A 56,373-nucleotide genomic window follows, 5' to 3' on the forward strand; every position below is an offset into this window, starting at 1 on the left:
GAATGGGTCAAACGCGGGTATCAGAGTGGGTGGCAGGTGCTGTAAGTGGGCAGTCACAGGCTCCTCTGATCATGCAGAACCCAGGTTCTGTTGACGTAAGGTTTGCAGATCGCGTTTCGCCGGAAAACGGCTTGGCCCTGTGTTGCAGAGCGCTTGCATAGAGTGACTATGCGGCACGCTCTGCGCCTTGTTCCAAGCCGTTTTCAGGCAAAACCCTGCTGGCCGGGTCGATTTTTGGGGCAGAGCGTCGTTAGAGTTCGCTCATTTAGCTCGCTAAACCGCGCTTACCCTGCCTTGCCCCGCCCCAAAACTCGGCCCGGCGCGACGGTAAACCTTACGTCAACAGAATCTAAAGCTGCACCATATCCAGCTTGTTCAGGCTGCGCCCCAGAAAGCGCTCTCCGATCGTCTGGAAACGCAGAGGAATATCGGTGACGTAAAACTGGTAATCAGGGGCTTCGCGCTGCGGATTGGCTAGCCCCATTTCGTCCAGCAGCTGTGCGGTCTGCTCAGCCATGCTGACTGCAGAATCTACAAGCAGCATGCGATTACCGGTGATGTCGGCCAGCATTGGCTTGAGTAGCGGGTAATGGGTGCAACCTAGAACCAGCGTATCAATCTGCTCTACAAAGACGGGTTTCAGATATTCATGGGCAGTCAGCCGGGTGACGGGATGATCAAGCCAACCCTCTTCCACCAAGGGCACAAACAGCGGGCATGCCTGCGAATACACCCGTGCTTTCGGGTTCAGGGCATGAATGCTGCGGGCGTAGGCATTGCTGTTGACGGTGGTGGGCGTGCCGATCACGCCGATATTGCCGCTACGCGTTGTGGCCACAGCATTGCGAGCGCCTGCGTCAATGACATCCAGAACCGGCACTGGTGAGACTCGCCGCACCGTTTCGGCCGCGACGGCGGCCATGGTATTGCAGGCAATAATCAGCAGCTTTACCTGCTTCTCCAGCAGGAAGTGGGCAATCTGTTCGGTGAAATGCTGGATCGTGGCAACCGACTTTACGCCATATGGAACGCGGGCCGTGTCTCCAAAATACACAATATCTTCAAACGGCAGCCGTTCCATCAGTGCCCGCATGACGGTCATCCCGCCGACGCCGGAGTCGAATACCCCAATCGGATGGGAGGGGAGGGAATCTGTCTGCTGGTTTTTCATGATGTCTTGCTAAACGGCCAAAAGCCGCAATCATACCGATGCCGGGGATATGGTGTGCGCAGAACCTTGTTCAGATCGGCGAGGAGGGGGTGGGAGCCTGGTGCTGGCGCAAGGCCCATTGCACATGCTCTCGCACCAGGTCGGACGGATGGTCGAGCCTGGATTGAAGTGCCGCAATCACTTCGGGGCCGGTTGGTGCATTGCCCAGTCCAACGGCGATATTCCGTAGCCAGCGCTCATGCCCGATGCGGTAAATGGCGGTGCCGGCCAGTTTTTGTGAAAACTCTGCTTCAGTCCAGGCAAACAGCTCTACCAGACTGACGTCGTCCAGGCCGTTGCGTACTGCGAAATCCGGCTGGGTGCTATCAATAGCAAAGCGGTTCCAGGGGCATACCAGCTGGCAATCATCGCAGCCGTAGACACGGTTGCCGATTAGCGGCCGTAACGGCTCGGGAATGGCGCCATGTAGCTCGATGGTCAGGTATGAGATGCACCGGCGAGCATCCACCTTATACGGTGCGACAATGGCGCCCGTCGGGCAGGCCGTGATGCAGCGGCTACACCGGCCGCAATGCTCCTGTGCGAGCGGGGGATCAACCGGTAACGGCAGATCGGTAAACAATTCGCCCAGGAAGAAATACGAGCCGTGTTCGCGTGTCAGCAGCAGGCTGTGTTTGCCGCGCCAACCCAGGCCTGCCTGGGTGGCGAGTTCGACTTCCATAACCGGGGCAGAGTCAACAAAAGCGCGGTATCCAAACTCGCCGACCACTTGCTGAATTTGCTCGGCCAACTTTTGCAGGCGATTTCGCAACACTTTGTGGTAATCACGCCCCAGCGCGTAACGGGACACAAAAGCGCGATCCCCCTGGCTAATGACGGACAATCCATCAAGTGCTGCTGGAGGGCGATAATTCATCCGCACGCTGATGATGCGACGCGTGCCGGGTACTAGCTCAGCAGGGCGGGACCGCTTTGTACCGTGCTTTGCCATATAATCCATGTCGCCGTGATAACCCTCGGCCAGCCAGGCAGCCAGCCCCGCCTCGGCGGAAGCTGGCAAGGTTGCGTCACCAATGGCCACCGCATCGAAGCCAATGTCGGTTGCCCAGCGCCGGATATCGGTCGCCAGTTGATTCCAGTCGATAGCATGCCCTTCAGGGGCGGAGTTTTCCTTATGCATGTTGAACATGATACTGCCAGCGCTCTGGCGGTTCACCTTTCAGACGAAGCCGCCACGCTCGGTCTGGGCGAGCAGCTCGGGCTGGCTTTGACAGGTGGCATGACTTTGTACCTGCAGGGTGATCTGGGCGCTGGCAAAACCACGCTGACGCGCGGCATTTTGCGTGGACGAGGGTTTCTTGGACGTGTCAAAAGCCCGACCTATACTTTGGTTGAACCTTATGTAATTTCTAACATAAATTTCTATCACTTTGATTTATATAGGTTCAATGACCCATCTGAATGGGCTGATGCAGGCTTCCGAGATTACTTCAATAGCACGTCGGTTTGTCTGGTTGAGTGGCCGGAACAAGCCAGTGGCATGCTGCCTGCGGCAGACCTGACTTTGCAACTGTCGCCTGAGGGCCTGGGTCGAAACCTCGTCCTGACTGCTTTTTCTGAACCTGGACGCCAATGTATCGCCCATTTAAATACCTGTTTTCTGCATCCAGCCCGCTGAACGAAGTGGTGTCGCGGCGTCAGCTGCTGCGTGGCGCCGTCGCTACCTGGATGTTGAGTGTGTCGTCGGTGGCTCAGGCCGCTGCGACGGTGGTCGCCGTGCGGGTATGGCCGGCCAAAGCCTATACCCGCGTGACCCTCGAATCGAACGCCCCGCTGAGCTTCAATCAGTTTCTGGTGAAAGACCCGGAGCGTCTGGTGGTTGATCTGGATGGCATCGACTGGAACAACGAGCTGGCTAACCTTGCCACCAAGGTTGGCAATGACGATCCGTATATCCGCCAGCTGCGGGCGGGGCGCTACAAGCCCGGCACGGTCAGGCTGGTGCTTGACCTTAAGGCTGAAGTCAAGCCGCAGGTGTTTACGCTGGAGCCGTTTGCCGAATACAAACATCGCTTGGTGATTGATCTCTACCCCGTCAAGCAGGATGACCCGTTGCTGGCACTGCTGCAGGATGAGTCGAAGGAAGGGCCTGCACTCAAGCTGGATCGCAACGAGCCCAAGCCACGCAATGACAAGCCGGCAGACAAGGCTGATAAACCTGAACCTGCGGAAAAGGCCGAGAAAGCTGAGAAGCCGGAGAAACCCGAAAAGGGCGAGTCGGAAAAAAATCGTGGCAACAAACTGGAAGTCACTCGACTGGTGACGATCGTCATCGACCCAGGGCATGGTGGGGAAGATCCGGGGGCAGTGGGCAAGGGCGGCAGCTTTGAAAAGAACGTGACGTTGGCGATTGGCTCAAAACTGAAGAGCCTGATTGATGCCCAGCCGAATATGCGGGCAGTGCTGACACGGGATGACGACTATTTTGTGCCGCTTGGGCAGCGGGTCAGCAAGGCGCGCAAGGTGAATGCCGATCTGTTTGTGTCGATTCATGCCGATGCGTTCGTCAAGCCCGAGGCCCGAGGCTCGTCGGTGTTTGCACTGTCGGAGCGCGGTGCCACCAGTACGGCCGCAAAATGGCTGGCACAGAAAGAAAACGAGGCAGATTTGATTGGCGGTGTGAAGCTGGATGCCAAAGATCCTTATCTGGCCCACACCTTGTTTGACCTGACCCAGACTGCCACCATCAACGACAGCTTGAAGCTTGGTCGCGCCATGCTCTCCGAGCTGGCTGGCGTGAATACTTTGCACAAGCAGCACGTTGAGCAAGCAGGCTTTGCTGTATTGAAGGCACCGGATATTCCATCGGTACTGGTCGAAACCGCGTTCATCAGTAACCCGGAAGAGGAAAGGCGACTGGTTGACGAGAAATATCAGGAGAAAATGGCGAAAGCCCTGCTTGATGGACTCAAGCGCTATCTGGCCAAAAACCCGCCGCTGAGCCGTAATCGGCTGGCGTGATGCGACGCAGGTAAGGGTTTAAACGAAAAATGACGGCCTGTATCCAGGCCGTTACTTTTTCAGCGCTGCCTGCACGGCTGCCAGAAGCTTGGCAGCGTTGAAGGGCTTCACCACGAAGCCACGGGCGCCGCTGGTCAAGGCGGTGCGCACCCGGTCTGCGGTCGCTTCCCCACTGATCATGACAACCTTGGGTGGCTTGGGAAGCTTGAGCAGCTGGCCAAGGATCTCCAGACCACCTGCTCCAGGCAGGTTGATGTCGAGGAGTACCAGGTCAGGAAATTTCTCCTGGCACAGTTTGAGCCCGGCCTCGCCATTTGAGGCATCGGCAATCACATTGATGTCTGCGTCGCGCAGGATACTGGCGATCAGTGTGCGCAGAATGGTGTCATCATCGATGACGATCACAGTCGGTTTGGATTGATCGAACATGAAATCTGCCTTTGCCCGGTAAGCAACGACGGCACTGGTATAATCCAGCCACTACCCAGCGCTTTTGGTATATATCCACGCCCGCTGCACTGTTGCGGCAGCGCGTTCCTCTTCCCATCTAATTTTATCGCCCATGGCCCGGATCAAAGCCGGCCCGTGTCGCAATCCGAAGCTACCATGCCCATACGTTTGCTACCCGATCACCTGATTAACCAGATTGCTGCCGGCGAAGTGGTCGAGCGGCCTGCCTCTGCCTTGAAAGAGCTTCTGGAAAACAGTCTGGATGCGGGGGCGACGAGTATCAGCGTAGACCTGGCAGAAGGCGGGAGCAAGTTGATCCGCGTTGCGGATGATGGCTGTGGCATTGCCAAAGATGAGCTGGCGCTGGCCTTGGCGCGGCACGCCACCAGCAAAATCAGCAGTCTGGAAGATCTGCAGCGGGTACGTAGCCTGGGTTTTCGTGGCGAGGGGCTGGCGAGCCTGGCGTCGATCAGCGATCTGGTGCTGACCAGCCGCGCACACGATGCCAGCCACGCCTGGCGGGTCGAGGCGGATAACGGGCGGATCGGTGAGCCTGAGCCAGCATCATTGACAACCGGCACAGTCATTGAAGCGCGTGATCTGTACTTTAACGTGCCGGCGCGTCGTAAATTCCTGAAAACGCCTGCCACCGAGTTTGCGCATTGCGAGGAGGCCTTCAAGCGGATTGCTCTCTCCAATCCCGCCGTGCAATGGACGCTGAGCCACAATGGGCGGGCGCAATGGCGTCTGGCGCCCCAGTCAGCCCAAGCCCGAGCGGCGGCTTTGCTGGGGGATGCCTTCGGCGAGAATGCGTTGGCAATTGATGAAACGGCCGCTACCTTGCGACTGTCCGGCTTTGCAGGGTCTCCAACCGAATCCCGCGCCGGGCGGGATGCCCAATACTTCTTCGTCAACGGTCGATTTGTACGTGACAAGGTGGTCGCCCATGCCATTCGGGAAGCCTACCGCGATGTGTTGCACCTCGATCGTCAACCGGCGTATGCCCTATATCTTGAACTCGACCCGGAAGCGGTCGATGTCAATGTTCATCCAACCAAGACCGAGGTCCGCTTTCGCGATTCTCAGGCCATCTATCGCTTTGTATTTCATTGCTTGAGCAAGGCGCTGGCTTCCACCAGCGCGGGTCGTCCCGCCAATACCCCGGGCGAGCCGGTGCAGCCGGTGCTGGCAGAGGTGGCAACCGCAGCACGTCCTGCCGGGATGTCTTATGGCGCAGGTCCGGCAGGGGCAGGGGCAGGCGGAGGACAGTTCCGGCAGACCGCCATGCCACTGCCGGTCTCCAATGAACCTTCCACGTTCTATCGCACGTTGTTTGGTGAACGTGGTGCGATGGCAGATCCCATCGAGCCAATGCGCCAGGCGGCTGCCAATTCCCCCATGCCTGCGGCCGACGATACTGGCATCCCGCCGCTCGGTTTCGCGCTGGCCCAGCTGCACGGCATCTACATTTTGGCGCAGAACCAGGAGGGCCTGATTGTTGTGGATATGCACGCCGCGCATGAGCGAGTCGTATACGAGAGTCTGAAGAACGCGCTGGATGCCTCCGCCTTGCCAACGCAGCCCCTGCTGATACCCCTGACCTTTCCTGCCGACCGCTTGGACGTGGCGACGGTTGAGGAGCATGCCGATACTTTGATGCAGCTGGGTTTTGAACTGGCCGTCGTCGGGCCAACGCAGCTCGCGGTAAGGTCGGTACCGATTGCGCTGGCCTCTGCGGATGCGGTTGATTTGGCACGGGCCGTGCTGACCGATATCCGGACCGTTGGTGCTAGCAGGGTTCTTACGGAACGTCGCAATGAACTGCTGGCAACCATGGCCTGCCATGGTGCCGTTCGCGCCAATCGCCAGCTGACCCTGGCTGAGATGAATGCACTGTTGCGGCAGATGGAGGCAACCGAACGCTCCGGCCAATGCAACCACGGCCGGCCAACCTGGTTCCGCATGAGCCTGAATGAACTCGACAAGATGTTCATGCGGGGACAATGAGCATGAGCATGCTTCTGCTGGCCAAACTGCTTACTTCACCATTGCTCATCGGTGCCGCCAGCCTGGCTGGTAAACGCTGGGGACCAAATGTGGCGGGGGTGCTGGGCGGATTACCACTGGTCGCGGGCCCGATCGTACTGGTGCTCTGGCTGTCGCATGGGCCGGTTTACGTTACCCAGCTTGCCCTGGCGGCCCCGGTTGGTGTCTGGGCGAATGTCGCCTATATGCTGATCATGGCCTGGGCCAGTCAGCGCCTTGCCTGGTGGGGGGCTTTGCTGCTGGCCTGGACCAGCTATGTCATGGTGGCGCTGCTACTCCATGCGGTGGGCGTTGCCGATAACATCTGGCTGGGTTTGGCGGTTCTGCCGGGGCTGTGGCTGGCTGCTACACGCTGGCTGCCTCGGCCCGAAGCGCCGCCGCAAGTTGTGGCTTTGCCCCGGAGTGAACTGCTCACCCGCATGCTGGCCGCTGCCGGGCTGGTGACCTTGTTGACCACTGTATCTCCCTTGCTAGGTCCGACGCTGACCGGGATTTTTACCGGGGCGCCTGTGGCGGGTACCGTGATTCCTGCATTTACCTTTGCGCGTTCTGGCCGCAATGCCTTGTTGCTGGTGCTACGCGGCTTTCTGACAGGTCTGATGGGACTGACAGTGTTTTTTCTGGCGCTGGGCTGGGGCGTACCGTTATTAGGTTTTTGGGGAACCCTGTTGGCCGCTTTGGCTGGCGTGCTGGTCGGGCTGGCTGCCTCTGAAATCGTCAGGAGAACTTTATGAGCACGACCCTTCCACCAGCCATTTTCCTGATGGGGCCGACGGCCAGTGGTAAAACCGGCGCAGCGGTCGAATTGGCACAAAAATGGCCGGTCGAGATCATCAGCGTGGATTCGGCCCTGGTTTTCAAGCACATGAATATCGGCACGGCCAAGCCGGATGCGGCAACGCTGGAACGGGCCCCTCATCTGCTGATTGACTTGATCGACCCGACGGAACGCTATTCCACGGCACAGTTTCGTGAGGATGCCCTGCGAGTCATGGCGGAGATCGTGGCACGAGGCAAGGTGCCGCTGTTGGTGGGCGGAACCATGCTGTATTACAACACCCTGCAGCACGGCATTCATGACCTGCCACAAGCAGACCCTGCCTTGCGCGCCGAGCTGGATGCCGAGGCCGCCAGATTAGGCTGGCCGCATCTGCACGCCCGGCTGGCCGCCTTGGACCCGCAAACGGCGGCACGGCTGGAACCTACCGACTCCCAGCGCGTTCAGCGGGCATTGGAGGTCTGTCTGCTGGCGGGGCGGCCGATGTCCGAGCTGTTGCAAGAGGACACCACGCCCGGTTTGCCATATCGGCTGTTGAAGCTGGCCCTGCTGCCGTCGGATCGGGCTGTGCTGCACCAGCGGATTGCAGACCGCTTCAAGCAGATGTTGCAGGATGGTTTGATCGACGAGGTTGAAGCCTTGCGCCGGCAATTTCAGCTCGACCCCAATCTCCCTTCGATGCGCTGTGTTGGTTATCGCCAGACCTGGGATTATCTGGATGGCCTGCTCGATAGCAGCGGCCTGCTGGAGCGAGGCATTGTCGCCACCCGTCAGCTCGCGAAGCGACAGCTGACCTGGCTGCGAGGCATGGATGACACCATCGAAGTCGATTGTCTGAGCCCAGCGCTTTTACCGCAGATCGAGCAGGAACTTGCCCGATTTCTGGCAGTCAGCTGAATTCCAGCGCAGTTTGGAGATTGAGGGAATGAATGCTCGCCGCTTGCGGCAGATGGTGCCGACTCAGGAGTCACTGCAGCAATATCGCTGGTTTCGCTGGTTTGCGCCCTGGCTCGGACATGCGTCGCTTTGGCATTTCAACCGGCGTAGTGTGGCACGGGCGGTAGCGGTGGGGATGCTGTGCGGCCTGATTCCTGGCCCGCTACAGATGCTTGGTGCCGCGATGCTGGCTTGCGCCTGGCGGGTTAATTTGCCGGTGTCCTTGTTTCTGACGCTCTACAGCAATCCTTTGACCATCGTTCCGTTGTACGCCGTGGCATATGGTCTGGGCCAGCTGATCGTTGGCGGCCAGGGCAGCATGCAGCCGCCGCCGGAAATGGCTGATCTGCATTGGTTGGACTGGGGCGGACGGTTATTGGACTGGTTGCTGTCTTTGGGTATGCCACTGTTGATCGGCCTGCCAGCGTTGGCGATCAGTCTGGCGATAGCGGGCTATGTCGTGGTTGATTCAACCTGGCGCTGGCGCACCCGCGCCGCCTGGCAAGCCAGACGGCGCAACCGGCAATGAGCTGGCTGCTGCGCAAACCGCTTACAGGCGGATTTTGACGTAGCTGCCCGGCGCGTCTTCCAGAGGTTTCAGTTTACGGCCGGGCGTTCTGGCGGCCACCAGTTTGCCCTGATGGGCTTCCACCCACTTGGCCCAGTCCAGCCACCAGGAGCCCTCATGGGCCGTTGCTTGCTCAAGCCACTGCTCCGGGCTGCCAGGCAAGGCCGGATTGGTCGAGTAGCCATACTTATTGGCCGATGGCGGATTGACGATGCCTGCGATATGACCCGACCCCCCCAGTACAAAGCGTACCGGCCCCGACAATTTTCTGGCTCCGGCATAAGTGGATTTCCACGGGGCGATATGGTCTTCGCGTGCTGAAATAAAGTAGGCCGGCACCTCGATCTTGCCCAGATCAATCGGCACACCACCCAAAGTAATACCGCCCGGCTGACACAGTTTGTTTTCCAGATACATATTGCGCAGATAAAAGCTGTGCATGGCTGCCGGCATGCGGGTTGAATCGCAGTTCCAGTACAGCAGGTCGAACGGCATTGGCGCTTTGCCAAGCAGATAGTTGTTGACCACGAAACTCCAGATCAGGTCGTTTTCACGCAGCATATTGAAGACGTTGGCCATCTGGTGACCTTCCAGAAAGCCCTTTTCTGCCATGTATTCTTCGATCTTGCGGATCTGGGCGTCGTCGATGAATACAGACAGCTCGCCGACATCCGAAAAATCCAGCAGTGTGGTAAAGAAGGTCGCAGATGCAACCCGATCTTCACCCTGCGCGGCGAGCCAGGCCAAGGTTGCCGCCAGCAAGGTGCCGCCGATGCAATAGGCTGCGACATTGACCTGATGCTGCCCGGTTTCTTCTTCAATGGCTTTTAGTGCCGCGAGCGTCCCTTCACGCAGATAGTCCTCGAAGTTCTTGTGACGCAGTGTTTCGTCCGGATTCACCCACGAAATCACAAAGGTGGTGTGGCCCTGATCAACCAGCCATTTGATCAGCGAATTCTTGGGTTTGAGATCGAGGATGTAAAACTTGTTGATCCACGGCGGCACTACCAGCAATGGCCGCTGGTGTACCTTCTCAGTGCTGGGTGCATACTGGATCAGCTCGATCAATGCATTGCGGAACACCACTTTGCCTGGGGTCGTGGCAATGTTTTCGCCAAGGCGGAAGGCATCGAGGTCGGTCATCTTGGGCATCAACCGACCATTGTTGCGCTCCAGATCCTCCAACATATGGCTTAGGCCGCTGATCAGGTTTTCACCGCCGGTTTCGAGCGTCGCCTTGAGTGCAGCAGGATTGGTGGCGACAAAATTGGTCGGTGCCAGAGCATCGACCAGTTGCCGGGTGTAAAACGCCACTTGCTGCGCGGTATGTGGGTCCAGCCCCTCTACGTCATCCACCGTTGTCTGGATGTGGCGGGAGGCCAGCAGATAAGCCTGTTTGGTGAAGTCGAACAGGGCATTCTGCGCCCACATCTCATCCTTGAATCGCTTATCCCCGGCCGGTGGTGCCGCTACCGGCTCGGCTGGGCGTGCCAGCCACCATTGGCCGAGGCTGCGTTGCCATAACTCAGCATAATCCAGCCAGAACGCCATCTGGTTCTTGATCAAGGGTTGAGGGTTACCGGCTGCCTGCTGCCACCAACGGCCAAAGGTCGCCGCTACGATCTCGGGATCGGGAATCGACAAAGGTCTCTCGCCAGCGGCCATGCGCTGAAACTGATCGGACATCAGCTTTTGGGCCTTGGCGCATAATTCATTCCAGCGTTGCAGGTTGTCTTCCAGATTGGGTTGGGGAGAGGATGGAGAGGTCATGGAGATCACCAAGGCGGAGAAGCTGCAGATCATAGCAAACAGGCCTGTGCTTGACCGGCCCTATTCGGAAGTCACCTATGGCAGCCGATCGCAGGATTGGCTCTAATGCCGGCGGGTTTGAAATTATGCGAGGAGAATATTTTGTTGAATTGCCCGATTTGCGAAGCAGAAGCAAACCTGCTGCAGCACATAGATTGGATCGACTTCAATCGTTCTTGTCTTGATAACGATAAGAACCATATGGAATGGACACCCTCGGGTGAGTTGATTGAATACGTGCAATGCTCGCGGTGTCTTTTTACGTTTGCGCCGGCTTGCTATCAATGGAGCCCGGAGCAATTCGCGCAAAAAGTCTACAACGAAGACTATGTGAAGTATGACCCGGATTACGTTGAAGCCCGCCCGCGTTTTGTCGCGGGTAAAATCATGAATTCATTCGATCCCGAGTTTGGCCGCACCTTGCGACACCTGGACTACGGTGGTGGAAATGGTTTGATGAGTGCGTGCCTGCGGGAACAGGGCTGGAATTCGAGGTCTTATGACCCCTTTGTCAATCGAGATGTCGAGATGGATACGCTCGGCGAGTTCGACCTGATTACGGTGACAGAGGTCTTCGAGCATGTACCCGACCCGCTGCAGCTGGTGGTGGATCTGGCGACTTTGATCAAAGACGATGGGGTCGTTATCTTCACGACTCTCCTGGCGGACAACGACGTCAAGGTCGGGCAACCCTTGAATTGGTGGTATGCCGCCCCCCGCAATGGGCATATCAGTCTCTATTCCGCGCTGAGTTTGGTGGTTCTGGGAGCCAGAGTCGGGCTGAAATACCACTGGATGCCCGCAGGTTGGCACCTCTACTACCGAAACGTGCCGGAGTGGGGACCTGAAGTGCTTGGCCTGGAGGCGGCGGGATCCGAATGATCTACGCCTGACGTAAGCGGCAGGATTCGTGCCAATGCAAAAGGCCATTCAATATGAATGGCCTTTTGTCTCTGTAACAGATCCTGAAAAATCTGTTTTCCTGCGGTGCACGAAAATTTCGATTCAGCTATTAAGAATTGGCCCCGCTCTTCAGCTCGGCCCGGCGCGACGGTAACCCTTACGTCAACAGAGCCTAGACCTTGAATTCCTCCAGCTTCTTTTCAACGGAGATATTTTTCAGCCGGACATAGTCGGGTAAGCCGTTTTTATAAGGTGGGTAATCTTCGCCGGCAATCAGTGGGGATAGATAAGTGCGGCAGGCGTCGGTGATATGAAAGCCATCTTCCGAAATGAAATTACGCGGCATGAATTTCTCGACATTCGCGACCTCGGCCAGCGGTACATCGACAATATCCCAACGATAGGGCGCATCAGCCAGGCGGCGGATGGCGGGCATCACCGAGTTTTCACCGGCCAGGGCAAGTTCGACGGCGGCTTGGCCCAAGGCATAAGCTTGTTCAACATCGGTTTTGCTGGCGATGTGGCGGGCGGCGCGCTGCAGATAATCGGCCACAGCCCAGTGATATTTGTAACCGAGCTTGTCTTTGACCAGCTGGGCAATCGTCGGGGCGACGCCACCAAGCTGGGCATGGCCAAACGCATCTTTCAGGCCGGTTTCACTGAGAAACTTGCCGTCTTTGTTCTTGATGCCTTCCGAAACACCGATCACGCAATGGTCGTACTTCTCGACCGTTTCCTTCACTTTTGCAAGGAAGCGCGCCTCGTCGAATTCCACTTCAGGGAACAAGAGAATATGCGGGCCTTCGGCCGGGCTTTCGCTGGCCAGGCCGCAGGCTGCGGTAATCCAGCCAGCATGGCGGCCCATGACTTCCAGAATGAACACCTTGGTTGATGTCTTGGCCATCGACGCGACATCAAAGCCAGCTTCGCGGATGGAAGTTGCAACGTACTTGGCGACAGAGCCAAACCCAGGGCAGCAGTCGGTAATTGGCAAATCGTTATCGACGGTCTTCGGAACATGCACGGCCTGGATCGGATAACCCATTTTTTCGGAGAGCTGGGCCACCTTGAAACAGGTATCGGCCGAATCGCCGCCGCCGTTGTAGAAGAAGTAGCCGATATTGTGGGCTTTGAAGACTTCGATCAGCCGTTCATATTGCTCGCGGTGGGTTTCCAGACTTTTGAGCTTGTAGCGGCAGGAGCCGAACGCACCGGAAGGCGTATGTTTGAGGCGTGCGATGTCTTCGGCGCTTTCCTGGCTGGTGTCGATCAGGTCTTCGGTCAGCGCGCCGATGATGCCATTGCGGCCAGCATATACCTTGCCAATCTTGTCGCTGTTTTTGCGGGCAGTTTCGATGACGCCAGCAGCGGAAGCATTGATCACGGCAGTCACACCGCCGGACTGGGCGTAGAAAGCATTCTTCACGGTCATGTCAGGATTCCTATGGATGCTCGGACAAAGTAGGTTCGGCGCGCATGCTAGCCGATTTCGGCGTTCGCACAAGCCTTTTCAGATGACATCTGTCAGGCGTTGATGCGACAAACGGCAGTTTTGCAGCGATTTCATTCGCTATTGTTATAGAAGGTGCCAAAGAAACTGCAGCGCTGACTGCGGATTGCGATACACATATAAGGCACACCTCATCGGGCGATGCAGGTATCTGTGATGGAGAGTCGCCTATGGCCCCCGCCTTGCTGGACGTGTTGTCGTCTTACTGGTCCTGGCCGTTGCTGGAGACCAATCTCATCATCCTGCTGAATCTGCTCGGCGCCCTGCTGCTGGGCCTGATGGTTGGCTACGAGCGCTCCTATCATGGCCGGGCAGCCGGTATGCGTACCTATGGCCTGGTTTGCATGGCGTCCTGCGCGCTGACGGTTTTTGCCGGGTACTCGCAGTTCTGGTTTGGTCATGGCGTGCTGCATAGTGTCGTCGGTGCATCACCACCCGATCCGACACGCGTGGTGCAGGGCATTGTCACCGGCATCGGCTTTCTCGGCGCGGGCGTCATCATGAAGGAAGGGCTCAATATCAGTGGCTTGACCACTGCCGCATCAATCTGGACCGCCTCCGCCATCGGTGTGATGGTGGGTGTGGGGTTTTACGCGGCGGCGATTCTGCTGGCGATGGTATCGGGTGGGCTGATGATGTGGGCGGCTCGCATTGAGCGCTGGCTGCCGGCACGCCACGCCATAGCGCTACGCCTGCGCTTTCGCCCCGGCTTTCAACCGGATGTAGAGCGGGTCAACCAGTGCCTGCAGCACACGGGATATGTACTGGCGACAGGGTCCATCAGCGTCAGCAAACGGGATAACAAGCTGGAATGGCGCTTTGTCATTGTCTCGCTCAGCAAGAAACTTGGCGCCCCGATTTTGCGGTTATCGAATGAGTTGCAAAAAATCGAGGGGCTGGAAGAGATGGATGTATCGCATGCCCGCAATTGATTGAGCCTACTGAGCGGCAGGGAACTCTGGCTCAGTAGGGGTTTCTAGTGCGAAGTGCAAGCATTTCAGTCGTTGCGAGACAGCAGCAGACGGCAAATGGCGTGCGTATCTTCCAGCGAAAGCAATTGTGGGACCTCACTCTGGGCGGGTGCAGCTAGTCCGTGGCGATTGAGCCAGACAGCGCGCAACCCAGCGGCCAGTGCTCCTTCGATATCTGCATCCCAGTTATCCCCGACCATGACGGCCTGATCGGGCCGACACCCCAGCTCATCCAGCGTTTTCAAAAAAATACCCGCAGCAGGTTTGGCGATGCCGGCAGATTCCGAAGTCACCAGCGCGTCGATACAGTCATCCAACCCAATATGGCGCAGCTTGTTGATTTGCTCCTGATGGGCGTTGTTGCTGACGATGGCAATGCGGGCATGGGCTTGCAGGGTCAGCAAGAGCTGGCGGGCGCCAGCCATGGCCCGGCGATTGCGCATGAACTCAGCCCGATACCGGTCTCCAATGTCCTGCGCTTCATCAAAACTCAGCGATTGGCCAAGCTCGGCAAACAGGCGGCGAAAACGCTCGACGCGCGCATCGTTGAGACAGAACCGGCCGACGATGAATTCTGCATGGACCTGCTCCAGATAATGGTGGTGACGCTCGGCAAAATGCGTGAGATCGGGCGATGGCGCGGCCAGCTGCGAATGGACTAAACGAATGGCCTGCTGCGAGGCATGGCTGTAATCAAAGAGCGTGTCATCAAGGTCGAACAGGACGGCTTGGATAGTCATGGTGTGCAAACAGCCAGTTGGGGGATCGGCATGATAACGCGAGTCCCACGCAAATCTGGCGCTGGTGATGCTTTGTTTCCGATCACGCCGGATCGGCTTTTGAGACAGACCGGCGTTGCAAAGCCATTGCATAAAACCACAATGCCGCAGGCTTTGCGTCTTGGATTGCCTCAAAACCCGATCAGGCGCGACCGCAAAAGGTGTCTACAGTGCTTAAGGCACTTTCAGATCCATAGCTTGCGACGTTTCACCTTCAATGGAGTCTTGAACCGGACTCACCCATTGCGCCAGCTGTGGATCACGGGGTGTCAGGACGTCGAATAACCCCAGCGCCTGCAGCGCGGGCACTAAACCCAGCAAATCCGCCTTGGCCTGCTCCCGCTCTGCAGTGGGGAGGCTTTCATTCTGTAGGGTGCGCCAACTGACCAGAAAGGCACCTACGCTACCTTTTCGTACCGGTACCCCGTCGACAACAACCGAATTTTGCTGATCGGGCAACATTTCATGGGCTTTCATAAGCGTTCTCCTGCAAGAAGTTAAATGTCCTTATCAATGTTGCATTCCCAGGCACTCCGAGCAGGCTGATCGTTATCGGCGCCGCAGTGCTGTGAAAATGCATGGGCCAATTCTGGTGATTTACGGTTTGGCCCGCTAACGGCATAGTGACAATTTATATCTTTATCAGGCCAAAGCGATGTCTCTACTCGAATTCCGGCATCTGACGCACGACGCTCCGCAGGAAGCGGCGCTTCACACCCACGCTGAAGGACAGTTATTTACTGTCGAGGCAGGGATGGTCAGCGTTGAAACTGAAACCGGGCGCTGGGTCATGCCGCCTGGCTGTCTGGGCTGGTTGCCGCCAGCACTACCGCACGGCGCGGCGGTACATGGGAATATGCGTGGGTTGAGCCTGTACTTCACGCAGGACTGGAGTCGCAACCAAATGCCCGGTTGCGTCAAGATCGTCAGGCTAACGCCTCTTCTCTCAGCGCTGCTGGATAGTGTGACAACCTTGCCCGCATCACGGTTACAGCCCTATTTAACGGTGTTTGCCGATGCTTTCTGCCACGAGCCAGCACAGACGCTCTTCCTGCCGATGCCGACGGATTCCCGGCTGATCATGCTGGCAACCCTGTTGCTGGCCCAGCCAGATGACTCAACCGACCTGGATGGCTGGGCAACCAGAGTGGGCATGTCCCGCCGCACGCTGACTCGGCGGTTTCAGCAGGAAACCGGCTGGAGTATCGGCCAGTGGCGCCAGCAATTGTGCTTGCAGCGGGCACTGGAACAACTGGCTGCAGGAGAGTCGGTGACCCGAGTGGCGCTGAATCAGGGCTATCAGAGCGTCAGCGCATTTATCAGCATGTTTCGGCGGTATCTTGGTACTACTCCCAGTGTTTGGACGTCCATATAGCTGTCTTGCACTGGATGTATTGTGAAATTTTGGTTTGGAAGTAAAGAGCTGTATTGCTGGGCCCGCTCTAAACTGAAGTGCAGCACCTTCGCATACGTTTGAAGGTGTTGCACTTCAGTTTAGAGCGGGCCCTCATTGTCAGATTGACTAATAAAGGGGCAGATTCTGCCCCTTTATTACTTATATTTGCGGTGGGTGAGCACGGTCGGTTAGAAAGCGCTCTGCTTGTGATGATGGTCAACTGTCATCGTTCATCCACCGCTACAACCGCAGCCATGGCCTCCACCACCGCAACCGCCCCCGGATTGCTGCGCAGCCTGGGCTTCGGCTTCGCTCTGATGGGGATGAACGGTGAACGTCAGCACAACTTGCTCCGGAGCGCGGCTTTGATACTGGATGGAGACCTGTTGGCCGTAGCGCTGGCGCAAATGATCCAGCAAGGGTAGGGGGTCGTGGTCGTTGATGAATTGGATCGACTCGCCTTCATGCAACGATTCGAGCGCGCCAAACAAGGCTGCATGGCGGAAGCGGCGGGCAATGCCTCGGGCGTCGAAAAGATGGGGGGTGCTGGTATCTGGCTGGTGCATGGAACTACCCGAATCAGTAACAAGGACACGCCGAGTATGAATTGCGGCAGTTCTGGCTTCCTTGATACCAGCCAGGTAAAACCAATTGGCCTGATTACAGCCTGAGTCCTGTAAACGGGATCTCATCCCGGTAAGGCCTTTGTTCTTATAATTTCGGCCTTTTAAAACAAAAGGTGAAATTCATGATGTCTTTGTCGCGATCTCGCTTGCTGGCAACGGTGTCAGCCGGGTTGCTGTCTTCCTCAGTCTTGGCGGCACCTTTCTCGTTTGTTGCGATTGGTGACATGCCCTACAAGATTCCCGAGGCGTATGTTGGCTTCGATGCCCTGATCAAAGGCATCAACCGGGTGAAGCCGGCGTTCAGCGTGCATATCGGCGATATCAAGAGCGGTTCCAGTCCCTGTACCGATGAGAATTTCCAGAAAGTGCTGGAGATGTTCGGCAGCTTTGAGCAGCCTTTGGTCTATACGCCGGGCGACAACGAGTGGACGGATTGCCATCATGAAAAGGCGGGCAAGTTTGATCCGATTGAGCGCCTCGCGAAAATCCGCAGCCTGTTCTTTGCCCAATCGGAAAGCCTGGGCAAGCGCCGTATGCCGCTCAAGCATCAATCCGACGATCCGAAGTACGCAGCGTTTGTCGAGAACACCCGCTGGCAGCGGGATGGCGTGGTGTTTGCCACATTGCATGTGGTGGGTAGCAACAATAATCTGCAGCGCAATGCTGCTGCGATCAACGAGTACCTGGAGCGCAATGCCGCCAATCTGGCCTGGCTGGAGGCCGCGTTTGCCGAGGCTGACAAGGCCAGGGCGCTGGTGTTGTTCATGCAAGCCGACCCGTGGTTTGACAAGGATGATGCCGAAGACCAGCGTTCAGGCTTCTCCGATACCATTCGCGCCCTGCGCAGCAAGGCGGCGGCTTTTGGCAAGCCGGTGTTGATTGTGCATGGGGATTCGCACATCTTCCGCGTTGATCAACCACTGATGGCCAATAACGGTCGTCCGCTCGATAACGTCCTGCGGCTCGAAGTGTTCGGTGAAGGCAATATGCATGCGGTACAAGTGATGGTTGATCCGGATGACACGCTCAATCCTTTCAGTTTCAAACCCATGCTGATCCGCGAGAATTTGAATCAATCCACGGCAAAGTAAGTGTCAAGCCGCGTGCGCGATGCTTAGGGCGTCCACCAATGCCGTATCACATGAAAGAACACGGGGGCGGCAAAACAGACCGAATCGACCCGGTCGAGCATGCCGCCGTGGCCTTCAATCAGCGTCCCCCAGTCTTTCACGCCCCGGTCACGCTTGATCGCGGACATAACCAAGCCCCCTGCAAAGCCCATCAGGCAGATGGAGAAAGCGATGATCGCAGCCTGCCAGGGCTTGAATGGGGTGATCCAGTACAGGGCGGTACCCAGCAGGGTAGAACTGGCGATTCCCCCCCAGAATCCCTCGACGGTTTTGGAGGGGGAAACGGCAGGCGCAATGAGCCGCTTGCCGAACAGCTTGCCCCAGATGTACTGGAACACATCGCTGCTCTGCACCACCAGAATCAGGAAGGCGATCAGCAGCAGGTGGCGGTCTTCGTAGCCGGGGATGTCCAGCGTCAGGAGGGCCGGCACATGGGCAATGCAATAAACGCTGACCATCAAGCCCCACTGCACCTTGGCGGCCCGCTCCAGAAAACGGGTGGCATCGCCCGACACCGCCGCCATGATGGGCAAGACCAGAAAGGCGTAAACCGGAATCAGGATCGAATACATGCCATACCAGTCGATCCAGATCAGAAGGTACTGTGCTGGCAAGGCCACGAAAAAGCTGAGTGCCAGCGCGTAATGGTCGCCGCGTCGGGTGTGGGTGAGGGTGATGAATTCGCGCAAGGCGGCAAACGAGACAAACGCGAACAGCAGGATCACCCCACCTTTGCCACCGGCAAAAGCGAGGCCGATGGCGCCGACCATATACCACCAGGCATCGATGCGGGCGTTGAGGTTGTCGAGCACGGCATGAGGTTTACCTGCCGAAAAGAAGTGCTTGAGCACGCGGCCAATGAGGGTGGCGACGACCAGAAACAGGCCGATGCTCCCAAACAGCCAAAGGGTTTCGTGTTTGGGACTCATGTCAGCCTCGGCGCAAGGGCCAGTAGAGCCTCGCGGGCGCGGTTCAGGAAATCGGCCCGGTTTTCTGATTCCGCCAGCCGGATGGGTTCACCAAAGCTGACGGTACACAGTAGCGGGATCGGGACGGCTTCGCCCTTGGGCATCACGCGATTGAGGTTTTCAATCCATACCGGCACCAGCTCAACGTCCGGCCGGGCTTCAGCCAGCTTGTAGAGCCCGCCTTTGAACGGCAGCAGCCGCTCTTCCGTGGTATTACGGGTGCCCTCGGGGAAGATGATCAACGAGTCGCCATATTCCAGTGCGGTCAGCATGACTTCGACCGGGTTGGCGGAACCGCTATGTTGAAAATCGCGATCAATCAGCACGGCGCGGAATACATCCTGAATGATGAAGCGGCGTAAGCGGCTCTTGAGCCAGTAGTCGCTACCGGCCACCGGCCGGGTGCTGTGGCGCAGGGCTGGGGGCAGGGCGGACCACAGCAGCACAAAATCGCCGTGGCTCGCATGGTTGGCGAAGTACACGCGTTGCTGGTAATTGGGGGCGCAGCCCTTCCAGACGCCTCGTACGCCGGTCACCAGCCGGGCAAAGCCGACGATGCTGGTGGCGACCAGGGCTTCCACTGCATGTCTGAGCACAGTTTCTCCTATAAACCGCAGGCCGCCAGGACTAATGCAGCCTGGGCGGCGAGCGCAATGATGCGGATTTTCAGCAGTTTTACGGCCCCTTCTGCACGCTCAGTGGTTGTGCGCGGCTCGATGGTGTCGGCCAGACCGATGGCCTGACGGGCCAGGTCAAAATGGTCCCAGCTTGCCAGCCGCCCATCCGAGAAATCCAGAAACAGCGCGGCATCAAGGCGTAGGCGGAAACTCAGGTAGCTGCCATAGAGGCCAGCGCCCAGGCTGGCGCCGGACAATAGCACACACTTCGGCTCCGGTAAGGCGATGGCGGCAAGGCAGGCTCCTAACAACAGGGCAGCGCCGGCGATGTCCAGGGGGCTGGTGGCAGCGAGCAGGCGCGAGGCTAACAGGGATTCGGTGTTCATGAGATCTCCAGCTTGGCAGCGGTCGCGATGGCGTTGAGATGCGCCGGTCTTAGCACTACGGGCCGGGCGGTACGTAGCATCCGGGTGGCCGCGTCAATATCGGATGCCCGGCCACTGCGCAGCAACCATGTGCAGATCGCCGCAGCGCTTCGCGAATAACCGAGTGCGCAGCAGACGAGCACCGGGCCGCGTGATTGGGCGGCTTCGATGGCCTCGGCAGCGTGTGCCAGCAGCAAGGGGGTGGGTGGAATCAGATCAAGTGTCGGCAGACTGGTAACGGTCACTTCGCCGGCAGCCGCCGGCAATTCGGCACACAGGTCGATCACTTCCCGGTAAGGGGCCTGAGCCAGTTCCTGCTGGTCAGGAATCCGTCCCAACCAGACACCATCGGCGACCAGGTCGGCATGGGGCCGCCGGCGGGTCCACAGTCGCGCATTGATCCAGGCGCCAAGGAGATAGGGGGCAAAGAGCCAGCGTGCGGCCAGACTCATCCGGCCATTGTCGGCCTTCTGAAAGCCATTGGCACCCATCCACAAGTAATTCCCTGCTACCAGCAGCAGCGATAGCGCGGGCCAGAGTAGCCACCAGCCCCATCCTGTCTGGTGGGTCGCCAGGGCCGCGAAAACACAGGCGCCAAGCAGGTAAAGCGCTGCAAGCTGGTGGCGTTGGCCTGCACTGCCGGTGGCTCTTTGCTGCCAAGGGCTGTGGCCAGAATCCGGCCAGAGCCAGAGGCAGAACCAACCCAGTAGCGCGCCGGTTGGAATATCAATGAAGTGGTGCTGCCAGGTGGTCAGCACCGAGCTGGCGATCAGCACAAACCAAGCTAGCAGAGGCCACTGCAGCCAGCGCGTCAGCCGGCTGCGGTAGTGGTGCCAGAGGATGACCGCGAGAGCCACATGCAGCGAGGGCGCCTGATTGAAGGGCTTGTCGAAGCTTTCGAGCGCTTCGAAAAAGAACGCTGGCCAGCCGGATACGGGTGGGTGCTGCTGGCTGTAAGCCAAAGGAAATAGCAGAAAGCAGCTAACAGCGACCAGTTGTGCAGTAAGCAAGCGACGACCCAGATTGTCCACCTCCTGCCGGTCACGGCAGCTGAGCAGTGATCCAGCGTAGAACAGGTTCTCGGTCCAGTAAGGCAGGATAGTCCACGCCAGAAATGGAATCTGGCGTTCCCAATCGAACATGACGGATGGGACGTTGGTACGCTGGCTGGCCAGCCAGTTGGCACCGCCATAGCTCAAATAGAAAAATGGTCCCAGCAGACATAGCCATAACAGACCACGCCGCCAGGGCCAAGATTCAGAGGGCAAACTCACACCGGCCTGCATCAAGCAATCCGTTGCGCCAGACCAACCGAGAAGATTCCCCATTGATCGATGCGTTGTTCGCATTTGCGAAAACCGGCCCGCTCCACCAGTTGATCCATTTCTCCCTGACTGCGACGACGCATCACCCAGGCTTCGCCACCGCGATGGCTGGTCAATGCTCGGGCGATCAGCTCCAACTGTGGATGCCAGGGTTGGCCGGTATAAATCAGGTAACCGCCGATTGGTACGGCTTTGGCCAGCCCTGCCAGCGAGCTTTCCAGCATGGCGTTATCGGGGAAAAGCTCATACAGGCCTGAAACGACGGCAACGGTGGGAGCAGGTTGTACTGCTGCGAGGCTGTCCGCATCGAATGCGTCGCCCTTCTCGAAGCGGGCAAAGTTGCTCATGCCCTTCGCAGCAATCAGGGCCGTACCATCTCGGACATTGATATCGCTATAGTCACGCAGCAGGACGCTTTCGGGCTTGATCGGCGCAGCCTCTATGGCTTCGAGCACGTAGCGGCCGTGACCCGCAGCAATATCCATGACCCGCACTGGCAGGCCATCCGCCTGTACGCGTTCAAAGGCGAGACGTAACAGTTCCTCCACATGCAGCTTGCGCTGACGGATGCCCCGCCAACCGATTGAGTTCAGATAAAACCAATCGACCAGCTTGCCTAGCGGCGTGACACCGGTTGGCTGATTGCGGTAGACGTAGTCGAGTGTGCTGCCTGAATCAAACCCCGTGGCGTGCCCGAGTTTGATGCCCTCAGACAGTGCGCCGCCCAGTTTCAGGCTGAAGCGGGTGATGGCCCAATATTGACCACGTAGAGAGGCTGGTGACAGCGGCTTGGCCAGCGCATCCGACTCCTGTTTGCTCCAGCCTTGCAGATGCGACTGGCTAAGGTCCGTACGTACTGGCGCTGCATCGAACCTCGCCAGCAGGAACTTGCGTGCCAGATCGACGGCAATGTGCCGGTCTTTTTCACCCAGCGTGTCATGATAAAACCCTTCCAGTACATGCTTTTCTTTGACTGGCGAGCTGAGCCGGTCAAAGAACGCGTGCTGCGGGCCGTGATGGACCACCCAATCCGCCCCAGAAATCAGCAACTGGATCGGGGTGGTGATGGCTTGGGCATCCGCAACGATTCGTTCGGCGGCCTCGTACAAAGCGAGCAGGATATTTACCGCAATCGGACGAGTAATTTGTGGGTCGCTGTTGTAACTGGCAATGCGCTCCGGGTCGTGGGTGAGGAATTGAGCCTTGACGTAGCTGTTGACGAAAAACAGTCCACGCAAGGCATGCATCAATTTGAGTCCCGGCCGGGCAAATGGAACATACAGTTTGACTTTGAATGCCGGTGAGGCCAGCACGGCACAACGTATTTTGGGCGCAAAGTCGTGCAGCCAGGTCGATACCAGCACAGCCCCGACGCTCTGGGCGACGACAGCGATATTCTCCGTCGCAATACCGTGTTGGTTGCCGATGTGGTCAACAAAGCACTGAACGTCACGCACTGAGGCACCAAAACTGGGGCTATAGCCGCGCTGGCCCGGCGAATTGCCGTGGCCTCGGGCATCCCAGGCAAAAAAGGCAAAGTCCGGCAGATTCAGTTCGTCAACCAGATGCGCCATCCTGGCCGAGTGCTCATGGCCGCGATGGAAGAGCACAATCGCGCCGCGTGGTGTGCTGGTTTGAGCCGGCCAATGGCGATAGAACAAATCCGTGCCATCGTGCGTGGTAAAGCGCAGTTCTTGCTGCAATCGCATACGGACTCCCGGTTGTGATAGGCAGAAACTATCGTATCTCGGCCAGCCCTTGGCGCACACGTTGAATCGTTGTCAGCAGCAGCAAAAGCGCCAAGCCGGGCATCAGCCAGTAGAGCCAGCCTGGGCGCGGCAAGCCCAAGCCAACCCAAAGGGCTAGCGCACCAAACAGAAACGCACGGTCACTCTTGCCGGAAGGCCCATCGTAACGGCGGCTCGCCCCCACCATCAGACCCAGCACGCCAGCGTATTCCGACAGACTGGCCAGAAAGATCACTAACGCCACCGACAACGGTGAAAACGGTGCGACAAAAGCAAAGGGCAGATAAAGCGCCGCATCCGAGACAACATCACATAGCTCGTTCAGGTAAGCGCCAAGTGGGGACTTCTGGCCAAACTCGCGGGCCAGCATGCCATCAATGGCGTTCAGGGCCATTCGCAGGAACATCCAGACCGGGATGAGCAGAAACCACAAGGGACGGCCAGGTTGCCAGGTTGCGGCCAAGCCAAGGACCACCGAGATGACGCAGGCAAAAATCGTGACTTGATTGGCCGTGATTCCCAACTTGACCAGACCATTGACGAGGGGACGCAAAAGCGCCTGAAAGCGTGGTTTGAGGGTGTAGAGCGACATTTTCCAGTCAGGCGACATAGAACAGGACACTGAAATACTGGCACACACTGCCCCCAAGTACGAACAAATGCCAGATGCCATGTCCATGCTTGATCCGCTCATCGTTTAAAAAGAAGTAGATACCGGCGCTGTAAATAAGACCGCCACCACCCAGCCAAGCCAGCCCTGCCCAGGGAAGGGCAAGAACCAGGGGCTTGATGGCGATCAGTGCCAGCCATCCCATCAGCACATAGAGGATCATCGACAGCAGGCGGGTTTTTCGACCCAGTGTCAGCTCTTGTACGATGCCGAACACGGCCAGACCCCATACCAGTCCAAATAAGGTCCAACCCCAGACGCCCCGCAATGTCACCAGCGTAAACGGGGTATAGCTACCGGCAATCAGCAGGTAGATCGCCGAATGATCAAGCTTCTGGAAAACCGCTTTGGCTCGGCCCCTGACGCTGTGATACAGCGTCGAAACCCCATACAACAAGACCAGTGTGGCACCGTAAACGCTGAAGCCAACAACCTTCCAGGGGTCTCCCTGCATACTGGCCAGAGTAACCAGAATCACCAGCCCAACGATCGCCAGTAGGGTTCCAACCAGATGGGAGATGCCGTTGAAGCGTTCGGTGTAATACATAAGCTGGCTCGCGATATGGGAGAACATAAAAAAAGGCGGGGAATTCCCCGCCTGTTTTGCCAGCTTAGGCGCCTAGCGCCTCAAAAACTTTGTCCCGTATCAACTCCACGGCGCCAACCCCGGCAATCTTCACGTACTTGGGGGCGCGGGTATCGCCACTGGCAGCCAGTTGCGAGTAGTAGCCAACCAGCACTTTGGTTTGATCGTGGTAGACCGCCAGGCGTTTCTTGACGGTCTCTTCCTGATCGTCGTCACGCTGAACCAGATCTTCGCCAGTTACATCATCCTTGCCTTCAACCTTGGGCGGGTTGAACTTGATGTGGTAGCTGCGACCTGACGCCATATGAAAGCGACGACCGGCCATGCGTTCCAGAATCGCTTCATCCGGCACGTCAATTTCGACGACATAGTCGATATCGACCCCTGCTGTCTTCAATGCATCGGCCTGCGGAATCGTGCGTGGGAAGCCATCGAACAGAAAACCATTCTTGCAGTCGTCCTGTGCAATACGCTCTTTGACCAAGCCAATGATAATGTCGTCCGGCATCAGCTTGCCGGCGTCCATGATGACTTTGGCTTCCAGGCCCAGCGGCGTGCCAGCTTTGACGGCTGCACGCAGCATATCGCCCGTCGAGATTTGCGGAATGCCGTACTTTTCCTTGATGAAAGTGGCCTGGGTGCCTTTGCCGGCGCCGGGCGCGCCGAGGAGGATGAGTTTCATGGGCGGTTCCCAAAAAGTGAGAAGTAAAAGTCCAAAAATCAAATCAGGCGATGCATCACTGCGGGTCGGTCTGTGCCCACAGTTGACGCACTCGCTCCAGGTCTTCAGCCGTATCTACGCCAGCAGCAGGTGCCTGGGGGGCAATGGCAACGCCAATTTGGTAACCATGCCAGAGTACCCGCAGCTGCTCCAGTGCCTCGTAGTTTTCGAGGGCACAGGGCGAAAGATCACGGTAAATACGTAAAAAGCCGGCGCGATAGCCATAAAGCCCGATATGCCGATAAACCGGTAGCTTATCCGGCAATACTTCGCGAGTTTGTGCAAAAGCGTCCCGAGCGTAAGGGATGGGTGCCCGGCTAAAGTAGAGTGCCCGGCCAGCGTGGTCAAGCACGACCTTGACGACATTGGGGTTGAACATTTCCGCTGCTGTAGATAAGGCATGGCAAGCAGTTGCCATTTGCAGATTGTTGTCTTGCTGCAACAGTGTTGCAACCTGGCTAATCAGTGCGGGCTCAATCAGTGGCTCATCTCCTTGCACGTTGACGACGACGGCGTCATCACCAAGGCCCAGCTGGTCGGCGGCTTCTGCCAGACGTTCGGTGCCAGAGCTGTGATGTTCGCTGGTCATGACGGCGTCAAAACCTGCGATTTGCACTGCTTGCAGGATGCTGGGGTGATCAGTGGCCACGCAGACTCGTTCTGCACCGGCTCGTGCGGCTCGCTCGGCAACGCGCACGACCATGGGTTTGCCTCCAATGTCTGCGAGAGCCTTATCCGCCAGCCGGGTTGATTTGAGTCGTGCTGGGATCAACACGCAAAAACCTGCACTCACTTGGGAATTTCCTCTGTCGGATCAAGCTCGCGGGCATCGGATTCCAGCATGACCGGGATTCCGTCCTTGATCGGAAATGCCAAGCGATCGCCCCGGCAGATCAGTTCCTGTTGGGGTTTGCGATAGACGAGCGGTCCCTTGCATAGCGGGCAGACCAGAATTTCAAGCAGCTTGTTATCCATGCGGGTGTAGAGGGTGGGGAGTTAAGAAAGCCCCGACCAAGGTACGGGGGGCATCAACCGTCATGCCATGCTGTATTGGCCGGTTCAGCCTCAGCGAGCAGCTGTTGGCTTGGCCGACGACTCGAGGCGATCTACCAGCCAGGCAGCAAGATCTGGTGCCAGTCGGGCAGAAACGGGAACGACCCAGATTCTAGCATCGTTGAACGGTGCAAGTTTCACTGCGTCTTTCTCGGTGACCAATAAGGTGCCGGCTTTAATCGCTGTCAGCTCGTCAGCGGTGTAGGCATGATGGTCAGGAAATGGATGGGGGTCGACCAGCATTCCTGCCTGTTCCAGCACGAAAAAGAAGCGCGGTGGATGCCCAATACCCGCAAGGGCCGCTACGTTCTGGCCTGAAAATGCCGCCAGCGGCTGTTTATTGGCTGGGTTTATCAGCTGATAAGCCTGGTTGGCATCCAGTGACATTTGAAAGCGGCTGGGATGTGGCGGGATGGTCTGCTTGAGTTCACCGTTGACAATGACCGCATCGACCTGGCTCAGACGACTGGGTGGTTCGCGCAGTGACCCAGCGGGCAGTGGCCAACCGTTGCCCAGACCTCGCTGACCGTCAATCACTGCAATTTCGATATCACGTTCGAGCTGGTAATGCTGGAGGCCGTCGTCGCACAGAATCACATTGCATTCAGGATACTGTGTGAGCAAGGCCAGCCCGGCCTGATGGCGGAGTCGGCCGATAAAAACCGGGCAGCCCGCCCGGCGTGCCAACAGTAACGGTTCGTCCCCGACCAGGCTGGCGGGATCATCCTGCTGGACCTGTTGAGGATTAAGGGCATTGCCGCCGTAACCGCGACTGATGATGCCGGGCCGAAAACCTGCCAAGCAGAGTTGTTGGGCAAGATACAGCGTCAGGGGGGTCTTGCCTGTGCCGCCAACACTGATGTTTCCTACCACCACCACTGGAACCGGCAGCCGTTGACGCTTGAGCCAACCCTGTTTGTACAAGGTTGCACGTAGCGCCGCCAACAACCGGAACAGCACCGCCACCGGGAGTAAAGGCAGTAGAAAAAAATTGCGGCGCTGCCAGAGCGCCGCGATTTGTAAGGCCATGTAGGTAGGTCAGTGACTGGTTGCGGTCTGCGTTGCAAATGTCAGCCGACCAAGACCTGCTTGTCTTGCCGCTTCCATCACATTCACCACGGCCTGATGGCTTGCCCCGCCATCGGCATTGACGACAATGGTTGAATCCGCACTGCTGGAGGCCTTGCGCAAAGAGTCAGCCAGATCGTCAATGGTGGTGAAGTTCACCAGCTGACCGTTGATCGCGTAGCGACCGCCCGATGTCACTGCAACTTGAATCTCACTCGCTCTCTGCGCGGTCTTTTCAGCATCTGCAGAGGGCAGGTTGATCTTCAGCTCAGCAAATTTCGAGTAGGTGGTGGTGGCCATCAGAAAGATGAGGATCACCAACATCAAGTCGATCAAGGGGATGAAATTGATCTCGGGCTCCTCCCGAGTGCGGCCGCGGCGGAAATTCATGGTTGGTATCCTTTGCCTGACTTAGTTGCGGTCACCATGTACCACTTCGACCAGCTTGACGGCCTGTTGCTCCATCTCAACCAGAAAGGCATCGACCTTGCCACGGAAGTGACGGTAGAACACCAAGCTGGGAACTGCCACGATAATGCCCAGCGCCGTGTTATACAGGGCAACCGAGATACCGTGAGCGAGAACCGCAGGATTACTGCCACCCGCAGCGCTTTGCGCTCCGAAGATCTCGATCATGCCGATAACGGTGCCCAGCAGGCCCAGCAACGGTGCGGCGGTGGCAACGGTGCCCAACGTGGTCAGGAAACGTTCCAATTCATGTGCAACGGCTCTGCCTGCTTCTTCGATCGACTCTTTCATGATCTCACGCGAGCTGTTGACGTTTTTCAGACCGGCAGCAAACACGCGGCCCAGCGGGGAATTTGCGGAAAGGCGGTTCAGCATCTCGGCATTGACGCCATGTTTGCGATAATCCTGCACGGCCAGTGCCAGCAGGCCATCGGGGATGACCAGTGACTTTCTCAGGGACAAAAAGCGCTCGATGATGATGGTCATCGCAACGATCGAAGCGAGAATAATCGGGTAAATCGGCCAGCCTGCCGCTTTGATCATTTCCAACATGGGGGTTCCTGAAGCGTTGTGGGCAAATCGCGTAACTTTAGCGAGTCGTTATGATAACGGCAAGCGACGGTCATCATGGCGGACCAGGATCCAGATTTGGCGCCCTTTTAAGGTTACCCACATTTTCTGTGGATAACTTTGTGGGTCAGTTTGTGAAAACTGCGCTAAATGCCTGTGCCAACTAGGTGGGGCTTGGCTTGCCTAGAATTTAGGCTTTTATTAAATATGTTAATAATCAATTGGTTATGTTGTTTTGCGTGTCTTGGCTCTGCTGAAGTTGAATGTTACAGCCAGATTGACAAAACCAAGGTCTCCATGTGGATGAAGTGAAGCTGTGAGTTTCGATACTGATCGTTTGTCAAGCCTTGCCAAAGTTGCGGAGGCTCGTTCCAGCCCTGTTCTGACAGTCAGTCAGTTAAACCGAACGGTACGGGAAATGCTCGAAGGCGGGCTGCCAGTGCTGTGGGTCGCAGGGGAAATTTCTAATCTGACGATTGCAGCATCGGGCCATTGTTACTTCTCATTGAAGGACGCAACGGCTCAGGTACGGTGTGTCATGTTCCGGCAGCGCGCCGCCCTGCTGCCGTTTCGCCCGAAAGAAGGGCTGCAGGTAGAAGTGCGTGCGGTTACAACGCTTTACGAGGCCAGAGGCGACTTTCAACTGGGGGTCGAGACGATACGTCTGGCGGGGCTGGGGGCCTTGTACGAAGCATTCGAGCGACTCAAATCCAAGCTGAGCGCTGAGGGTCTGTTTGATGCGGCGCGTAAGCGTCAGATGCCCGCCATGCCACGTACGATCGGCATTGTTACGTCACCGGCGGCTGCGGCTTTGCGCGATGTACTGACGACCATGCGCCGACGTAATCCCGCCGTGCAAATTGTTATTTATCCAACCCAGGTGCAAGGCGATGCTGCGCCGGCCCAGATTGTGGCCGCACTTTCTACGGCCAATCGCCGCGCCGAGGTAGATCTGCTGATCGTCTGTCGTGGCGGCGGCAGCATTGAGGATCTTTGGGCTTTCAATGACGAAGCCGTTGCACGTGCCATTGCGGGCTCCTTGATTCCGGTTATCAGCGGAGTTGGGCACGAGACAGATTTCACCATTGCAGACTTCGTGGCGGATGTCCGCGCCCCGACGCCGACCGCTGCGGCAGAGCTGGCAAGCCCAAGCCGTGCAGATTTGCGGTTTCAATTGGATGGCTTGGCCATGCGGTTACGGCGTGAATGGTCACGGCAATGGATGTTGCGTTCTCAGCGCCTGGACTTTGCTGCACGCCGTCTGTTGCATCCTGGGGAGCGAATTGCCCGGCAACGCCGAATGATGGAAGACCTGGCGCGTAGATTGCAGATGGCGTCGTCAAGACAATTGGAGCGACGTCGGGCTGCGTTAACGTTGGTGTCCGGGCGGTATCGACACGTTCGGCCCGATGCGGTGAATCTGCGACGGCACCTGCAGGGTCTGGCGAGTCGGCTGCGCACGGCCGCCAATGCCGGACTGCAGCGACGGCTTGGCGCACTGGAAGTCTTGTCATCGCAGCTACAGGCGTTGAACCCGGATGCAGTGTTGAGTCGTGGCTATGCAAGGGTTGAAACTGCGCGCGGGGAACTGATCAAACAGGCCGCGACCCTGCACCGAGGGCAGTCCATACGGCTGCACTTTGCTGACGGCAGCGCTGCCGCAGCAGTAACCAGTGCCCCCGGTCCGCAAGGCGAACTGGATATCTAGGAAGGAATGTTTATAGTTTTTGAGCAAACCGGCTAAGCACCGGCTAATTTTTGCCTAACCATTCATCCTGGCGGCGAGGTGAGGGGTTTTTCAGACTCGCTACCCGGATAAGATCTGCGATTTTCAACCTACCTGAACAAGGAAGAATCATGATGAATCGTCGCTTGCCTCTTTCCGTTTTGCTCAGCCTTGCCGCACTGTCACTTCCTGCGCTGGCAGACAATGCTCCAGCTGGCAAAGTCGAAGCCAAGCCTTACACCCCTGGCGCGACGTTGACCCAGTCCGTGCAAGCCAGTATCACCCCGGATAGCGCATTGGATATTCTCAAAGCCGGTAATGCGCGTTTTGTTGCAGGCAAGCCCTTGCGCCGCGATCTGAAGAAGATGGTTACCCAGACGGCGCTGGGCCAGTTCCCTTATGCCAGCGTGGTCGGCTGTATCGACTCGCGTGCTGCGCCGGAAGTGGTGTTTGATCAGAGCGTCGGTGACATCTTCACGGCGCGGGTGGCTGGTAACACGGTAAATGAAGACATCCTGGGTAGTCTGGAATATGCCGCTAAAGTTGCCGGCTCACGTTTGGTAGTGGTGCTGGGGCATACCAGCTGTGGTGCCATCAAGGGCGCGTGTGACGACGTTAAGATGGGTAATCTGACCACCTTGCTGGATAAGCTCAAGCCGGCCGTCGAGGCAACCAAGACCACGGGTGAACGCAATTCCAAGAATCATGGATTCGTACATGCCGTTACCGAGTCCAATGTAAAAATGGTGGTGCAAACTATCCGTGACAAGAGCCAGATCCTGAAGGACATGGAAGCTGCCGGCCAGATCAAGATTGTTGGCGCCTTGTATGACACCAGTAATGGCAAGGTGACCTGGTATTAAACAATCCTTGCACGACAGTAACGCTGCGTAAGGCAAGATTGCTTTTACCGTCTCGGCAAATGGCGCTGGCTGGATGATGCGAAATCGTCTGCCGGCGCCATTTGCATCATGGCTGGGCACAGTTGACATTTTATTTCTGGATCGCATTTCGTCGGATTTGGACTTGCAGCCTGGCAGTCAACACTGCCTGGGCTTGGAAAGGAGTCTGATGTGGAACAGTCAGAGCTATATCAGCGTTTGGCGAACATGACGACCGAAGAACTCTCCCGACGATACGCCGGGGGCGGCTTGACTGATCAGGCGCGCGAAATGGCTGAAGCCATATTGCGACAACGGCAGGCTGAATTGCCTCAGGTGGTAAGTGAGGACGTCGGTGCGGAAAAGCCTGAAATCCCAAACGAGTTTGGGGACGTAGTCACAGGCTGGGTGTGTGTCGAAAGACACTTAAGTAGTTTTGATGCACAACTGCGCTTGGGTATTCTTGATTCAGCCGATATCCCCTGTCGGCTCGGCGACGACAACATGAACCAGCTGCAGCTGTATTCTGTCGCGACAGGCGGTACGCGATTATTGGTCCCCGAAGCTTATGCCGATGTAGCACGCAAACTGCTGGCGGCTGAATTCATTGACGAACCGGTCGATAGCGCCAGCCTGGAGGCTACGCCACAAGAGTCCGCTTCCAGAATTGGTCTGGTATGGGGAAGACCTGCCTTAGGTTGGGTCCTTTTACCTTTTTCGGGCGCAATGCTGCTGAGCGAGCTGATCTGGCTGCTCGGTAAAACCAGCATGGGCAGGGGGCCAAGTGTTCAGGAAGCATCTGACGGGATGGTTTTTTTGTATATTTTTCATCCCTTTTTGTTACTGATTGCCAGTGTGTTTTTGCTTAAGTCCAGCAAAGCCGCACTACCCACCTTTATGGGTAGCGTGGCCATTTCAGGATTTATGCTCGCCAGCGGCAATTTCGGCCTCTTATCCTTCCAGCAACTGCTGATTGGATTGTTTGGCGTGTATTACTGTCTGGATATGTGCAAACACCAGTTGCTGGTCTAAAGCCGATTTAGCGTGTGGCGCTAACAGGTAGTGCGGAACGGTGCCAGGTGCCTGAATCTATCGAAAGAAATGCAGATTTTGCGGTTGATCCGCGCGTATTTTTGTTTCTGTGGGGGGATTATTTTTATTGCCACCGCACCAGTCCACAGATTCCGAGCGATCAGATTTAGCGTCTTAGCGTTTTAATTAATCGAGTCTTGGGCCAGATGTTTCTCTCGACTTGACTGCTTCCGGGCACATCGCATTCGTAGTACCGGTACGTTAGGTCAATGGCTGGGTAGGTATGTGGTATTGGCAGTGAGGCGATCTTCCCACGGGCAATGTCTCTTCTGGCGAGTATGGCTGGGGTGTTTAGGGTTTGACTGGGCCTGCCGGTCGGCAGACCCAAGATATGATTTGTTGGGTGGCGGTTAGTCGCTCGAACGATTGAAGAGCCGCTTGATACCAGCGACTAATCCAATTGCCGCTACGGCGATGATCTTGAAAAACTTGGTAAAGAACACGCCAATCATTGCCAGAAAGCCGAGCTTTTTGGCAGCGACACCCGCAACCAGTGCAGCCAAGCCGTATTCCGCTACATGATCGGTGGAAGAGTTGAAGTCCTCGTATCGTTTTCCATTATTGAACTGTAAGGCCGAAAGCAATTCTTTGGCAGCGGCCTTGTCGGTTTCGACCGAGCTGGCTTCAGTGACCAGATTGAGGCTGATATAGCCTTCCCTGCCAAGGGCATAAGTGTTGTAGTTCACGCCTAATCCTTGGTTGGCCGCAGCATTCTTTTCCTTGGTCAGGGCCGCCCAAACCAGACGATGATTGCTTGATTGATAGTTGGGCTTTTCCAGCCAGCCGGTGACATCAAACTCAGGAATGTTGCGGGCGCGCCGTTCTTTGTTACCGGCTTCAGTACCCTCCCGTAGACTCTTTAGCAAGTCATCGGCATCCCAGTCCTTGGCATCGTCGTCCTTGATGTAACCTGAGGGTTCGTATTCCGCTACCACAAACCAATTCTTGCCACTCTGTTCAGGCATGATCAAGCCGAGAAATGTACTGTCGTTGACAGAGTTGCCCACTTGCCGCATCAATTTTGCCCCATGCTCCTTGTCCATGAAGGCATACCCAGACGGTAGTTTCAGGACCGCCTGATTGAGGAAGGGAACGTCACTCGGTCCGCTGGTAAGAGGAGTGTTGGCCAAAGAAGTTGGCTCTTCGGCGTTTGCATTGATCACAATTAAGGGGAGCGCAAGTATCAGGCTACGTAAAGCGTTAACAATCATTAATGGTCTCTGTGTTTTGGTAAGTTATTGGTTGGTATTGGAAAATTGAAGCGGGGGGCGAATTTTTGTCTTATTGAAATACAAAGAAAAGCCCTTTCGTCGGAAAGGGCTTTGGGGTGGATATTACTGACGTTGGGTACAAATCAATCAGAACGGCTCATACGTGCCGACGATACGATTCACGCGATTTCGGTTTGAGTGACTGCAAGGTTTTCATCGTCCACTTCTTCGCCCAAAAATCCGCCACTCTGATGCGCCCACAGGCGGGCGTAGATACCGTTCTGCGCCAGTAGCTCGGCATGACTGCCTTGTTCGACAATCCGTCCCTGGTCCATCACGATGAGCCGGTCCATGGCGGCAATGGTGGAGAGGCGGTGGGCGATGGCGACCACGGTTTTGCCCTCCATCAATCGATAAAGGCTCCCCTGAATGGCAGCTTCCACTTCGCTGTCTAGTGCGCTGGTTGCTTCGTCCAGCAGCAGGATCGGAGCATCCTTGAGCATGACCCTGGCGATAGCGATGCGCTGACGCTGGCCGCCACTGAGCTTGACGCCACGTTCTCCGACGTGGGCATCGTAGCCGATGCGGCCTTTGGGGTCGGTCAGGCTGAGGATGAATTCATGTGCCTCTGCCTGGCGGGCGGCAGCCAGCATGCTTTCCTCGCTGGCATCGGGCCGGCCGTATAGCAGGTTGTCACGTACCGACCGATGCAGCAGGCTGGTGTCCTGAGTCACCATGCCGATCTGGTGGCGCAGGCTGTCCTGGCTGACTTCGGCAATATTCTGACCATCCACCATAATCCGGCCTTGCTGAATGTCGTAGAAGCGCAGCAGCAGATTGGTCAGGGTACTTTTTCCCGCACCCGAGCGGCCTACCAGCCCGACCTTTTCGCCGGGGCGGATGACTAGATTGAGATGCTCAATCACGGCTTTGTTGCCGTAGGCGAAGCTGACATCTTCGAAGCGGATCTCGCCTTGGCGAACCTGCAAAGGTTGGGCATCCGGCTGGTCGTTGATGGTCACGGGGCGTGATAGCGTGGCCATGCCGTCCTGTACGGTACCGATGTTCTCGAACAGACTGGCCATTTCCCACATGATCCAATGAGAGATGCCATTCAGTCGCAAAGCCATGGCGGTGGCGGCCGCGACGGCACCAACGCCAACCTGGCCATTCATCCACAGCCATAGCGTGGCGCCGGCGGTGCTGCCGATCAATAACATGCTCAGACAGTGGTTGACGACGTCGAAGCCGGATACCAGTCGCATCTGTCCGTACGCGGTCTGCATGAATTCCTGCATCGCGCTTTTGGCGTACTGTGCTTCACGCTGAGTGTGGGCAAACAGTTTGACGGTGGCGATATTGGTATAGGCGTCGGTGATGCGGCCGGTCATCAGACTGCGGGCATCAGCCTGCTGTGCGGCAATCTTGCCAAGACGAGGCACGAAGAAGCAGAGCGCCCCGATGTAGGCGGCCAGCCACCCCAGAAAGGGTAGCAGCAGGACCAGATCGAAATGACCGACAACGGCAACCATGGTAATGAAGTAGATGACTACAAACACCATGATATCGGCGATGATCAGCACGGTTTCGCGTACGGCCAGTGCGGTTTGCATGACCTTGGCAGCGACCCGGCCGGCAAACTCGTCCTGATAAAAGCCCATGCTTTGCCCAAGCAGGTGGCGATGAAAATTCCAGCGCAACCGCATCGGGAAGTTACCTTGCAGGCCCTGATATTTGCACATGGCTTGCAGGGCAATCAGCAGTGGGCTGGCCAGCAGAATGCCCCCCAGTAGCAGCAGGTTTTCCTTTTGCTTGGCCCAGAGCTGATTGGGGGCGACCTGACTGAGCCAGTCCACCACCGAACCCAGCATGGAAAACAGGATGGCTTCAAAGGCGCCGCAAAGGGCGGTCAGGAGAATGACACTGAAGATGAGAGGACGTAGGCCTTGGGTGCAGGCCCATATAAAGGGGAAGAACCCCTTGGGAAGTTGTGCCGGTGCGGCATCGGGGTAAGGGTTGATACGGGTTTCAAACCAGCGAAACATGGTTTTTCCTTCTCGTTTTTATGGTTAAAGAGCGTATCCGGATGACCCGGACAAAGAAAAAGGCAGGCTTTAACAGCCTGCCTTTCTTAGTATCGCCGATTTCTGCAAGGTTCAGATCGGTTCGGTACGAATTTCCAGCCAGCGTTTGGCTTCACCCGCCACATGGGGGCTCAGGCGACGACGTACGGTGGCGTGGTAGTCATTGATCCAGGCAATTTCGTCAGCCCGCAACAGGGAGAGATCCATGCAACGGGTGTCGATCGGGCACAGGGTCAGTGTTTCGAATTCGAGGAATTCACCGAATTCACTTTGCGTGGCGACACGGTTGAGCACCAGATTTTCGATGCGGACGCCCCACTGATTCAGCCGATAAATGCCCGGCTCGATCGAGGTGATCATGCCCGGTTCCATCGCCGTCTGCGGCAGCGGCATGGCCGTCGCGGCAATGCTTTGCGGGCCTTCATGTACATTCAGGAAGTAACCGACGCCATGACCCGTGCCATGTCCGTAGTCCACGGCATCTGCCCAGATCGGGGCTCTGGCCAGGGCGTCCAGCATGGGCGAGCGGGTACCACGCGGGAAGCGGGCGACCGATAGATTGATCACTCCCTTCAGCACCAGTGTGAAGTCCCGCTTTTGAGCTGCGCTGGGTTCGCCAATCGCCACGACGCGGGTGATATCGGTGGTACCGCCCAGATATTGGCCGCCAGAGTCGATCAGCAGCAGACCTTGTCCTTCAATCACTGCATGCGATTCCTCCGTGGCGCGGTAGTGTGGCATGGCGCCGTTGCCGTTGAAGCCGGCAATGGTGGCAAAGCTTGGGCAGACAAAGTTGGGGCGGCGCGCACGTGCTGCATTGATCTGGGTATCAATGTCGATTTCGGTGATGCGTTGCTTGCCGATTGCACCATCGAGCCAGCAGAAAAATTCGCAGAGTGCGGCACCGTCCTGTTCCATGGCATCACGGATGTGTACGGCTTCTGCCTCGGACTTCTGGGATTTGGCAAACACGGATGGGTTGATCAACTCTACGACTCGGATGCCGTCCGGCACCGCCTGGCGCAGGCCAAGCGTGATTCGACGCGGATCAATCAGCAGGCCGGCATCGGCTGGTAGTGTGGCCAGTGCAGCGTGGGCGCTGGCGTAGGGGGCGATGCGGATGCCTTCTGCGGCAAGAGTCTGGGTCAGATCGGCAGGGAGTTTGCCCTCGCCGACAAACAAGGTTGCACCTTGAGGGTGAAGCAGCGCATGGCCGATGAACACGGGGTTATAGCTGACATCGCTGCCACGCAGATTGAACAGCCAGGCAATGTCATCGACTGTTGAGATGAAATGCCAGTCTGCACCCGCAGCCTTCATCGCCGCACGGACCAGCTCCAGCTTTGCGGCCCGACTCTGTGTGGCATAAGGGGCTTTGTGTTCGTAAATGGGGGCGGTGGGTAGTCCTGGACGATCTGCCCATACTGTTTCGAGCAGATCAATATCTGTGCGTAGCAGGGTGCCTTTGGCGGTGAGCGCTGTCTGCAGGTCACGCGCGACCGCCAGCCCCAGCACATTGCCGTCAACGGCTACGGTACCGCCGGCCGGTACATGGCTGGCCAGCCACTCAATATGCTGAGCGGCCGATGCACTGTTGACTTTCATCAGCGTGATGCCCGTACCGGCCAGCTCGACCTCGGCTTGCACCCAGTAACGGCTATCCACCCACAGACCGGCGAAGTCGGTGGCAACAATCAAAGTCGCTACCGAGCCAGTAAAGCCCGACAGCCATACCCGGCCTTTCCAGCGTTCCGGAAGGTATTCGGACAGATGAGGGTCGGCAGACGGGATCAGGCAGGCGCTGATACCTTGCGCTTGCATGGCCGTCCGAAGCTGGCGGATGCGTTCGATGATGGTGGCGTTGGATGTTCGGGCGTTCATGTGGACTCCGGGGTACGGGTTGGGTCGTGACAATGTTGGCAAAGGCGTGTGAGTCAACTTCCATTGACGGCTCTTCCGGTGAGATGCGATCTGTAAATCAGACGTCAACAGAGCCTGCGCCTCTGACCGTTTGCCGACTATTTTCTGTGGCGTGTCATGCGGCAGTCTTGGTGGATTTCGTGCAAACCTCGTGGGTTTTGCACAAAAGTCGTTGGCCTGACTGCATGCACGATCAGGCACGCATTGCACCGCCAAGTGCAACAGGCGTCAACCGGTCTACAAAAAAAAGCCGGCGATCAGTGATTGATCGCCGGTTGCAGGGCCTTAAGCTTGCCGTGGCCCTAACCACGTGCCCATGGTTATCCGCGCAGCAGTGACAACACCTGATTTGGCAGGGCATTGGCCTGAGCGAGCATGGCTGTGCCCGCCTGCTGCAATATTTGCGCCTTGGTCAGACTCGCCGTCTCTGCGGCAAAGTCGGCATCCTTGATTCGTGATCGTGCTGCGGTCAGGTTTTCCGAAGTGGTTTGCAGATTGCTGATGGTGGCCGCAAACCGGCTCTGCAAGGCACCAAACTTGGCACGCTGATCATTGACCAGAGACAGCGCATCATCTACCACTCGCAAGGCTTGCGTGGCAGATTCGACTGTCGATATATCGAGCTTCTCGACGGTGCGTAACTCGGCAGCGCCCGTTGAGCCGGGGGCCAGACCGCTGAAGTTGAAGGTGCCCGAAGCAAACCCTGCTGTGACCGATAGCAGTGAATACGACGACAGTGAGTTCAGCGTTACCTGCCCTCCCAGATAGAGCGTGGTATCGGTATTACCCGATGCGGCCGCAGCAGCGGAACCGCTGGTCAGGAAGTTCGAAGCCGGCGCAGTGGTGCCGCTACCACTCCAGATCGAGACGTCGGTCGGGAACCCGCCTGACGCCGACAGGGCAATATTGCTGCCGTCGTCGGCCACCAGTTTGAGCCCGGACTGGGTAACGGCCGCACCTGTGGCATCGACGGTCTGGAAGTCAACGATCTGCGCGACAACCCCGGTTTTGGATGACTTGGCGTTGAAGGCATTTACCGCCTGGGCGTAATCAACCCGGTCGATAAAGCCATCGTTGTTCGAGTCGGTGATGTTGAATGACACCGCCTCGAACGAGCTGCTCTTCGAGGCTACCGCCAGATTGAAGGAGCCGGACGTTGAGAACGTCATGGTGGCTTCAGTGCGCGCACTGGCTTTGACGCCGACTGCAGCCGAGTTGATCTTGGCCGCAAGAGAGGCTGCGCTGTCCCCATCAACCGCATTCATCGAAACACCATTGATGCTGAAGGTGCCGGATGGCGATACCGAGCCACTGGCGACCACGCCTGTTGAGCCGGGTGCCGTTGCAATGGCGCCAGACTGGGCTGGAGTGACCGCCTTGATGCCGGTGCCATCGCCGACCCCGAGCTGGAAGGTGCCGTATTGATCCGTGCGGAAGTTGGTGGTGGTTGCTGTAATCGTCTGGTTGGCATTGGCGCCTACCTGATAGATTGCCGCCCCGAAGCTGCCATCAAACAGCTTCTGGCCGTTGAATTCGGTTGCGACAGAGAAGCGATCAAGTTCCGAGACCAACTGGGTGACTTCAGCATTCAGCGCTTGGCGGTCGGATACCGAGTTGGTGGCGTTTGAAGATTGCACCGCCAGTTCGCGAATCCGTTGCAGGATATTGCCCATCTGCTCCAGCGCGCCTTCTGCTGTCTGCGAGATCGACACGCCATCGCTGGAGTTGCGGCGGGCCTGATCCATGCCACGGATCTGCGACGTGAAGCGTTCGGCAATTGCCAAGCCGGCCGCGTCATCCTTGGCGCTATTGATACGAAAACCCGATGAAAGCCGTTGCAGCGAGGTTTGCAGCGTATCGGCCGATCGGTCGAGGTTACGCTGGGCATTCAACGAGGGCACGTTGGTTTGTATGACTTGCATGATTTTTCTCCTTGATCGGCGTCTGATGACAGACAGCCGACGGCGGTCAATTCCGGGTGGACGGTTGGCCGTACCTACCCTCCGCAATGTTCCAGCAAGGCTGTGTCAGCCTGCAGGGTGGTGATCGGGGCACACCCCGCGCGTCATCCATAGCGCATGGCGTGGCCCTCCTCATCGGCACTGCGGCGTGAGCCCTGCTGTCGTCGATGACCGACTGGAGGTGGGGCTCCGGCTCCCGAGATGCCGCGCATGCCCGCTCGCACTGCGCGCCTCGCGCAGGCAACTACAAGCGAAAAGTCTTTGTGAATCATGGCGGCAACCCCCGCAATGGGACTGGATGTGCTCTCTAAAGCAAACAGGATGCCAAGCCGATTTCTGCCGCAAATGTGCCGAATCAAGAGCTTGGATTCAGCTTTGGGGGGGAGGGAGCCTTGAAGACAGGTAGGGCCGGCGAGAATTGCCGGCCGCAGGTCTAATTTGCCGCGACCTTGCCGCTTTGGCGGGGAAGGGAGGGTGATCAGGTTAAAACTGAGTGGATGGCGGTGTGTAGAGCGGGCCGAGTTGGCTCATTTATTGGAAGTTTGTGAGTTGACTGATCAACTTGCGGATAGGGCTGGGCAGGCCCAATGCCTCGGCAGTGGCCTGATCAAACCAGGCTCGACCGGCTTCCATCATGCTCAACGGTGTTTCCAGCAGATTGGCCGGAAGCGGGGTCAGATGCAGGCGAAAGTGCGTGAAGGTATGGCTGAACGTGGGCAGGGCTTCCGCCACGGAGACGTTCAGGCCGAGTTGCAAGCGGCAATAGTCAATCGGATCGGTTTGATCGTCATCGATTTGCGGTAGCGTCCACAATCCCCCCCAAATGCCCGTAGGTGGACGTTTTTCGAACAGCAGCCGACCTCGGTGGTGGATCAGCAGCAGCGTGGCGCTGCGTTCCGGAATGGCTTTTCGGGCTTTTCGGGTTGGCAAGGCATCAACCTGGCCGGTTAGGCGGGCTACGCAATCCGCCGCCAACGGGCAGTGCAGACACAGCGGTTTGCTGCGGCTGCAAAGGCTGGCTCCCAAATCCATCATGCCTTGGGTGTAGGCGGCAATGTCTGCCGCCACCGGCAATCGTTGCTCGGCGATGGTCCATAGGCGCTGTTCAACCGCCCGTTCGCCGGGATAGCCCGTGATGCCGGCATGGCGAGCCAGCACCCGCTTCACATTGCCATCCAGAATGGCGGCTCTGACGCCAAAGCAAAAAGCCGCAATGGCAGCGGCAGTCGAGCGACCAATACCAGGAAGCTCGGCGATCTGTTCCGGGGTGGTAGGGAAGCGACCACCATGTTGCGCTACGACGACTTTGGCGGCCTTATGTAAGTTACGCGCGCGGCTGTAGTAACCCAGGCCGCTCCACATTGCCAGCACCTCATCATCTGCCGCTGCGGCCAAAGTCTGGATATCTGGAAAGCGTTGCAAAAAGCGCTGGTAATAGGGAATGACAGTCATTACCTGAGTTTGCTGCAGCATGATTTCCGACAACCAGACGCGGTAGGGGTCTTGAGTCTGTTGCCAGGGCAAATCATGCCGGCCATGGTGGCGTTGCCAGTCAACCAGTCGCTCTGCAAAGGTGGTGTTCATGCTTTCACCAGATAAATGTCAAACCTCACGCTTTCACCTTCGTAGTTCAGATCGGGCTTTTGATTGGCCAGCCAGGGGGCGTGGCGCGGCCGCTTGACGGCTACGCGGCGGCAGGCTAAAGCCAGTGCAGGTTCCAGTAGCAGGTCGGAGTCGAGGTCGGGCCCAACCAGTGTCTGGAAGGCATGCATTTCTTTCTTGGACTTGGCCCGCTTGGTGGGTTCGGGAAACATCGGATCAATCAGGACGGTATCCGGCTTTTCGCCCTGCCATTGCGTCAGTAGTGTCTGGGCTGATCCGAAATGGAACTGGATACGATGGCTGATCTCGGCGGTTGCCGGATCTTGAGCGGCACGGCGTAATCCATCTGCAACCAGTGCCGCAGGAAGGGGATTCCGCTCGATCATGCAAACAGGGGCGCCGAGTGCTGCCAAAGTGAAGCTGTCGCGTCCCAATCCGGCTGTAGCATCGACAATCGAAGGGGTGCCATGCTTGAAACCGACGGCTTTGGCCAGTAGTAACCCCTTGCCGCCGGCAGTACGGCGCTTTAATTCGCTCCCACCAAAATCCACCCAGACGGGGCCTGCCGCGCCACGACCGAATTCGCGCAGCTCTAAACGGCCGGCATGTAGGCATAGTGCATGACCATGGGTGGGGGGGGTGTTGATCAGGGGGAAGCCATATTCGTTGGCGAGCTGGCTGGCGGCAATTTCCTGAGCGGGGTCTTCGCACAGCAAAGCAATACCAGATGGGTAAGTGGCTAAAGGTGGTGTGGTGACAGTCAAAATAGGCGCCCCAAAGCAAAACAGGCGATCACTCTTTCGAATGATCGCCTGTCTGTCTATTGGCGTCCCCACGGGGATTCGAACCCCGGTTACCGCCGTGAAAGGGCGATGTCCTAGGCCTCTAGACGATGGGGACTCGGTTTGTGATTATCGCTACAGCTTAATTACAACACGATAATCCCTAAACTTTGGTGGAGCTAAGCGGGATCGAACCGCTGACCTCTTGCATGCCATGCAAGCGCTCTCCCAGCTGAGCTATAGCCCCTTTTCCGTTGCTGCGCTGTGTTGCTTGTTAGCGCTGCGTCGTTGAGAGGTGCGCATTATGCTTTGCCCCTTGGTACTTGTAAACCCCTTTCTTAAAAAATTTTTACTTTTTTTTGAAAAGGGCCGAAAAAGTTACCAAAGATGCCACCAGGGCTTTTCAGCAAATAGCTCTGACTGTAAGGCATTCGTACCAGGATAGTTCTTTAGTAACACGCGCTTAGCGTCATCACGTAGCTCGGTCATGCCGAGTTTGTCGTAAGAAAGAACCATGGCGGCCAGCGCGGTCTCAACGTGCTTGGTGTGAGGATATTGCTCGACAACGGTCTTGGCGCGGTTGGCCGTTGCGAGGTAGGCACCCCGTCTATAGTAATAGCCAGCAACATGTAGTTCATTTTGTGCGAGCGCGGATACCAGAAAGGCCATGCGTAGCCGGGCATCTTCGGCGTAGCGACTGCTGGGGAAGCGATTGACCAGTTCGCGGAACGCCTCGAAGGATTCGCGGGCGGACTTGGGGTCGCGTTCTGATAGATCCTGTTTTGATATAAAAGACAGGAAGGTGCGGTCTTCCAGAAAGTTGACGAGTCCCTTCAGGTAGTAGGCGTAGTCAACGTTGGGATGGCTTGGGTGCTGCTTGATAAAGCGGTCGATGGCGGCCAGAGCCAGGGTGGGTTCGTTGTCCTTGTAATGGGCATATGCCATTTCGATCTCGGCCTGTTGTGCGTAGCGGCCATAGGGAAAGCGGGCGGTCAGCGATTCATACAGCTTGGCGGCGGTCTGGTAGTTGCCGCTGTCCAGTTCCGATTTGGCTTCGCGATAGATCTTTTCGGCCGAGGCTTGTTCATTCTGTTCGCCCTTCTGGCCGAAGGTGCCGCAGCCAGCCAGAAGCATTGCGACGATAAGCGGTACAATACGTTTCATGTCAAACCTCGATGAAGAAGCAGAAGATTATAGCGACTTGTCCCAACCACGTATCGTGGTGATACCGGCCGAGCTGGCCGGAACTCGCCTTGATGCCGCGTTGGCACAGTTATTTCCTGAATGGTCACGCAGTCGTCTCACGACCTGGATCAAGGAACAGCGCGTTACGGTGGATGGCCGCCAGCTCAGTCCCAAAGACAAACTCTGGGGCGCTGAGTCGGTGCGGGTCGAGCCGGTTCCTGATCCGGAACAAACGGCGTTCACGCCGGAGCCTGTTGATTTACAGGTGGTGTATGAGGATCGCTCGATTCTCGTCCTTGACAAGCCGGCAGGCCTGGTAGTTCACCCTGCCGCTGGAAATTGGGGAGGCACCATCCTCAACGGTCTGCTCTACCACTATCCCGAACTGGGGACTGTACCGCGTGCCGGCATTGTGCATCGGCTCGATAAGGATACGAGTGGCTTGATGGTCGTGGCGCGTACGGTTGCGGCGCAGACCCAGTTGGTACGTCAGCTGCAGGATCGCAGCGTGGGCCGTCGTTATCTGGCGCTGGTGGAAGGGGATCTGAACACCAGTGGCGTGGTAGATGCGCCTGTGGGCCGTCATCCGCGAGATCGCATCCGCATGGCGGTGGTATCTACTGGCAAACCTGCGCGTACGCACTACCGGCCACTTGAGCGCTATGGGCGTCGTACTCTGGTCGAGTGCAAGCTTGAAACCGGTCGCACCCATCAGATACGTGTGCATATGCAGAAGCTGGGTTTTCCTCTGGTGGCGGATCCGCTTTACAACGGTAAACCATTGGCACCCACTGATCCGGCTCAGACCATGTTTCAGGCTGGCCGTCAGGCGCTGCATGCGGCAAAGCTAGAGCTGGTGCATCCCGAAAGCGGTAAGAGCATGCGCTGGCGTGCGCCGTTGCCGTCCGATATGGCTGAGCTGATCATGGCGCTACGTGTGCAGGCTGGTCTGGCGGCCGAACCGGATGATGAAGATTGGGATGATGACGATGACAACGATGTCGAGTGCATCTGGATGGTTGAATGAGGTCATCAATCCGTTGTGGCCAGCGCCTGCCACGGTGCGAGCGATGGTGACAACGCGAGGTGGAGGGGTAAGCCTTCCACCCTTTGCCAGCCTGAATCTCGGCGATCATGTGGGAGATGATCCAAACGCGGTGCTGGCAAACCGCCGCCTGCTACGGCAAGCATTGCCGGCGGAGCCCTTGTGGCTGAAGCAGGTACATGGCATTCAGGTTGTTGATGCGGCCGCTGGCGTGCAAGGAGTTGAAGCGGATGCGGTGTTCGCCCGGCAGCCGGGGGTGGTCTGCGCCATCATGACTGCAGATTGTCTGCCTGTATTGCTGACGACGGCAAAGGGAGACCGTGTCGCGGCGGTGCATGCAGGCTGGCGTGGTTTGTGTGATGGGGTGATTGAAGCCGCCATTACAGCCATGGGCGGTGAAGACTTAATGGCCTGGCTGGGGCCGGCAATCGGTCCAGGGGCTTTCGAGGTTGGGCCGGAAGTCCGGGAAGCGTTTCTTGCGAAGGACGCTGCCGCCAGCCAGCATTTCCGATCCGCTGATCACAACGGCAAGTGGTTGGCAGACATCTATGGCTTGGCGCGTCAACGGCTCCATACCGTTGGCGTAACGCGCATTTTTGGCGGTGGCGATTGTACGGTGACCGATGCCGAGCGCTTTTTTTCATACCGTCGTGACAAGACGACGGGACGGATGGCCAGTTTGATCTGGCTGGCGTGACAGACAACCCAGCGGTGGTCCGATTGTATCGGCCACCGCTTTTTTTTGTGCCGTTTAAATTTCAGTGGAGCTTCGGACTTGAAACATTCATCAAAGCTTTTGGCCGCTTGTTGGTTGGCGTATGCCGTGCCGACTTGGGCGGAAACCTGTGGTGGCTTACCCAAGCTGGCGGTGACTACCCCCGCTGGTTACTGCGTAGGCGTGGTGGCAGAAGGGCTGAAGATGCCTCGCGGGCTGAGTTTTCTGCCGGATGGTCGCTTGGCGGTGGCGGAAATGGGCAGCTGGGTCGCTAATCGCGGGCGCTTGTCGGTGCTGACGCCAGGTGCTGCTGGCTGGCAAGCCAAGGTGGTGCTGGAGAGTCTCGACCGTCCACATGGCGTGGCGCTAGGGCCGGATGGCCAGTTGTATTTGGGAGAAGTCGGCAAAATCAGCCGTATCCCGCTTGCACAGCTCGATAAGGCTAGCCCCAGGCTGGAGCCGACGATTGCCTTGCCGCCACCTGGTTCACGTCGTCATCCTTTGACCAGTTTCACTTTCGCGCCAGATGGCACGCTGTACGTAAATATCGGGAGTGGTTCGGACAATTGCGAGGCGGCAACAGCGGCTGAGCGGGCTGCAAATCGTTGCGCCGAGGTTGAAGGTGACGAAGCGTTTGGCGTGGTCCGACGCTACAAGATTGAGGCGGGAAAAATTGGTGCAGCAGAAATCCTTGCGACAGGCTTGCGTAATAGCGTTGCATTGGGTGTACATACCAGCGGCACGATTCTGCAGGGTGAAAACAGCCGTGACGCCATTCATAAGCCCCTGAAGCTATCCAATGACGAGGAGTTGCCGCACGACGAGCTGAATGTGCTGGTGCAGGGCAAGCATTATGGTTGGCCATTCTGCTACGACAAAAAGGTTGCCGCCCCTGAATTTGCCAAATATGACTGCAGCAAGACCGAGGCACCATTACGCCTGCTGCCACCACACGCTGCCCCGCTCGGATTGACCTGGTGGACGGGCGAGAAAGTCCCGGCGGCTTATAAGGGCTGGCTGGTGGTGGGCTATCACGGCTACCGCAAGTATGGACATCGGCTGATGGCATTTCCGGTCGATGCCAAGGGTATCCCCAAGGCGGAAGCCATAGAGCTTATCAGTGACTGGAAAGATGCGAAGGGGTTAGGGGCACCCGTGGATGTTCGGGTTGGGCCGGATGGGGCGCTGTACCTGACTGACGATAAACATGGCCAGGTGCTGCGATTTGGCCCGCAATAAGGTCGTGAGCGCTTAATGTTCGGTTGGCGTATCGGATTGAGGGCTGCTGTTTCCGGCGCTTGCGTGAAGGGTGGCTTCCTCTGCCCGTTTTTTACGCAGGCGCATGCCCATCAGATACAGCATGATCAGGGTCGGGAAGATCCCGAGAAAGAAGGCAATTGATAGTCCTTTGACAGCACTGCCACTGGTGGCGGCGATCATCAGGATGACGTAGAGGTAGCCGATCCAGGCGATCATCATGGGGCGGAGATTCCTGATTTGAAATACACGAGCGGTCGGAATAAAAAGGGCGGAGTGAATCCGCCCTTTTTATTATCTAAGACGTCAGCTGATCAAGCGAAACGCTTGGCTACGACATCCCAGTCAACCAGCTTCCAGAACGCTTCCAGATAGTTGGGGCGGCTGTTGCGATAGTCGATGTAGTAAGCGTGTTCCCAGACATCGGCGGTCAGCAGCGCGGTATCCGCTGTGGTCAGGGGGGTGGCTGCTGCTGTCGTGTTGACGATGTCTACGCTGCCATCCGCCTTTTTCACCAGCCAGGTCCAGCCAGAGCCGAAGTTGCCAGCGGCCGAAGTGTTGAAGGCCTTCTTGAACTCGTCGAAAGAACCCCACTTGGCGTTGATGGCATCAGCCAAGGCGCCTGCCGGAACACGAGCTTCGCTGTTAGGGTTCGGCTTGAAACCCAGCCAAAAGAAAGTGTGGTTCCATACTTGGGCAGCGTTGTTGAACAGACCGCCGGCCGGGGCCTTCTTGACGATCTCTTCCAGCGACAGATTTTCGTTGTCGGTGCCCTTGATCAGGTTGTTCAGGTTGGTGATATAGGTCTGGTGGTGCTTTCCGTAGTGATATTCAAGCGTCTCCTTGCTCATGTGAGGAGCCAGGGCGTCGAGGGCGTAAGGCAGTTCGGGCAGTTTGTGTTCCATGTGGTATCTCCAAGATAGCGGTACGCTCGGGGCGCGGGCCGGAGAGCAACGGTCGGCACCGTCAGGCTCGCACTTGAGCGGACAGGTTGAAAGCGGCTAGGGCGAACTGGGTCTGTATCTGGATTGCTGTCGGCTTGTCGGTTCCTTCAGGCAACGACGCTTTCCTTAAGAAAACAGTGATTAGCGACAATGCCATCTTCGTCAGCAAGGCGGTCAGCGTATTTTTTACCGTCGCGTAGCGACTCGTCAGTCTAGCCCAAAGCCTTGGGTATTCCAATAGTTGACTAAAACAGTACGTTATTGTGGCGGCCAGTCCTGGCGTGGCCTGCGGGGGTTTTGCGGCGGGAACTATGGTATCTTGCCGGCGATTACCTCTTGTGCGACGAGGCTACGATGGGTGTGTTTTCGTTAGTGGCTGCGCTCTTGCTGGAACAATTGCATTCGCTTGGCAAGCGCAATCCCTTTTATCTGGGTTTTCATCATTACGCAGCGTTCATCGAGCGCAGCAGCAATGCGGGTCAGTATCGCCACGGCGTTGTCGGCTGGTGCGCGGCGGTATTGCCGATAGCCGTATTGGCCGGCGCGGTGGCCTGGGGGCTCAACGCGGTTCATCCGTTATTGATGTGGTTATGGAATGTGGCCGTGCTGTATTTGACGGTTGGTTTTCGTCAGTTCAGCTCGGCATTTACCGGTATTTCCGAAGCATTACGCGATGGCAATCTCGATGAGGCCAGGCGCTTGCTGGCAGAGTGGACTTCCCAGCCAACCAGTGAACTGACTGAGGCGGAGGTATCACGGTTATCAATCGAACACGGCCTGACAGATTCTTATCGCTACGTATTTGGCCCGATTTTCTGGTTCATGCTGCTGGGCCCATTCGGCGCTGCGGGTGCGGTTGCTTATCGGGCCTCCAGCCTGCTGGCGCAAGAGTGGGGGCTGCGCGCCCTGCGGCATGATGAGCCCTTTGGTTTGTTTGCCAGCAAAGTGGGGGCGTGGCTTGATTGGTTGCCAGTGCGACTGACCGCGATCGGCTTTGCAGTGATGGGGGATTTTGAAGATGCGGTGTACTGCTGGCGTTCACAGGCGCATGCCTGGGCCAACTACGACTATGGCATCTTGTTGGCGTCTGGGGCGGGTGCCATTGGCGTCAAGCTCGGGGAAGCCATCCATCAGGACCACACTGTGAAATTCCGGCCCGAGCTTGGCTTGGGGGAAGATGCAGATCCCAACTACCTGCAAAGTGCGGTTGGATTGATTTGGCGTTCGGCCTTGCTTTGGCTGGCGGTTTTGCTATTACTGGGTCTCGCTCGCCTGGTTTGATCCGCTACCTGAGTTGCCCACACGAAAAAAAGTAAATTCGTGTCAACCGACTGGATTCGAGCTGCGTTATGGTGAGTGAGGCAACACAAATCTGCTCTCGCAACCAAGTAGTAGACCTTTTTAAACTTTGTAAGTTAGAGGAAATTAACCATGAACAAGCTTATCGCTGCCCTGATTGCTGGTCTCTTCGCTACTGTTTCCATGACTGCAGTTGCTGCTGACGCTCCTGCAGAGAAGCCTGCAGCTGAAGCCAAGGCAGAGAAGGCAGACAAGCCTGCTAAGAAGGCCAAGAAGGCCAAGAAGGCTAAGAAAGAAGAAATGAAGGAAGAGAAGAAGGAAGAGAAGAAGCAGTAATTCTGCTTTTATCTGTCTTCAAAAAAGCGGAGCCAAGTGCTCCGCTTTTCTTTTGCCGGTTTGGCGCGAGTCTGCGCCTTGCCCAATAAGGTGCCGGACGGCCTGTTTATGGCGTCGTCACCCGGAATTCGGGATTGCAGGCTGTTGTAAGATATTGGTTCCATTTCCACTTACACGCCACGACCATGCCCTCCATTGAATTTCTGACGAATCATCCTTCCATTGCGGTTGCCAACATCTACTGCATCGGTCGCAACTACGCGGCGCATGCGGCTGAGTTGGGCAACAAAGTCGAGGCAGAGCCTTTGGTCTTTATCAAACCCACTTCGGCCATCCAGAAAGAAGGCGAGCCCTTGGTGTTGCCGACGTGGTCGCAAGAAATTCACCATGAAGTCGAGCTGGTGCTGGTGATCGGGCGGGGGGGCAAGCATATTTCGAAGGCTGCCGCCCTGTCGCATATTGCCGGCTATGGCATCGGGCTTGATCTGACAGCAAGAGATTTGCAGAACGTTGCCAAGCAGAAGGGCCTGCCCTGGACCCTTGCCAAAGGTTTCGATGGTTCAGCCTGTTTGTCCCGATTTGTTCCGGCTGCCGCGATTCCAGATCCGCAGGATGTATCTTTCAGCCTCGATATCAATGGTGAGCGTCGCCAGACCGGTGACACCCGGATGATGGTCTACGACGTGCCTACCCTCATTGAATACGTGTCCAGCCGCTTTACCTTGCAGGAAGGGGACTTGCTGTTTACCGGTACGCCAGAGGGCGTTGGCCCACTGAAGTCTGGCGACAAACTGTCGATGAAGCTGGGGGGATTGCTGGACGCGGAGTTTGTTGTTGCCTGACGCCTTGACGGCGGGAGAGGTCTGGCGCAGACCTCTTCCAATACCGTCAAGCTGGCTGTTGCCGGGTTGTGGATGCGTTTGCCAACCCGCTTTGGCGCGACCGGAAACAAAACCCAACTGAGCCTATGGCTGTATGGCTTTTAGCTGCGCGTCGGCCAATCCGACCAATAGTGCTTTACCGTCCGGCCTGACCCGGAATTCGCCATAGCGGGCATTGGCCCAACGCTCTGCTTCTCCCTCCTTGAAGTACCAGGCATCGGTGACCAATACCCATTCGCCATGTTTGGGGCTGAGTTCAATCGCGATCTCTCCGGCCTGCAACGGCGTGTCTGTATTCGTGACACGCAGCAGTTCTGCAACGCCCTGCGCATCCAGACGGGCAATCGCGTGGGGGCGTTGGTCTGTCAGCAAACGCCGCAGTTGATTTTCCGCATCTGGCGGTAAGCGAAAACGCAGCGCCATGTAGTCGCCTTGCATCAGCGAGCGCGGATCAACCGGGGCAAGCGCCACATAGACCGGTTGACCGGTCCGGATGATGTCTTCTTTTTGCCAGATACCGATGTTGGCGACCAGTAAGGTCAACCCCAGGCTGGCGCCAACGCCAAGGAGGGTGGCTGGCGAGCGCTTTGGCTGCGAGTGTGCTGGGCCCAGGGCTCGAACCTTGCTGGAACTGCGATGCGCCCACCCGATCAGTGCGCCTAGCACAACAGCGGCACCCGTCAGAATGGCGGCCTTGGTCGCTAGGGGGAGGGATAACTGATAGTAAAAGCTGCCGATGATCCAGGCGCAGGCCAGCCCTGCCGCAATGGCCAGTCGCCACCGCTTGGTGCTTAGGCAATGCGCTAACCCAAACAACACCGCACCCAAGGCCGGCAATAGCCAGCTGAATCCAGCCAGGATGGCCGCGACGCCAGCCAGCCAGGGCTGACGCAGGCTGGGCCAGCGCTGGCTGGTCTGGACAAAGGCTGCCAGGCAGATGCCGAGCGAACTCAGGCGTGTCGCGTAGCCTGTCCATTCTTCCGGAAAGACGTAGCGATAGATTTCGCGTCCCAGGGCGACGACTTCGTTGTTCGCAAGGCTTCCTCCCAGCAGGAAGGTCATTCCCGACCACATCGACAAACCGAGCAGGACTGTCAGCAACCAGCCACTGGCAAAGGCATCGAGTGTGCCAGCCGCTTCGGCATACCCGTCTCGTTCGAGGACATGCCGCAGCACGTACTGACTGATGACCCAGGCAACAAAGCCGGCATGCCACGCCAGCCAGAAGATCAGCAGATGATCTTGCCGGTAGTCAAACCAGTGCAGGGGTAGGGCGGTCATGGTGCCGAAGACTGCGGCGGTCGCCCCCAGGATGGTTTGTAACCAGGGACGTTTGACCAAGGCTGCCACCGTGATGGCAATCACGACCATCATGGCCGAGGCAGCCTGGTCGGGCAGGTCGCGATACAAGCCGAAGCAGAAGGTGGTTGCCCCGACCAGCAAGCCGGGTACGGCGAGCTGCTCGACGAACAGCGGCAGGTTTTTTGAGCGGAACAGGGTGATGGTGCCGGCCAGTAGCAGGCTACCCACCAGATACGATCCTGCGCTGCGGGTGATGAAGTCACCGAATAAGGCGCCGGTTACCAGCAGCAGCGGCAGCGTAGCCAGCCACGCGCCCAGGGCAATCAGCAACACGATCGGCCAGGGGCGTCTATCCGGTGCATGCTCGGTGGCCTCGGCGGGTAGCAGACCCTGGTGAATGGCGCTACGGAGGATGCTGTCAATGCGGGAGGCTTTCATGCGGCGTGCTCCTCGGCAGTGTGGCGGCGGTAGAGTTTGAGCACCAGCGTCACCGTTGCGGCCAGCATGCCGGCTGCTACCAGGCCGATCAGCATCAGGTGGCCCAGAATGTCGTGGCTGTCTGAGTTATGAAGCAGTAGCCGGCTGATGCCGCAGACCAGAAGCGTATTGAAGCTGAGTGCGGCGAGGCTGACGCCATAAATATCGAAAGCTTGCCGGCTGGCCGAGACGGCTGCCAGCAGCAGGGTGGCAATCAGGCCGAGCCAATAGTGCAAGGAGACATCATGATCGAACAGCCCGCACAGGGCCAGAAAGCTGAAGGTGCCCAGGCATAGGGTGATGGCCGTTCGCAGCGACCAGACGCCCGCACCGCTGAAGCGTTGACACAAGGGGCCGAGCCACAATACCAGCAACAGGCTGGCTAACCAGCCGGCGGTGTGGGCGGGCAGATCTTCGGTGGAAAAGTGCCAGCGATGGCCGATATGGGCATGAACCCATAATGACACCCCGGTGCTGACAACCAGCGCCCAAGGCGCCCATAGCACGTCACTGCGCAGGGCCAGACACAGCGGCAGGGCGAGTGCCGCCCAGAGCGCAAACAGCTGCCATGGGTCGGCGCCAGTCTGGTAGGTTTGGCCAAAATAGGCGAAAAGCCCACCGATGCCGAGTAGTGATAACAAGCCCAGTGGCGCACGGCCAGCCGGGCGCAGCAAAGCGCCGATTCCGGTAGCCAGCACAAATGTCTGCAGCAGGCCAAAGCGTCCGAAGCGGCCAAAAGTTTCCCAGTTTGCGGCAATCCACAAAATCACCCCGAAGCCGCCCAATGCGGCAGCAAAGATGGCAATGCCACGCGGCAGCCAGTGCTCCAACCCTGCAGGTTCGGTCTCCAGATCGCCTAGTTGTAGCAAACGCTGCAGGGTTGGGCCATCAAGCTGATGGCGGGCCGCAATTTGATAAAGCTCTGTACGTAAAGACATCCACTGCCTCCATGGTCAGAATCCGGCGGTCTGGCGGGCCATTGGAAGGCGCTGCCGGCAGCCGGTCACGGGTTCATGTTAACCCGGTATTGATCTGCGGTAATCAGAGGATGGGTAAGCAATGCTTGCCTGCCGGCCAAAGCTGACCGGGTAACGCCACAGCAGCTGGCTCCATTGCAGCTCTCCACTTGTGCGGCGCAAGCCAGACGGGCGCGCTGGCGTGCTTGAAAGGTGAGGCTCTCGCCATCGCCCAGCCATGAAAAAAGCCGGCGTTAAGCCGGCTTTTCCGTGTCTTGCTGCTGCGTGAACTGACGAGCTTGCCGATTACCGCCAGTAAGCCTTGGCGCGGCCATCGGTCGATACCCAGGGGCGCGACTCGGTGCAGCGGGCAGGATGGCAGCTGCCACCATACAGGCCATAGTCGCTGACCGACTTGCCATCGACCCACACACTCAAGCTATAGCTGCGGCCATCAAGCGTGGCTGTCGAGCCATTCCAATATTGATGGTATTCGCTGAAGCTGCTGGCGGGCTTGCTGCCACCACTGTTGCTGCCGCTACTGCCGGTGCCGCCAACCTCCTGCCAATACGCGCTGACCCGGCCATCGCTGGTGCGGAAAGGGGTGCCGGCACCGCACAGGTCTGGCGAGCAGGAGCCGCCATACAGGCCGTAACTATTGCTGATGGTGCCATCGACCCGCACATTGAACGCATAGATCTTGCCGCTGAAGCTGGCCTGATCACCATGCCGGTACTGGCTGTAGGCATCAAATGCCTTGACGCTGGAGGGGGTGGTATTGCCGCCGGTTCCTCCCTTGCCAGCCTCGGAGGTGATCCAGTAAGCCATCACCCGGCCATCAGTGGAGCGGAAAGTGCTGCCGCCCGGAGCAACCGTCGAGCCATACAGGCCGTAATTGCCGGCCTGCACCCCGTCTACCAGCACGATCAAGGTATAGCTCTTGCCATTGAGCTGGGTCTGGTCGTTGTTGAAATACTGCTTCTTCGCGTCGAATGTGGTGTTACCGCTGCTGCCTCCGCTGCCCCCCCCAGAGCTGCCGCCTGTCGAGCCCCCTCCTGAGTTGCCATTTCCGGCGCCCTTGCCGTTGTTCCGACCGCCTGCGTAGCGGGCGCCTGCAAAGCTGCCGCCGTTTTCCACCGTGCCGAGCCAGCTGTAGAACTCGTTGTCGTAACGGGTGCCGATTTTCTCGAACAGCACCTTGCCGTACTCGTCGTACTTACCGACACGCATATGCTGCGCCATCAGCTCGACATCATCGCGGTGACGCTCGAACATAAAGCGCATAGCGAGATAACCCCAGTTATAAGCACGGCTCTGGTAATCGGCCATTTCGTAGGTATTACGGAAAATCGTGCTGAGCGGATAGGTTTTCAGACGCGCTGCGGCAATTGCTTCGGGGTAATCATTCTCATGCGAGAAATATTCGGCGATGCCTTCCATCCACCAGACAATCGGCTGGCCAGACCAATAGGCTTTGCCATAGTTCTCGATATTGTAGATATTATCAAGATAGTGAATGAATTCATGTTTCAGATTCCAGATCAGTGGCTGCCCATCTTTATGGTAGGCATAAAACCGCTGGATATTACCAGGCTGCGATGGGTCGCCTTCCATGGTAATACCGCCATTATTGGTGTCGATAGCGTAAATTGCACCGCCATATTTTGAATATTCCGACTTGCTCTTGAAAGCAATGACTTCCAGGCCACCATCGTATTTGGTAGGGATGGCATTATTATTGCGCGGGTCTTTATTGCCGAATAGCGAATATCCAAACAGCTTGTGCTCATCTTCCAGTAACTGACAAGCCAAAGCCAGGTCGGATTGAGAATATCCCTGAGACTTGATTTTAATGGTGGGGCTGCATTGGCGAGAGGAGGTCAATACGGCGGCTTCCCACTTCTCCTTGGCATTACAAGTACCATAGTAATTACAATTGTCGCCATCATTCTCTTTGATTTTACGTGCGGCATATAACCAGATGGATTCCCCTCGACCAAATAGTGCGGTTTCAGACAAGGCTTTTCTGACTAAAGGCCGGGCATGGGTTTTCAATTCCGGGAATTCGAGCATGCCGGCAATAACGCCCATGGCAGCGGATAAGACATATTCGTTCTGGGTGCCAATCAGCTTGCTATTGGCGTTGTAAAAGTCGTTGGCGGCGTAGAGATAGGAGGTATCACGGCGCAGGGCTGCGGTGCCGGCCTTGTCGTAGTAATAAAGGCCATCAAATAGCCTGAGCAGCTCATAGATCGCGGCGGCCGTGCCATTCTTTTGTACGAATTCACCTCGGGCATCATTCAGCTTTGCCTTGAGGGTTGGCATGAAATAGCCGTAGTCCTTGGTATGCGAAATCAGTTTGTAGGCACTTTGCATCACGTCACCATTTTGCCAGGTGACGGCGCGTGAACCATAAGAGGCAAATAAGCGATCAAGACCCGCACGAATTTCGAGTTTCAAAGTCTCGCTGAACGTGGCATTGCCTTGGGGGTTATTGGTTGCGCGATAGTAATAACCCGCTCGCAGGTATTCCTGAATATCGAGAATATTATCGCTATTGCTGCCATCGTAATTACGGGCCAGATTACGGAATTCACTCGCCATCGTCATCATTTGTTCTTCACTGAACAAATAGTTGGCAGTGGCCGCACTGACGTTGAATAAGGCGCGTGAGCAATCAGAAGTTTTTACTTTTTCAACCAGCTGAGCACCACGATAAGCGGTCAGGGCATCCGGGCTGCATTTGCTGGCGGTAAATGCCATTTGCTCGCGCTGGCGCTGAAAAACATTCCCAGCATGTTCCTGAGCATGATCTTCTGCGTGGCTGGTAATTTCTGGCCTGGGTTTAATTCTGGCATTTTTCGGTAATGCCATATCGGCATGCGCTGCGCCAGAAAGAAACGTGGCGATGGCAAATATACGGGCAATACTTTGGGGACTGAAAGTTGCTTGCATGGGAGAATCTCTGTGTCAAGTTTAAATAAACGACACGATATTGATCCTGCATTTACTAGACGTCATTGCACTGCGACCTCTCCGTCTAAAGGGCCAGTCAGATACCTGTTTGCTGGTGACGTATCATCCACGCCCCGCTGCAGTGTTCTGGTGGTCCTTACAAATCCATCCATGACCCGGCTATGCTGGCGCGCTGATTCCCTGATTGGACAGCAGCGCCATCAAAGCCTGACTCGATCTGGTCTTCTCGCCTTTCTGGGCGGCGCCGGGAGCCTGCAGGATGGTTGTGTAGAACAATATCGTCATAAAAGAGCGAGTCGCCATATTTTATTTTATTGTCATTATTGTCAAGCATTATATGCATATTGCATTTTTGAAGTTTAAGAATATTTTTATTTGAATCATTGGGTTAGGTATGTTGTTGGGCAGTTTGACTTGTAAGCTTTTTGCAAGGTTTACGGCGATCTGGTAGATGCTTGTCCTGCGGATCGTGAATGGAAACTGCAAGCAGTTGGGCGTGCAGGTGCACTTTTTTGCAACGGTTTGGTCACATGGCAGCGTTACGCTATGCCGCCTCTGAAGGCTGCTCCTGCCAGGTTTCCGGCTGGTTGGCCGCACAGGTCCGCCTTAACTCAACTCTTCTCTCAAGGTTTTTCATGTCTAACCGTTTGCTTCTGATAGTTGTTTTGTTGTCCAGCCTGGGGCTGACTGCCTGCAAGATTAGTACCGAGCCCACCACACCTGAGCCGCTGGTCGCTAGTGTCGAGACACCCAATGAGGCGGCACCGTCTGATATGGATGATCCGGCTGTATGGGTGGCTGCCGAACGTCAGCGCAGCATGGTGATTGCGGCGGCCAAGGAAGGTGGCTGGCGGGTATACGATCTGGAAGGCAAAGCCCTGCAACAGTTTGTGCCGGGTGTGGATAGCAAGGGCAAACCGCTTAATCGCTTTAATAATGTTGATGTGCAGTACAACTTCAATCTGAACGGCAGACGGGTAGATCTGGCGGTATTCAGCGATCGCCGCCAAGACCGTCTGGCGATTTACAAGATTGATCGCGATGACCCCCGTGGCCCCTTGGTGAATGTGACGTCTCCGGAGATCAGCCGCCTGTTTCCCACCCGTCCCAACCCCGACGATCGCAGCAAGACCGTGGCGAATGCAGAGGATGGCAAAAATACGGCCTATGGTTTGGCGCTCTGGCGCGACCGGAGCAATGACCGGCTTTATGCGCTGGTCAACCAGAATAATGAAGCCATCATCGACCAGTGGGAGCTGGTGGCACGTCCCGACAATACGGTCAGCGCCCGGCCGGTGAAGAAGTGGCAGTTTGCCTACCAGTACAAGGGCCAGGATCTGACTCAGAAGAGCGAAACCGACCCGCAGAAGGATTTCAGTCCACAGTTTGAAGGCATGGTTGTGGACCAGCAGACTGGTATTCTGTATG

53 protein-coding genes and 2 tRNA genes (1 of these 55 running past the window's edge) are annotated in these 56,373 nt (G+C 57.2%); 20 read left to right on the forward strand and 35 right to left on the reverse strand.

The window, feature by feature from the left end:
* Window positions 1–349: 349 nt before the first annotated feature.
* Window positions 350–1,171, reverse strand: a complete 822-nt coding sequence (gene murI, locus PZA18_RS05655; protein WP_284099832.1) for a glutamate racemase — start codon at window positions 1,169–1,171, stop codon at window positions 350–352.
* Window positions 1,172–1,241: 70 nt separating this feature from the next.
* Complete coding sequence (gene queG / locus PZA18_RS05660) at window positions 1,242–2,360, reverse strand: tRNA epoxyqueuosine(34) reductase QueG (RefSeq protein ID WP_284099833.1); 1,119 nt, start codon at window positions 2,358–2,360, stop codon at window positions 1,242–1,244.
* On the opposite strand from queG, the gene tsaE reads away from it, so the two are divergent.
* The gene (gene tsaE, locus PZA18_RS05665; RefSeq protein ID WP_284099834.1) at window positions 2,346–2,849 is read left to right on the forward strand and encodes a tRNA (adenosine(37)-N6)-threonylcarbamoyltransferase complex ATPase subunit type 1 TsaE; all 504 of its coding nucleotides are present in this window, start codon (window positions 2,346–2,348) and stop codon (window positions 2,847–2,849) included. The two genes, queG and tsaE, sit on opposite strands and share 15 nt — an antisense overlap.
* Window positions 2,804–4,192 (forward strand): N-acetylmuramoyl-L-alanine amidase, encoded by a 1,389-nt coding sequence (locus tag PZA18_RS05670; protein ID WP_284099835.1) that lies wholly within the window; start codon window positions 2,804–2,806, stop codon window positions 4,190–4,192. The genes tsaE and PZA18_RS05670 overlap by 46 nt, the downstream gene beginning before the upstream one ends.
* A 51-nt stretch (window positions 4,193–4,243) precedes the next feature.
* On the opposite strand, the gene PZA18_RS05675 is transcribed toward PZA18_RS05670, so the two are convergent.
* Window positions 4,244–4,621 (reverse strand): response regulator transcription factor, encoded by a 378-nt coding sequence (locus PZA18_RS05675; protein WP_284099836.1) that lies wholly within the window; start codon window positions 4,619–4,621, stop codon window positions 4,244–4,246.
* Between the two features lie 177 nt (window positions 4,622–4,798).
* Between PZA18_RS05675 and mutL the strand changes: the two genes are divergently transcribed.
* From mutL to PZA18_RS05695, 4 genes are read left to right on the forward strand one after another with little or no spacing between them, the layout of a single operon-like run.
* Window positions 4,799–6,649 carry a DNA mismatch repair endonuclease MutL gene (gene mutL, locus PZA18_RS05680; RefSeq protein ID WP_284099838.1) on the forward strand — a complete coding sequence of 617 codons (1,851 nt, stop codon included), beginning with the start codon at window positions 4,799–4,801 and terminating at the stop codon, window positions 6,647–6,649.
* A gap of 2 nt (window positions 6,650–6,651) precedes the next feature.
* Window positions 6,652–7,422: a hypothetical protein gene (locus tag PZA18_RS05685; RefSeq protein ID WP_284099839.1), complete on the forward strand. Its 771-nt coding sequence runs from the start codon at window positions 6,652–6,654 to the stop codon at window positions 7,420–7,422.
* Window positions 7,419–8,363 (forward strand): tRNA (adenosine(37)-N6)-dimethylallyltransferase MiaA, encoded by a 945-nt coding sequence (miaA, locus tag PZA18_RS05690; protein WP_284099840.1) that lies wholly within the window; start codon window positions 7,419–7,421, stop codon window positions 8,361–8,363. Before PZA18_RS05685 ends, miaA begins: the two co-directional genes overlap by 4 nt.
* Window positions 8,364–8,391: 28 nt before the next feature.
* Entirely contained in the window at window positions 8,392–8,931 is a 540-nt protein-coding gene (locus PZA18_RS05695; protein ID WP_284099841.1) for a DUF2062 domain-containing protein, read from the forward strand.
* 21 nt (window positions 8,932–8,952) lie between these two features.
* On the opposite strand, the gene PZA18_RS05700 is transcribed toward PZA18_RS05695, so the two are convergent.
* On the reverse strand, window positions 8,953–10,740 hold the full coding sequence (locus tag PZA18_RS05700) for a PHA/PHB synthase family protein (RefSeq protein WP_284099842.1): 1,788 nt from the start codon (window positions 10,738–10,740) through the stop codon (window positions 8,953–8,955).
* Window positions 10,741–10,845: 105 nt separating this feature from the next.
* On the opposite strand from PZA18_RS05700, the gene PZA18_RS05705 reads away from it, so the two are divergent.
* A complete protein-coding gene (locus PZA18_RS05705; protein ID WP_284099843.1) occupies window positions 10,846–11,661 on the forward strand; it encodes a class I SAM-dependent methyltransferase in 816 nt (271 codons plus the stop codon).
* 193 nt (window positions 11,662–11,854) lie between these two features.
* Here the strand turns inward: PZA18_RS05705 and PZA18_RS05710 are convergent, their stop codons facing one another.
* Window positions 11,855–13,114, reverse strand: coding sequence for a 6-phosphofructokinase (locus tag PZA18_RS05710; RefSeq protein WP_284099844.1), 1,260 nt, complete (start codon window positions 13,112–13,114; stop codon window positions 11,855–11,857).
* A 248-nt stretch (window positions 13,115–13,362) separates the two neighbouring features.
* On the opposite strand from PZA18_RS05710, the gene PZA18_RS05715 reads away from it, so the two are divergent.
* On the forward strand, window positions 13,363–14,124 hold the full coding sequence (locus PZA18_RS05715; protein WP_284099845.1) for an MgtC/SapB family protein: 762 nt from the start codon (window positions 13,363–13,365) through the stop codon (window positions 14,122–14,124).
* 65 nt (window positions 14,125–14,189) lie between these two features.
* On the opposite strand, the gene PZA18_RS05720 is transcribed toward PZA18_RS05715, so the two are convergent.
* Both PZA18_RS05720 and PZA18_RS05725 read right to left on the reverse strand, forming a co-directional pair.
* Entirely contained in the window at window positions 14,190–14,903 is a 714-nt protein-coding gene (locus PZA18_RS05720) for an HAD family hydrolase (RefSeq protein ID WP_284099846.1), read from the reverse strand.
* A 213-nt stretch (window positions 14,904–15,116) separates the two neighbouring features.
* Window positions 15,117–15,419: a hypothetical protein gene (locus PZA18_RS05725; protein ID WP_284099847.1), complete on the reverse strand. Its 303-nt coding sequence runs from the start codon at window positions 15,417–15,419 to the stop codon at window positions 15,117–15,119.
* Window positions 15,420–15,597: 178 nt separating this feature from the next.
* On the opposite strand from PZA18_RS05725, the gene PZA18_RS05730 reads away from it, so the two are divergent.
* Window positions 15,598–16,317, forward strand: coding sequence for a helix-turn-helix domain-containing protein (locus PZA18_RS05730; protein ID WP_284099848.1), 720 nt, complete (start codon window positions 15,598–15,600; stop codon window positions 16,315–16,317).
* 251 nt (window positions 16,318–16,568) lie between these two features.
* Here the strand turns inward: PZA18_RS05730 and PZA18_RS05735 are convergent, their stop codons facing one another.
* Window positions 16,569–16,904, reverse strand: a complete 336-nt coding sequence (locus PZA18_RS05735) for a DUF2249 domain-containing protein (protein WP_308447330.1) — start codon at window positions 16,902–16,904, stop codon at window positions 16,569–16,571.
* Window positions 16,905–17,086: 182 nt separating this feature from the next.
* Here PZA18_RS05735 and PZA18_RS05740 point away from each other — a divergent pair, with 182 nt between their 5' ends.
* Window positions 17,087–18,055 carry a hypothetical protein gene (locus tag PZA18_RS05740; protein ID WP_284099849.1) on the forward strand — a complete coding sequence of 323 codons (969 nt, stop codon included), beginning with the start codon at window positions 17,087–17,089 and terminating at the stop codon, window positions 18,053–18,055.
* A gap of 23 nt (window positions 18,056–18,078) precedes the next feature.
* Here PZA18_RS05740 and PZA18_RS05745 read toward each other — a convergent pair whose 3' ends face one another.
* From PZA18_RS05745 to PZA18_RS05805, 13 genes are all read right to left on the reverse strand, one after another.
* On the reverse strand, window positions 18,079–19,023 hold the full coding sequence (locus tag PZA18_RS05745) for a phosphatidate cytidylyltransferase (protein ID WP_284099851.1): 945 nt from the start codon (window positions 19,021–19,023) through the stop codon (window positions 18,079–18,081).
* On the reverse strand, window positions 19,020–19,658 hold the full coding sequence (locus tag PZA18_RS05750) for a lysophospholipid acyltransferase family protein (RefSeq protein ID WP_284099852.1): 639 nt from the start codon (window positions 19,656–19,658) through the stop codon (window positions 19,020–19,022). Before PZA18_RS05750 ends, PZA18_RS05745 begins: the two co-directional genes overlap by 4 nt.
* 8 nt (window positions 19,659–19,666) lie before the next feature.
* Window positions 19,667–20,065: a hypothetical protein gene (locus PZA18_RS05755; protein ID WP_284099853.1), complete on the reverse strand. Its 399-nt coding sequence runs from the start codon at window positions 20,063–20,065 to the stop codon at window positions 19,667–19,669.
* A complete protein-coding gene (locus PZA18_RS05760) occupies window positions 20,062–21,378 on the reverse strand; it encodes a phosphatase PAP2/dual specificity phosphatase family protein (RefSeq protein WP_284099854.1) in 1,317 nt (438 codons plus the stop codon). Before PZA18_RS05760 ends, PZA18_RS05755 begins: the two co-directional genes overlap by 4 nt.
* An 11-nt stretch (window positions 21,379–21,389) precedes the next feature.
* Window positions 21,390–23,138, reverse strand: coding sequence for a bifunctional alpha/beta hydrolase/class I SAM-dependent methyltransferase (locus PZA18_RS05765; protein ID WP_284099855.1), 1,749 nt, complete (start codon window positions 23,136–23,138; stop codon window positions 21,390–21,392).
* 28 nt (window positions 23,139–23,166) lie between these two features.
* On the reverse strand, window positions 23,167–23,769 hold the full coding sequence (locus tag PZA18_RS05770; protein ID WP_284099856.1) for a CDP-alcohol phosphatidyltransferase family protein: 603 nt from the start codon (window positions 23,767–23,769) through the stop codon (window positions 23,167–23,169).
* Between the two features lie 7 nt (window positions 23,770–23,776).
* Window positions 23,777–24,394, reverse strand: a complete 618-nt coding sequence (trhA, locus tag PZA18_RS05775) for a PAQR family membrane homeostasis protein TrhA (RefSeq protein ID WP_284099857.1) — start codon at window positions 24,392–24,394, stop codon at window positions 23,777–23,779.
* 64 nt (window positions 24,395–24,458) lie between these two features.
* Complete coding sequence (gene adk / locus PZA18_RS05780) at window positions 24,459–25,115, reverse strand: adenylate kinase (RefSeq protein WP_284099858.1); 657 nt, start codon at window positions 25,113–25,115, stop codon at window positions 24,459–24,461.
* Window positions 25,116–25,170: 55 nt separating this feature from the next.
* Complete coding sequence (gene kdsB / locus PZA18_RS05785; RefSeq protein WP_284099859.1) at window positions 25,171–25,947, reverse strand: 3-deoxy-manno-octulosonate cytidylyltransferase; 777 nt, start codon at window positions 25,945–25,947, stop codon at window positions 25,171–25,173.
* Window positions 25,944–26,129, reverse strand: coding sequence for a Trm112 family protein (locus PZA18_RS05790; RefSeq protein ID WP_284099860.1), 186 nt, complete (start codon window positions 26,127–26,129; stop codon window positions 25,944–25,946). Before PZA18_RS05790 ends, kdsB begins: the two co-directional genes overlap by 4 nt.
* Window positions 26,130–26,219: 90 nt before the next feature.
* Window positions 26,220–27,236: a tetraacyldisaccharide 4'-kinase gene (lpxK, locus tag PZA18_RS05795; protein ID WP_284099861.1), complete on the reverse strand. Its 1,017-nt coding sequence runs from the start codon at window positions 27,234–27,236 to the stop codon at window positions 26,220–26,222.
* Window positions 27,237–27,245: 9 nt separating this feature from the next.
* Window positions 27,246–27,665: an ExbD/TolR family protein gene (locus tag PZA18_RS05800; RefSeq protein WP_284099862.1), complete on the reverse strand. Its 420-nt coding sequence runs from the start codon at window positions 27,663–27,665 to the stop codon at window positions 27,246–27,248.
* Window positions 27,666–27,686: 21 nt separating this feature from the next.
* Window positions 27,687–28,295 (reverse strand): MotA/TolQ/ExbB proton channel family protein, encoded by a 609-nt coding sequence (locus tag PZA18_RS05805; RefSeq protein WP_284099863.1) that lies wholly within the window; start codon window positions 28,293–28,295, stop codon window positions 27,687–27,689.
* 334 nt (window positions 28,296–28,629) lie between these two features.
* Here PZA18_RS05805 and xseA point away from each other — a divergent pair, with 334 nt between their 5' ends.
* The 3 genes from xseA (at window position 28,630) to PZA18_RS05820 (ending at window position 31,952) form a co-directional block, all read left to right on the forward strand.
* Window positions 28,630–30,021: an exodeoxyribonuclease VII large subunit gene (gene xseA, locus PZA18_RS05810; RefSeq protein ID WP_308447331.1), complete on the forward strand. Its 1,392-nt coding sequence runs from the start codon at window positions 28,630–28,632 to the stop codon at window positions 30,019–30,021.
* A gap of 149 nt (window positions 30,022–30,170) precedes the next feature.
* Window positions 30,171–30,902, forward strand: a complete 732-nt coding sequence (locus tag PZA18_RS05815) for a carbonic anhydrase family protein (protein ID WP_284099864.1) — start codon at window positions 30,171–30,173, stop codon at window positions 30,900–30,902.
* A gap of 210 nt (window positions 30,903–31,112) precedes the next feature.
* Window positions 31,113–31,952 carry a putative signal transducing protein gene (locus PZA18_RS05820; protein ID WP_284099865.1) on the forward strand — a complete coding sequence of 280 codons (840 nt, stop codon included), beginning with the start codon at window positions 31,113–31,115 and terminating at the stop codon, window positions 31,950–31,952.
* A 410-nt stretch (window positions 31,953–32,362) separates the two neighbouring features.
* Here the strand turns inward: PZA18_RS05820 and PZA18_RS05825 are convergent, their stop codons facing one another.
* From PZA18_RS05825 to PZA18_RS05865, 9 genes are all read right to left on the reverse strand, one after another.
* Window positions 32,363–33,223: a DUF2167 domain-containing protein gene (locus PZA18_RS05825; protein ID WP_284099866.1), complete on the reverse strand. Its 861-nt coding sequence runs from the start codon at window positions 33,221–33,223 to the stop codon at window positions 32,363–32,365.
* 179 nt (window positions 33,224–33,402) lie between these two features.
* Window positions 33,403–35,268 (reverse strand): ABC transporter ATP-binding protein, encoded by a 1,866-nt coding sequence (locus PZA18_RS05830; RefSeq protein WP_284099867.1) that lies wholly within the window; start codon window positions 35,266–35,268, stop codon window positions 33,403–33,405.
* Window positions 35,269–35,379: 111 nt separating this feature from the next.
* On the reverse strand, window positions 35,380–37,188 hold the full coding sequence (locus PZA18_RS05835) for an aminopeptidase P family protein (protein ID WP_284099868.1): 1,809 nt from the start codon (window positions 37,186–37,188) through the stop codon (window positions 35,380–35,382).
* A 359-nt stretch (window positions 37,189–37,547) separates the two neighbouring features.
* Entirely contained in the window at window positions 37,548–39,149 is a 1,602-nt protein-coding gene (locus PZA18_RS05840; protein ID WP_308447332.1) for a flagellin N-terminal helical domain-containing protein, read from the reverse strand.
* 570 nt (window positions 39,150–39,719) lie between these two features.
* Entirely contained in the window at window positions 39,720–40,772 is a 1,053-nt protein-coding gene (mutY, locus tag PZA18_RS05845) for an A/G-specific adenine glycosylase (RefSeq protein ID WP_284099869.1), read from the reverse strand.
* Window positions 40,769–41,554 (reverse strand): class I SAM-dependent methyltransferase, encoded by a 786-nt coding sequence (locus tag PZA18_RS05850; protein ID WP_284099870.1) that lies wholly within the window; start codon window positions 41,552–41,554, stop codon window positions 40,769–40,771. The genes mutY and PZA18_RS05850 overlap by 4 nt, the downstream gene beginning before the upstream one ends.
* Window positions 41,555–41,614: 60 nt before the next feature.
* Window positions 41,615–41,690 (reverse strand) — tRNA-Glu (locus PZA18_RS05855).
* 53 nt (window positions 41,691–41,743) lie between these two features.
* Window positions 41,744–41,819, reverse strand: a tRNA-Ala gene (locus PZA18_RS05860).
* A gap of 131 nt (window positions 41,820–41,950) precedes the next feature.
* Window positions 41,951–42,736, reverse strand: coding sequence for an outer membrane protein assembly factor BamD (locus PZA18_RS05865; RefSeq protein ID WP_284099871.1), 786 nt, complete (start codon window positions 42,734–42,736; stop codon window positions 41,951–41,953).
* Between PZA18_RS05865 and rluD the strand changes: the two genes are divergently transcribed.
* The 3 genes from rluD to PZA18_RS05880 all read left to right on the forward strand — a co-directional run bounded on the left by rluD (window position 42,735) and on the right by PZA18_RS05880 (window position 45,756).
* A complete protein-coding gene (gene rluD / locus PZA18_RS05870) occupies window positions 42,735–43,784 on the forward strand; it encodes a 23S rRNA pseudouridine(1911/1915/1917) synthase RluD (protein ID WP_284099872.1) in 1,050 nt (349 codons plus the stop codon). The genes PZA18_RS05865 and rluD overlap by 2 nt on opposite strands.
* Window positions 43,756–44,499, forward strand: a complete 744-nt coding sequence (pgeF, locus tag PZA18_RS05875; protein WP_284099874.1) for a peptidoglycan editing factor PgeF — start codon at window positions 43,756–43,758, stop codon at window positions 44,497–44,499. The genes rluD and pgeF overlap by 29 nt, the downstream gene beginning before the upstream one ends.
* Before the next feature lie 126 nt (window positions 44,500–44,625).
* A complete protein-coding gene (locus PZA18_RS05880) occupies window positions 44,626–45,756 on the forward strand; it encodes a PQQ-dependent sugar dehydrogenase (RefSeq protein ID WP_284099875.1) in 1,131 nt (376 codons plus the stop codon).
* A gap of 12 nt (window positions 45,757–45,768) precedes the next feature.
* On the opposite strand, the gene PZA18_RS05885 is transcribed toward PZA18_RS05880, so the two are convergent.
* Window positions 45,769–45,996 carry a hypothetical protein gene (locus tag PZA18_RS05885; RefSeq protein WP_284099876.1) on the reverse strand — a complete coding sequence of 76 codons (228 nt, stop codon included), beginning with the start codon at window positions 45,994–45,996 and terminating at the stop codon, window positions 45,769–45,771.
* A gap of 92 nt (window positions 45,997–46,088) precedes the next feature.
* Entirely contained in the window at window positions 46,089–46,679 is a 591-nt protein-coding gene (locus PZA18_RS05890; protein ID WP_284099877.1) for a superoxide dismutase, read from the reverse strand.
* Between the two features lie 393 nt (window positions 46,680–47,072).
* Between PZA18_RS05890 and PZA18_RS05895 the strand changes: the two genes are divergently transcribed.
* From PZA18_RS05895 to PZA18_RS05905, 3 genes are all read left to right on the forward strand, one after another.
* Entirely contained in the window at window positions 47,073–47,999 is a 927-nt protein-coding gene (locus PZA18_RS05895; protein ID WP_284099878.1) for a CobD/CbiB family protein, read from the forward strand.
* 150 nt (window positions 48,000–48,149) lie between these two features.
* Complete coding sequence (locus PZA18_RS05900; RefSeq protein ID WP_284099879.1) at window positions 48,150–48,353, forward strand: hypothetical protein; 204 nt, start codon at window positions 48,150–48,152, stop codon at window positions 48,351–48,353.
* A 185-nt stretch (window positions 48,354–48,538) separates the two neighbouring features.
* Entirely contained in the window at window positions 48,539–49,195 is a 657-nt protein-coding gene (locus PZA18_RS05905) for a fumarylacetoacetate hydrolase family protein (protein WP_284099880.1), read from the forward strand.
* Window positions 49,196–49,318: 123 nt separating this feature from the next.
* Here PZA18_RS05905 and PZA18_RS05910 read toward each other — a convergent pair whose 3' ends face one another.
* The 3 genes from PZA18_RS05910 to PZA18_RS05920 all read right to left on the reverse strand — a co-directional run bounded on the left by PZA18_RS05910 (window position 49,319) and on the right by PZA18_RS05920 (window position 54,924).
* Window positions 49,319–50,974, reverse strand: coding sequence for a GDYXXLXY domain-containing protein (locus PZA18_RS05910; protein ID WP_284099881.1), 1,656 nt, complete (start codon window positions 50,972–50,974; stop codon window positions 49,319–49,321).
* Window positions 50,971–51,951, reverse strand: coding sequence for a DUF2157 domain-containing protein (locus tag PZA18_RS05915; RefSeq protein WP_284099882.1), 981 nt, complete (start codon window positions 51,949–51,951; stop codon window positions 50,971–50,973). The genes PZA18_RS05910 and PZA18_RS05915 overlap by 4 nt, the downstream gene beginning before the upstream one ends.
* Before the next feature lie 324 nt (window positions 51,952–52,275).
* On the reverse strand, window positions 52,276–54,924 hold the full coding sequence (locus PZA18_RS05920; RefSeq protein WP_284099883.1) for a collagenase: 2,649 nt from the start codon (window positions 54,922–54,924) through the stop codon (window positions 52,276–52,278).
* A 656-nt stretch (window positions 54,925–55,580) separates the two neighbouring features.
* On the opposite strand from PZA18_RS05920, the gene PZA18_RS05925 reads away from it, so the two are divergent.
* Window positions 55,581–56,373 carry the 5' portion of a phytase gene (locus PZA18_RS05925; RefSeq protein ID WP_284099884.1) on the forward strand. It continues 527 nt past the right edge of the window, so 793 of the gene's 1,320 nt are visible here — the first part of the coding sequence; the start codon lies at window positions 55,581–55,583; the stop codon falls past the right edge of the window.

This window comes from Parachitinimonas caeni (genome assembly GCF_030129945.1).
Classification (GTDB): Bacteria; Pseudomonadota; Gammaproteobacteria; order Burkholderiales; family Chitinimonadaceae; genus Parachitinimonas; species Parachitinimonas caeni.

What these genes read in the sequence shown, in the direction of transcription:
- PZA18_RS05765 (WP_284099855.1), bottom strand. Translation starts at nt 23,138, where the DNA reads ATGCGATTGCAGCAAGAACTGCGCTTTACCACGCACGATGGCACGGAT.
- PZA18_RS05740 (WP_284099849.1), top strand. Translation starts at nt 17,087, where the DNA reads ATGATGTCTTTGTCGCGATCTCGCTTGCTGGCAACGGTGTCAGCCGGG.
- pgeF (WP_284099874.1), top strand. Translation starts at nt 43,756, where the DNA reads ATGTCGAGTGCATCTGGATGGTTGAATGAGGTCATCAATCCGTTGTGG.
- adk (WP_284099858.1), bottom strand. Translation starts at nt 25,115, where the DNA reads ATGAAACTCATCCTCCTCGGCGCGCCCGGCGCCGGCAAAGGCACCCAG.
- PZA18_RS05865 (WP_284099871.1), bottom strand. Translation starts at nt 42,736, where the DNA reads ATGAAACGTATTGTACCGCTTATCGTCGCAATGCTTCTGGCTGGCTGC.
- PZA18_RS05710 (WP_284099844.1), bottom strand. Translation starts at nt 13,114, where the DNA reads ATGACCGTGAAGAATGCTTTCTACGCCCAGTCCGGCGGTGTGACTGCC.
- lpxK (WP_284099861.1), bottom strand. Translation starts at nt 27,236, where the DNA reads ATGGCCTTACAAATCGCGGCGCTCTGGCAGCGCCGCAATTTTTTTCTA.
- PZA18_RS05685 (WP_284099839.1), top strand. Translation starts at nt 6,652, where the DNA reads ATGAGCATGCTTCTGCTGGCCAAACTGCTTACTTCACCATTGCTCATC.
- PZA18_RS05815 (WP_284099864.1), top strand. Translation starts at nt 30,171, where the DNA reads ATGATGAATCGTCGCTTGCCTCTTTCCGTTTTGCTCAGCCTTGCCGCA.
- PZA18_RS05770 (WP_284099856.1), bottom strand. Translation starts at nt 23,769, where the DNA reads ATGTCGCTCTACACCCTCAAACCACGCTTTCAGGCGCTTTTGCGTCCC.
- PZA18_RS05835 (WP_284099868.1), bottom strand. Translation starts at nt 37,188, where the DNA reads ATGAACGCCCGAACATCCAACGCCACCATCATCGAACGCATCCGCCAG.
- PZA18_RS05915 (WP_284099882.1), bottom strand. Translation starts at nt 51,951, where the DNA reads ATGTCTTTACGTACAGAGCTTTATCAAATTGCGGCCCGCCATCAGCTT.
- PZA18_RS05805 (WP_284099863.1), bottom strand. Translation starts at nt 28,295, where the DNA reads ATGTTGGAAATGATCAAAGCGGCAGGCTGGCCGATTTACCCGATTATT.
- PZA18_RS05735 (WP_308447330.1), bottom strand. Translation starts at nt 16,904, where the DNA reads ATGCACCAGCCAGATACCAGCACCCCCCATCTTTTCGACGCCCGAGGC.
- PZA18_RS05705 (WP_284099843.1), top strand. Translation starts at nt 10,846, where the DNA reads ATGCCGGCGGGTTTGAAATTATGCGAGGAGAATATTTTGTTGAATTGC.
- PZA18_RS05695 (WP_284099841.1), top strand. Translation starts at nt 8,392, where the DNA reads ATGAATGCTCGCCGCTTGCGGCAGATGGTGCCGACTCAGGAGTCACTG.
- PZA18_RS05905 (WP_284099880.1), top strand. Translation starts at nt 48,539, where the DNA reads ATGCCCTCCATTGAATTTCTGACGAATCATCCTTCCATTGCGGTTGCC.
- mutL (WP_284099838.1), top strand. Translation starts at nt 4,799, where the DNA reads ATGCCCATACGTTTGCTACCCGATCACCTGATTAACCAGATTGCTGCC.
- PZA18_RS05675 (WP_284099836.1), bottom strand. Translation starts at nt 4,621, where the DNA reads ATGTTCGATCAATCCAAACCGACTGTGATCGTCATCGATGATGACACC.
- miaA (WP_284099840.1), top strand. Translation starts at nt 7,419, where the DNA reads ATGAGCACGACCCTTCCACCAGCCATTTTCCTGATGGGGCCGACGGCC.
- PZA18_RS05715 (WP_284099845.1), top strand. Translation starts at nt 13,363, where the DNA reads ATGGCCCCCGCCTTGCTGGACGTGTTGTCGTCTTACTGGTCCTGGCCG.
- PZA18_RS05730 (WP_284099848.1), top strand. Translation starts at nt 15,598, where the DNA reads ATGTCTCTACTCGAATTCCGGCATCTGACGCACGACGCTCCGCAGGAA.
- rluD (WP_284099872.1), top strand. Translation starts at nt 42,735, where the DNA reads ATGTCAAACCTCGATGAAGAAGCAGAAGATTATAGCGACTTGTCCCAA.
- PZA18_RS05790 (WP_284099860.1), bottom strand. Translation starts at nt 26,129, where the DNA reads ATGGATAACAAGCTGCTTGAAATTCTGGTCTGCCCGCTATGCAAGGGA.
- PZA18_RS05800 (WP_284099862.1), bottom strand. Translation starts at nt 27,665, where the DNA reads ATGAATTTCCGCCGCGGCCGCACTCGGGAGGAGCCCGAGATCAATTTC.
- queG (WP_284099833.1), bottom strand. Translation starts at nt 2,360, where the DNA reads ATGTTCAACATGCATAAGGAAAACTCCGCCCCTGAAGGGCATGCTATC.
- PZA18_RS05910 (WP_284099881.1), bottom strand. Translation starts at nt 50,974, where the DNA reads ATGAAAGCCTCCCGCATTGACAGCATCCTCCGTAGCGCCATTCACCAG.
- PZA18_RS05745 (WP_284099851.1), bottom strand. Translation starts at nt 19,023, where the DNA reads ATGAGTCCCAAACACGAAACCCTTTGGCTGTTTGGGAGCATCGGCCTG.
- PZA18_RS05885 (WP_284099876.1), bottom strand. Translation starts at nt 45,996, where the DNA reads ATGATGATCGCCTGGATCGGCTACCTCTACGTCATCCTGATGATCGCC.
- mutY (WP_284099869.1), bottom strand. Translation starts at nt 40,772, where the DNA reads ATGAACACCACCTTTGCAGAGCGACTGGTTGACTGGCAACGCCACCAT.
- PZA18_RS05920 (WP_284099883.1), bottom strand. Translation starts at nt 54,924, where the DNA reads ATGCAAGCAACTTTCAGTCCCCAAAGTATTGCCCGTATATTTGCCATC.
- murI (WP_284099832.1), bottom strand. Translation starts at nt 1,171, where the DNA reads ATGAAAAACCAGCAGACAGATTCCCTCCCCTCCCATCCGATTGGGGTA.
- PZA18_RS05670 (WP_284099835.1), top strand. Translation starts at nt 2,804, where the DNA reads ATGTATCGCCCATTTAAATACCTGTTTTCTGCATCCAGCCCGCTGAAC.
- PZA18_RS05700 (WP_284099842.1), bottom strand. Translation starts at nt 10,740, where the DNA reads ATGACCTCTCCATCCTCTCCCCAACCCAATCTGGAAGACAACCTGCAA.
- PZA18_RS05830 (WP_284099867.1), bottom strand. Translation starts at nt 35,268, where the DNA reads ATGTTTCGCTGGTTTGAAACCCGTATCAACCCTTACCCCGATGCCGCA.
- tsaE (WP_284099834.1), top strand. Translation starts at nt 2,346, where the DNA reads ATGCATGTTGAACATGATACTGCCAGCGCTCTGGCGGTTCACCTTTCA.
- PZA18_RS05890 (WP_284099877.1), bottom strand. Translation starts at nt 46,679, where the DNA reads ATGGAACACAAACTGCCCGAACTGCCTTACGCCCTCGACGCCCTGGCT.
- PZA18_RS05840 (WP_308447332.1), bottom strand. Translation starts at nt 39,149, where the DNA reads ATGCAAGTCATACAAACCAACGTGCCCTCGTTGAATGCCCAGCGTAAC.
- PZA18_RS05895 (WP_284099878.1), top strand. Translation starts at nt 47,073, where the DNA reads ATGGGTGTGTTTTCGTTAGTGGCTGCGCTCTTGCTGGAACAATTGCAT.
- PZA18_RS05900 (WP_284099879.1), top strand. Translation starts at nt 48,150, where the DNA reads ATGAACAAGCTTATCGCTGCCCTGATTGCTGGTCTCTTCGCTACTGTT.
- PZA18_RS05825 (WP_284099866.1), bottom strand. Translation starts at nt 33,223, where the DNA reads ATGATTGTTAACGCTTTACGTAGCCTGATACTTGCGCTCCCCTTAATT.
- PZA18_RS05755 (WP_284099853.1), bottom strand. Translation starts at nt 20,065, where the DNA reads ATGAACACCGAATCCCTGTTAGCCTCGCGCCTGCTCGCTGCCACCAGC.
- PZA18_RS05725 (WP_284099847.1), bottom strand. Translation starts at nt 15,419, where the DNA reads ATGAAAGCCCATGAAATGTTGCCCGATCAGCAAAATTCGGTTGTTGTC.
- PZA18_RS05720 (WP_284099846.1), bottom strand. Translation starts at nt 14,903, where the DNA reads ATGACTATCCAAGCCGTCCTGTTCGACCTTGATGACACGCTCTTTGAT.
- trhA (WP_284099857.1), bottom strand. Translation starts at nt 24,394, where the DNA reads ATGTATTACACCGAACGCTTCAACGGCATCTCCCATCTGGTTGGAACC.